The sequence below is a fragment of the Enterococcus sp. 3C7_DIV0644 genome, from assembly GCF_002141235.1.
GTDB lineage: Bacteria > Bacillota > Bacilli > Lactobacillales > Enterococcaceae > Enterococcus_D > Enterococcus_D entomosocium.
This window is the reverse complement of the sequence record NZ_NGLK01000001.1, coordinates 132593-190263: the sequence shown is the minus strand read 5'-3', so window position 1 is coordinate 190263 and position 57671 is coordinate 132593. Positions and strand designations below refer to the sequence as shown.

General features: G+C 42.0%; 52 protein-coding genes (1 of these 52 cut by a window edge). 44 read left to right on the top strand and 8 right to left on the bottom strand.

Annotation, left to right across the window (positions count from 1 at the left end; all coding sequences use genetic code 11):
- Window positions 1–305, bottom strand: the 5' end (the start) of a protein-coding gene (locus tag A5877_RS00950; protein WP_005235726.1) for a DeoR/GlpR family DNA-binding transcription regulator. Its footprint begins 451 nt before the window's first position; the window shows 305 of its 756 coding nt (coding positions 1–305); it begins with the start codon at window positions 303–305; its stop codon lies beyond the left edge, outside the window.
- Window positions 306–510: 205 nt separating this feature from the next.
- Here A5877_RS00950 and A5877_RS00945 point away from each other — a divergent pair, with 205 nt between their 5' ends.
- From A5877_RS00945 to coaE, 27 genes are all read left to right on the top strand, one after another.
- A complete protein-coding gene (locus A5877_RS00945; RefSeq protein ID WP_008380118.1) occupies window positions 511–1977 on the top strand; it encodes an alpha-amylase in 1467 nt (488 codons plus the stop codon).
- Between the two features lie 214 nt (window positions 1978–2191).
- Window positions 2192–4435, top strand: coding sequence for a DNA helicase PcrA (gene pcrA, locus A5877_RS00940; protein ID WP_086316175.1), 2244 nt, complete (start codon window positions 2192–2194; stop codon window positions 4433–4435).
- Window positions 4436–4448: 13 nt separating this feature from the next.
- Window positions 4449–6479, top strand: coding sequence for an NAD-dependent DNA ligase LigA (gene ligA, locus A5877_RS00935; RefSeq protein ID WP_086316174.1), 2031 nt, complete (start codon window positions 4449–4451; stop codon window positions 6477–6479).
- A gap of 236 nt (window positions 6480–6715) precedes the next feature.
- Window positions 6716–7021, top strand: a complete 306-nt coding sequence (gatC, locus tag A5877_RS00930) for an Asp-tRNA(Asn)/Glu-tRNA(Gln) amidotransferase subunit GatC (RefSeq protein ID WP_005225977.1) — start codon at window positions 6716–6718, stop codon at window positions 7019–7021.
- Window positions 7021–8493, top strand: a complete 1473-nt coding sequence (gatA, locus tag A5877_RS00925; protein ID WP_005235733.1) for an Asp-tRNA(Asn)/Glu-tRNA(Gln) amidotransferase subunit GatA — start codon at window positions 7021–7023, stop codon at window positions 8491–8493. Before gatC ends, gatA begins: the two co-directional genes overlap by 1 nt.
- Window positions 8490–9920, top strand: coding sequence for an Asp-tRNA(Asn)/Glu-tRNA(Gln) amidotransferase subunit GatB (gene gatB / locus A5877_RS00920; RefSeq protein ID WP_005225979.1), 1431 nt, complete (start codon window positions 8490–8492; stop codon window positions 9918–9920). The genes gatA and gatB overlap by 4 nt, the downstream gene beginning before the upstream one ends.
- 10 nt (window positions 9921–9930) lie before the next feature.
- Window positions 9931–10965, top strand: coding sequence for a diacylglycerol kinase (locus tag A5877_RS00915; protein ID WP_005235735.1), 1035 nt, complete (start codon window positions 9931–9933; stop codon window positions 10963–10965).
- Between the two features lie 371 nt (window positions 10966–11336).
- Complete coding sequence (locus A5877_RS00910; RefSeq protein ID WP_008380108.1) at window positions 11337–11636, top strand: YlaN family protein; 300 nt, start codon at window positions 11337–11339, stop codon at window positions 11634–11636.
- Between the two features lie 2 nt (window positions 11637–11638).
- Entirely contained in the window at window positions 11639–12802 is a 1164-nt protein-coding gene (locus A5877_RS00905) for an FtsW/RodA/SpoVE family cell cycle protein (protein ID WP_005235746.1), read from the top strand.
- 22 nt (window positions 12803–12824) lie between these two features.
- Window positions 12825–16253, top strand: a complete 3429-nt coding sequence (locus A5877_RS00900) for a pyruvate carboxylase (protein ID WP_086316173.1) — start codon at window positions 12825–12827, stop codon at window positions 16251–16253.
- A gap of 15 nt (window positions 16254–16268) precedes the next feature.
- Complete coding sequence (locus A5877_RS00895; protein ID WP_086316172.1) at window positions 16269–17399, top strand: CAP-associated domain-containing protein; 1131 nt, start codon at window positions 16269–16271, stop codon at window positions 17397–17399.
- Complete coding sequence (locus tag A5877_RS00890; RefSeq protein WP_086316171.1) at window positions 17386–17814, top strand: YlbF family regulator; 429 nt, start codon at window positions 17386–17388, stop codon at window positions 17812–17814. Before A5877_RS00895 ends, A5877_RS00890 begins: the two co-directional genes overlap by 14 nt.
- Complete coding sequence (locus tag A5877_RS00885; protein ID WP_086316170.1) at window positions 17801–18145, top strand: YlbG family protein; 345 nt, start codon at window positions 17801–17803, stop codon at window positions 18143–18145. The genes A5877_RS00890 and A5877_RS00885 overlap by 14 nt, the downstream gene beginning before the upstream one ends.
- A gap of 100 nt (window positions 18146–18245) precedes the next feature.
- Window positions 18246–18800 carry a 16S rRNA (guanine(966)-N(2))-methyltransferase RsmD gene (gene rsmD, locus A5877_RS00880; RefSeq protein WP_086316169.1) on the top strand — a complete coding sequence of 185 codons (555 nt, stop codon included), beginning with the start codon at window positions 18246–18248 and terminating at the stop codon, window positions 18798–18800.
- Window position 18801: 1 nt separating this feature from the next.
- Window positions 18802–19296 carry a pantetheine-phosphate adenylyltransferase gene (gene coaD / locus A5877_RS00875; RefSeq protein ID WP_086316168.1) on the top strand — a complete coding sequence of 165 codons (495 nt, stop codon included), beginning with the start codon at window positions 18802–18804 and terminating at the stop codon, window positions 19294–19296.
- On the top strand, window positions 19286–20338 hold the full coding sequence (locus tag A5877_RS00870) for a SepM family pheromone-processing serine protease (protein WP_005235759.1): 1053 nt from the start codon (window positions 19286–19288) through the stop codon (window positions 20336–20338). The genes coaD and A5877_RS00870 overlap by 11 nt, the downstream gene beginning before the upstream one ends.
- A gap of 92 nt (window positions 20339–20430) precedes the next feature.
- A complete protein-coding gene (locus A5877_RS00865) occupies window positions 20431–20844 on the top strand; it encodes a DUF1149 family protein (RefSeq protein WP_008380094.1) in 414 nt (137 codons plus the stop codon).
- A gap of 22 nt (window positions 20845–20866) precedes the next feature.
- On the top strand, window positions 20867–21238 hold the full coding sequence (locus A5877_RS00860; RefSeq protein WP_005235761.1) for a VOC family protein: 372 nt from the start codon (window positions 20867–20869) through the stop codon (window positions 21236–21238).
- 163 nt (window positions 21239–21401) lie between these two features.
- Window positions 21402–22136 carry a metallophosphoesterase family protein gene (locus A5877_RS00855; RefSeq protein ID WP_086316167.1) on the top strand — a complete coding sequence of 245 codons (735 nt, stop codon included), beginning with the start codon at window positions 21402–21404 and terminating at the stop codon, window positions 22134–22136.
- A 135-nt stretch (window positions 22137–22271) separates the two neighbouring features.
- Window positions 22272–24458 carry a Tex family protein gene (locus tag A5877_RS00845; RefSeq protein ID WP_086316165.1) on the top strand — a complete coding sequence of 729 codons (2187 nt, stop codon included), beginning with the start codon at window positions 22272–22274 and terminating at the stop codon, window positions 24456–24458.
- Entirely contained in the window at window positions 24455–24919 is a 465-nt protein-coding gene (locus tag A5877_RS00840) for a SprT family protein (RefSeq protein ID WP_086316164.1), read from the top strand. Before A5877_RS00845 ends, A5877_RS00840 begins: the two co-directional genes overlap by 4 nt.
- Window positions 24920–25033: 114 nt before the next feature.
- The gene (gene murC / locus A5877_RS00835; RefSeq protein WP_005235767.1) at window positions 25034–26368 is read left to right on the top strand and encodes a UDP-N-acetylmuramate--L-alanine ligase; all 1335 of its coding nucleotides are present in this window, start codon (window positions 25034–25036) and stop codon (window positions 26366–26368) included.
- Between the two features lie 141 nt (window positions 26369–26509).
- Entirely contained in the window at window positions 26510–26983 is a 474-nt protein-coding gene (locus tag A5877_RS00830; RefSeq protein ID WP_005235769.1) for a MaoC/PaaZ C-terminal domain-containing protein, read from the top strand.
- Window positions 26976–27668, top strand: coding sequence for a Bax inhibitor-1/YccA family protein (locus tag A5877_RS00825; RefSeq protein ID WP_005235771.1), 693 nt, complete (start codon window positions 26976–26978; stop codon window positions 27666–27668). The genes A5877_RS00830 and A5877_RS00825 overlap by 8 nt, the downstream gene beginning before the upstream one ends.
- A 125-nt stretch (window positions 27669–27793) precedes the next feature.
- The gene (gene polA / locus A5877_RS00820) at window positions 27794–30439 is read left to right on the top strand and encodes a DNA polymerase I (RefSeq protein ID WP_086316163.1); all 2646 of its coding nucleotides are present in this window, start codon (window positions 27794–27796) and stop codon (window positions 30437–30439) included.
- 15 nt (window positions 30440–30454) lie between these two features.
- Window positions 30455–31297: a DNA-formamidopyrimidine glycosylase gene (gene mutM, locus A5877_RS00815; RefSeq protein ID WP_016620072.1), complete on the top strand. Its 843-nt coding sequence runs from the start codon at window positions 30455–30457 to the stop codon at window positions 31295–31297.
- Window positions 31294–31887 carry a dephospho-CoA kinase gene (gene coaE / locus A5877_RS00810; RefSeq protein ID WP_086299408.1) on the top strand — a complete coding sequence of 198 codons (594 nt, stop codon included), beginning with the start codon at window positions 31294–31296 and terminating at the stop codon, window positions 31885–31887. Before mutM ends, coaE begins: the two co-directional genes overlap by 4 nt.
- A 174-nt stretch (window positions 31888–32061) precedes the next feature.
- Here coaE and A5877_RS00805 read toward each other — a convergent pair whose 3' ends face one another.
- Window positions 32062–32841: an ABC transporter ATP-binding protein gene (locus A5877_RS00805; protein ID WP_086316162.1), complete on the bottom strand. Its 780-nt coding sequence runs from the start codon at window positions 32839–32841 to the stop codon at window positions 32062–32064.
- A gap of 176 nt (window positions 32842–33017) precedes the next feature.
- Here A5877_RS00805 and A5877_RS00800 point away from each other — a divergent pair, with 176 nt between their 5' ends.
- The 12 genes from A5877_RS00800 (at window position 33018) to A5877_RS00745 (ending at window position 43238) form a co-directional block, all read left to right on the top strand.
- Window positions 33018–33347, top strand: a complete 330-nt coding sequence (locus A5877_RS00800; RefSeq protein WP_086316161.1) for a CsbD family protein — start codon at window positions 33018–33020, stop codon at window positions 33345–33347.
- Window positions 33348–33593: 246 nt separating this feature from the next.
- Entirely contained in the window at window positions 33594–34235 is a 642-nt protein-coding gene (locus A5877_RS00795) for a FusB/FusC family EF-G-binding protein (protein ID WP_086316160.1), read from the top strand.
- Between the two features lie 203 nt (window positions 34236–34438).
- Window positions 34439–34909 (top strand): transcriptional regulator NrdR, encoded by a 471-nt coding sequence (nrdR, locus tag A5877_RS00790; RefSeq protein ID WP_005226004.1) that lies wholly within the window; start codon window positions 34439–34441, stop codon window positions 34907–34909.
- 13 nt (window positions 34910–34922) lie between these two features.
- Window positions 34923–36299, top strand: coding sequence for a replication initiation and membrane attachment family protein (locus A5877_RS00785; protein ID WP_086316159.1), 1377 nt, complete (start codon window positions 34923–34925; stop codon window positions 36297–36299).
- The gene (gene dnaI, locus A5877_RS00780) at window positions 36299–37231 is read left to right on the top strand and encodes a primosomal protein DnaI (RefSeq protein WP_016611842.1); all 933 of its coding nucleotides are present in this window, start codon (window positions 36299–36301) and stop codon (window positions 37229–37231) included. Before A5877_RS00785 ends, dnaI begins: the two co-directional genes overlap by 1 nt.
- A 23-nt stretch (window positions 37232–37254) precedes the next feature.
- The gene (locus A5877_RS00775) at window positions 37255–37713 is read left to right on the top strand and encodes a hypothetical protein (RefSeq protein ID WP_016611841.1); all 459 of its coding nucleotides are present in this window, start codon (window positions 37255–37257) and stop codon (window positions 37711–37713) included.
- Between the two features lie 95 nt (window positions 37714–37808).
- The gene (locus A5877_RS00770; RefSeq protein WP_086316158.1) at window positions 37809–38504 is read left to right on the top strand and encodes a tRNA (adenine(22)-N(1))-methyltransferase TrmK; all 696 of its coding nucleotides are present in this window, start codon (window positions 37809–37811) and stop codon (window positions 38502–38504) included.
- Window positions 38501–39619, top strand: a complete 1119-nt coding sequence (locus A5877_RS00765) for a Nif3-like dinuclear metal center hexameric protein (protein ID WP_301280254.1) — start codon at window positions 38501–38503, stop codon at window positions 39617–39619. Before A5877_RS00770 ends, A5877_RS00765 begins: the two co-directional genes overlap by 4 nt.
- An 11-nt stretch (window positions 39620–39630) precedes the next feature.
- Window positions 39631–40863: a peptidase T gene (gene pepT / locus A5877_RS00760; protein WP_086316157.1), complete on the top strand. Its 1233-nt coding sequence runs from the start codon at window positions 39631–39633 to the stop codon at window positions 40861–40863.
- A gap of 101 nt (window positions 40864–40964) precedes the next feature.
- Entirely contained in the window at window positions 40965–41873 is a 909-nt protein-coding gene (locus A5877_RS00755; RefSeq protein ID WP_008380060.1) for a diacylglycerol kinase family protein, read from the top strand.
- A 33-nt stretch (window positions 41874–41906) separates the two neighbouring features.
- Window positions 41907–42179: a DUF1294 domain-containing protein gene (locus A5877_RS00750; RefSeq protein ID WP_005235800.1), complete on the top strand. Its 273-nt coding sequence runs from the start codon at window positions 41907–41909 to the stop codon at window positions 42177–42179.
- Window positions 42180–42206: 27 nt separating this feature from the next.
- Window positions 42207–43238: a lysylphosphatidylglycerol synthase transmembrane domain-containing protein gene (locus A5877_RS00745; RefSeq protein WP_061054207.1), complete on the top strand. Its 1032-nt coding sequence runs from the start codon at window positions 42207–42209 to the stop codon at window positions 43236–43238.
- Window positions 43239–43278: 40 nt separating this feature from the next.
- Here A5877_RS00745 and A5877_RS00740 read toward each other — a convergent pair whose 3' ends face one another.
- On the bottom strand, window positions 43279–44805 hold the full coding sequence (locus A5877_RS00740; RefSeq protein WP_061054206.1) for an ABC-F family ATP-binding cassette domain-containing protein: 1527 nt from the start codon (window positions 44803–44805) through the stop codon (window positions 43279–43281).
- A gap of 307 nt (window positions 44806–45112) precedes the next feature.
- Between A5877_RS00740 and clpB the strand changes: the two genes are divergently transcribed.
- The 4 genes from clpB to lepB all read left to right on the top strand — a co-directional run bounded on the left by clpB (window position 45113) and on the right by lepB (window position 51112).
- Window positions 45113–47716, top strand: coding sequence for an ATP-dependent chaperone ClpB (gene clpB / locus A5877_RS00735; RefSeq protein WP_042890726.1), 2604 nt, complete (start codon window positions 45113–45115; stop codon window positions 47714–47716).
- A gap of 167 nt (window positions 47717–47883) precedes the next feature.
- On the top strand, window positions 47884–49425 hold the full coding sequence (locus A5877_RS00730; RefSeq protein ID WP_061054205.1) for an ABC transporter permease/substrate-binding protein: 1542 nt from the start codon (window positions 47884–47886) through the stop codon (window positions 49423–49425).
- The gene (locus A5877_RS00725) at window positions 49422–50375 is read left to right on the top strand and encodes an ABC transporter ATP-binding protein (RefSeq protein WP_005235811.1); all 954 of its coding nucleotides are present in this window, start codon (window positions 49422–49424) and stop codon (window positions 50373–50375) included. Before A5877_RS00730 ends, A5877_RS00725 begins: the two co-directional genes overlap by 4 nt.
- A gap of 167 nt (window positions 50376–50542) precedes the next feature.
- Window positions 50543–51112 carry a signal peptidase I gene (gene lepB, locus A5877_RS00720; RefSeq protein WP_086316156.1) on the top strand — a complete coding sequence of 190 codons (570 nt, stop codon included), beginning with the start codon at window positions 50543–50545 and terminating at the stop codon, window positions 51110–51112.
- Window positions 51113–51171: 59 nt separating this feature from the next.
- On the opposite strand, the gene A5877_RS00715 is transcribed toward lepB, so the two are convergent.
- From A5877_RS00715 to eis, 4 genes are all read right to left on the bottom strand, one after another.
- Complete coding sequence (locus A5877_RS00715; protein WP_005226019.1) at window positions 51172–51357, bottom strand: hypothetical protein; 186 nt, start codon at window positions 51355–51357, stop codon at window positions 51172–51174.
- 276 nt (window positions 51358–51633) lie between these two features.
- Window positions 51634–52299 carry a hypothetical protein gene (locus tag A5877_RS00710; protein WP_008380055.1) on the bottom strand — a complete coding sequence of 222 codons (666 nt, stop codon included), beginning with the start codon at window positions 52297–52299 and terminating at the stop codon, window positions 51634–51636.
- Window positions 52300–52785 carry a nucleoside 2-deoxyribosyltransferase gene (locus A5877_RS00705; RefSeq protein WP_005235819.1) on the bottom strand — a complete coding sequence of 162 codons (486 nt, stop codon included), beginning with the start codon at window positions 52783–52785 and terminating at the stop codon, window positions 52300–52302.
- A gap of 51 nt (window positions 52786–52836) precedes the next feature.
- Complete coding sequence (eis, locus tag A5877_RS00700; RefSeq protein ID WP_005235821.1) at window positions 52837–54051, bottom strand: enhanced intracellular survival protein Eis; 1215 nt, start codon at window positions 54049–54051, stop codon at window positions 52837–52839.
- 145 nt (window positions 54052–54196) lie between these two features.
- Between eis and lepA the strand changes: the two genes are divergently transcribed.
- Window positions 54197–56032, top strand: a complete 1836-nt coding sequence (gene lepA, locus A5877_RS00695; protein ID WP_005235823.1) for a translation elongation factor 4 — start codon at window positions 54197–54199, stop codon at window positions 56030–56032.
- 1108 nt (window positions 56033–57140) lie between these two features.
- On the opposite strand, the gene A5877_RS00690 is transcribed toward lepA, so the two are convergent.
- Window positions 57141–57608: an Rrf2 family transcriptional regulator gene (locus A5877_RS00690; protein ID WP_008380035.1), complete on the bottom strand. Its 468-nt coding sequence runs from the start codon at window positions 57606–57608 to the stop codon at window positions 57141–57143.
- Window positions 57609–57671 lie beyond the last annotated feature (63 nt).

Genomic DNA, 57671 nt, shown 5'->3' with positions numbered 1-57671 from the left:
GTTCCTGCGTCTAGATAAATGACTTCACCATTTTTGATCGTTTGTGCGGCTGCGCGAGCAATTTTTTGTTTTTCTGTTTGAAATTTCGCTTTTTTTTCAGACATGTTGGGTTCAAAACCTAATTGCTGGCTTTTTTTGGCCCCGCCGTGAATTCTAACTAGAAACCCTTTATCTTCCAGTTCTTGGAGATCTCTGCGGATCGTTGATTCTGAAGCATCCAGCAGTTGGATCAGTTCACTGACTTTGACGATCTCCTCTTGCTCTAATCGTGCCAAAATCGCTTGATGCCGCTCCTCTGTAAGCATTTACATCACCTCTTCACCTGCCATAGTAACATATGATTCATTCAAAATCAATCATAAACAGTAAAAAACATTCAAAATGAAAGCGTGAATAATAGAAATCGGTCACAAACGGTCATGCTAACCTTCATTTTCCTGAGATTGCTGTCCTTATATTTGACAATTTTTACTATTATTTGGCTTAATTGAATTAAGGGGGGATAAATAAATGAATAACAAAGTCATTTTACAAGGGTTCGAATGGGACCTGCCGGCAGATAGCCAACACTGGAACAAATTGAAAGAAATGAGTAAAGAAATCAAAGAGTATGGATTTACCGCAATTTGGCTGCCGCCTGCCTATAAAGGGACAGCTGGGTCCGAAGACGTTGGATATGGTGTCTATGATTATTATGATCTAGGCGAATTCGATCAAAAGGGGTCGGTGCCAACAAAATATGGGACAAAGGATGAATACTTAGAAGCCATCAAAGCACTGCAAGAACAAGGAATAGAGGTTTATGCCGACATCGTTTTCAATCACTTGATTGGTGCCGATGAAAAAGAAGTCGTTCCAGCGGTTAAATACAATACCGAAAACCGTAATGAACCGATCAGTGATGAGGAAGAAATCGAAGCCTGGACCAAGTTCACATTCCCAGGACGTCAAGGGACGTACAATGATTACGTTTGGACGTGGCATAATTTTTCTGGTGTTGATTATGATGACCGTAACAAAGACCACGGGATTTTTAACTTCGCTGATAAGGGCTGGGAAAGCCAAGTGGATGATGAGATGGGCAATTATGACTACTTAATGGGTTGTGATCTGGACATGGAAAATCCTGAAACGGTGGAACAGCTCAATAAATGGGGGCAATGGTACCAAGAGCTGACTGGTGTTGATGGCTATCGCTTAGATGCGGTGAAACACATTGAGTTCAACTATTACGCAGATTGGATCTTGAATCGTCGGGAAGAAAAAGGCAAACCACTATTTGTTGTCGGAGAATATTGGTCAGGGGATCTGCCAAAATTAGAAGAGTATTTAGATTCTTCAGGAAATCTGATTTATTTATTCGATGTGCCTTTGCACTATAATTTATATGAAGCATCTCACTCAAATGGCGAATATGATATGAGTCAAATTTTTGCCGGTACACTGACTGCCGCGCGCGAAGATTATGCCGTGACTTTTGTGGACAATCATGATACACAGGTTGGTCAAAGTTTACAATCTTGGATAGACGGTTGGTTTAAAGTCCATGCTTATTCATTGATCCTTTTACGAAAAGCGGGTGTACCGGTTGTTTTCTGGGGTGACTTATTCGGAATCCCAGCGCAAGAAATCGCTCCTGTTGGTGATGCTTTGATCCATATGTTAAAACTTCGAGAGAAGCTTGCATTTGGGAATCAAGTGGACTATTTTGATGATTCTAATTGTATTGGTTGGGTATTAACGGGGGATTATGAACACGAACTTTCTGGATTGGCGGTCGTGATGACCAATGCTCAAGGTGCGGAAAAAGAAATGACCATCAGCGCGATCCATGGTGGAGAGACATTCGTAGATATATTGAGAAATAATGAAGCGAAAGTTGTCTTAGATGATACCGGAAAAGGACTTTTCCCGGTAAATGATGGCCAAGTGTCAATCTATGTGAATGAAAAGCTAGTAGAGAAATACTTTAGCTGATCTCTTGCAATAGACATAATAAAAAGGCTGTAAGTTTACAGCCTTTTTATTATGTAAACAAACAATAGACTGACTTTTTTCTTTCAAAACTGATGGCATCGTGAGTACTAAAATCAAAGCGCTTTTAATTAAAAGTTTTCAAAGCGTTCGGTTTTCCCCTTTCCCGGATAATGCTATAATTGAGAAGATTGAGAAAGAAAGGATGTTTAAAATCATGTCATCCAAAAGTGAATTACTTGAACGCATGAACCCACGGCAAAAAGAAGCCGTTATGCATACGGAAGGACCGTTGCTGCTGATGGCAGGTGCAGGAAGCGGGAAGACCCGTGTCCTAACCCACCGAATCGCCTATTTAATAGAAGAAAAAAATGTAAATCCATGGAATATTTTAGCCATCACATTTACGAATAAAGCGGCACGTGAAATGAAAGAACGGGTCAGTCAACTATTAGGATCGGGTGGTGAAGACGTTTGGGTTTCAACCTTCCACTCGATGTGTGTCAGAATTTTGCGCAGGGATGTTGATCGAATCGGGTATTCGAAGAATTTTACTATCATTGATTCTTCTGAGCAAAATACGCTGATGAAACGAGTATTAAAAGAATTGAATATCGATCCCAAAAAATATGATCCTCGTTCTATTTTGGGAACGATCTCTCATGCAAAGAATGAGCTGTTGACACCTGAAGCTTACCAAGCCATGGAAGGTAGTCTCTTTGAGCAAATCGTAGGTCGTTGTTATGAAAAATATCAAAAAGAGCTGCGTAATAATCAATGCATGGACTTCGATGATTTAATCATGAATACGATCCGCCTCTTCCAAGACAATGAAGATGCGCTGCAATTTTACCAACGGAAATTCCACTATATCCATGTCGATGAATACCAAGATACCAACCACGCCCAATACACGCTGGTCAATTTAATGGCCGCTCGTTTTCGAAATCTTTGTGTTGTTGGGGATGCGGACCAAAGTATTTACGGTTGGCGTGGTGCCAACATGCAAAATATTTTAGACTTTGAAAAAGACTATCCGGATGCCGCGACGATTTTGTTAGAGCAAAACTATCGTTCAACGCAAACGATTTTAAATGCGGCAAACCAAGTAATCAAAAATAACCGCAACCGCCCAGACAAAAATCTGTGGACAGAAAATCGTGATGGGGAAAAAATCACTTATTATCGCGGGGATAGTGAACGAGATGAGGCGCGATTTATCGTCAGTGAAATGCAGAAACAAATTGCAGAAAAGAACCGTAAATTCGGTGATTTTGCGATTTTGTATCGGACCAACGCCCAGTCACGGATCATTGAAGAAATGCTTTTAAAAGCCAACGTTCCTTATACGATGGTCGGCGGCAGAAAGTTCTATGACCGCAAAGAAATCCGTGATATTTTGGCTTATTTATCGGCGATCGCCAATCCTCGTGATTCCATCAGCTTGGAACGAATCATCAATGTACCAAAACGTGGGATCGGTGCGACATCCGTCGAAAAACTACGAGATTTTGCGAATCTTCATGAGTGGTCATTGCTAGAAGCAGCCATGAACGTCGAGTTGGCGAATATTTCTGGAAAGGCCGGCAAAGAATTAGGAAGCTTTGGGATGATGATGGATGGCTTCGCCCAAATGGTTCCTTACCTCTCAGTAACTGAACTGACGAAAGAAATATTAGAAAAGACGGGTTATCGTCAAGAGTTAGTCAACCAGAATAATTTAGAAGCACAAGCTAGACTTGAAAACCTGGAAGAATTTTTATCGGTTACCCAAGAATTCGATAAACGATTTGAGGCGCAAAACGAAGACGATGCAGATGCACCAGATGAGAAGTTGAGTGTTTTCTTAAATGACTTAGCTTTATTGTCAGACGTCGATAGTTATGAAGAAGAAAGTAGTCAAGTGACGTTGATGACCTTGCATGCTGCAAAAGGACTGGAGTTTCCAGTGGTATTCTTGATTGGTTTGGAAGAAAATATCTTCCCGCTTTCTCGGGCTTTAATGGAAGAAAGCGAACTCGAAGAAGAACGGCGCCTTGCTTATGTGGGAATCACTCGTGCTGAGGAAGAGCTCTTTATGACCAACGCTTTTTCCAGAACATTATACGGTCGTACCCAATACAATCGTCCGTCACGGTTTATCGAGGAGATTGAACAAGATCTGCTGCAATCATTAGGCGAGCGTTCACAACCGAAAGCTGCTGCACCGTTTCAACCAAAAGTCTTTAAACCGAGCTATACACAGCCGCGTCAAACGACCGTCGCTTCTAAGCAACAGACCTCTGCAGCTGGTAATACATGGCAAGTAGGCGAGAAAGTTCAACATAAAAAATGGGGAATCGGTACGGTCGTTCGGACGACTGGCAGCGCGCAAGACATCGAATTAGATGTGGCGTTCCCACAACAAGGCGTCAAACGATTGTTGGCGGCCTTTGCGCCGATTGAAAAAGTTGAAAAATAAGGAGGATATTAGGATGGATGTCCCTTCAAAAGAAATCCAATCACGAGCAGAAGAGCTGCGTACGCAATTAAATCAGTACGCGTACGAATACTATGTAAAAGATCAACCTTCTGTTGAAGATTATCTCTATGATCAGCTGTATGCAGAACTGGTTGAAATTGAAACCAATTATCCGCAGCTAATAACCGAAGACTCGCCCACCCAACGAGTAGGCGGCATCATTTTACCTGGCTTTGAAAAAGTCACCCATGATATCCCACTTTATAGCCTGAACGATGTCTTTGACAAAGAAGGAATCGTGGCTTTTGATGCTCGTGTTCAAAAAGCATTGGGGAAAGCGGTAGATTATGTCTGCGAGTTAAAGATCGATGGATTGTCAATTTCCTTGAAATATGAAGAAGGGCGCTTTGTTCGGGGAGCGACTCGAGGAGATGGTACGGTAGGTGAAAACATTACAGAAAACCTAAAGACTGTCAAATCGATCCCACTGAAATTAAAAGAACCGATCTCGTTGGAAGTTCGTGGCGAATGCTATATGCCAAAGGCTTCGTTTTTGAAATTGAATCAACAGCGAGAAGAAGAAGGGGTGGAGGTTTTTGCCAATCCGAGAAACGCAGCTGCTGGAAGCTTACGTCAATTAGACACTCGGATCGCAGCCCAAAGAAACTTGAGCACCTTTTTATACACACTAGCTGACTTTGGTCCAATTGAAGCTAATGATCAATTTTCAGCATTGAATGAACTGGATCAATTAGGCTTTCGTACAAATCACGAACGCAGAGTGTGTCACACCATCGATGAAGTGTGGGCATATATCGAAGAGTTTCATGACAAGCGCAGTGAGCTCCCGTATGAGATTGACGGCGTAGTCATCAAAGTCAATAATTTTAAAGATCAAGATGCGTTAGGCTTTACCGTAAAAGCACCCCGATGGGCGGCGGCATATAAGTTTCCACCGGAAGAAGCGGAAACAGTGATCGAAACGATCGAATGGACCGTGGGACGGACGGGTGTTGTGACACCGACCGCTGTTATGACTCCTGTTCGTGTTGCTGGAACGACGGTCAGCCGTGCTAGTCTCCATAATGTAGATTTCATTAAAATGAAAGACATTCGCATTGGCGATTCGGTCATCATCTATAAGGCGGGGGACATTATTCCAGAGGTTGCGAAAGTCTTGGAAGAAAAACGCACGGAAACAAGTGAACCCTTTGAAGCGCCTACACATTGTCCCGAATGTGGGAGTGAGCTGATCCATTTAGATGAAGAAGTTGCCTTGCGTTGTATCAATCCGAAGTGTCCAGCGCAGATTAAAGAGGGCTTAAGCCACTTTGTTTCCCGAAATGCTATGAATATTGATGGTTTAGGGCCACGTGTTTTAGAGCAAATGTTCGATAAATCCTTAGTCAAAGATGTGGCCGACTTGTACTTTTTAACAGAAGAACAATTGCTGACCCTCGATAAAATCAAAGAGAAATCAGCTAATAACCTTTTGTGTGCCATCCATCAAAGCAAAGAAAATTCAGTTGAGCGCTTGATTTTCGGGCTAGGCATCCGTCATGTTGGTGCCAAAGCGGCTCGGATTTTAGCGGAACATTTTGGTGACCTTCGGACCCTTAGCAAAGCCAAAGAAGAAGAGATCATTTCGTTGGAAACCATTGGTGCTACAATTGCAGAAAGTGTCGTTACGTATTTTGACAATCAAGAAGTTCACGACCTTTTAGATGAACTTGAAAAAGCGGGTGTTAACTTTGCTTATCTAGGGCTGAGAACGGATCAATTGGAAGAAGTGGAGTCGCCATTTAAAGAGAAAACAGTCGTTTTGACAGGGAAATTGAGTCATTTCACCCGCGAAGAAGCCAAAGAAAGAATCGAAAACCTTGGTGGAAAAGTCACCGGAAGTGTGTCGAAAAAGACTGATATCGTTGTTGCCGGGGAAGAGGCTGGCAGTAAACTGACCAAAGCCCAGTCCCTAGGCGTTACCGTTTGGGATGAAGCTCAAATGGTGGCTGCGATCGAAGGCAGTCATTCGGCAGAACAATAACTGTTAAGTATTGTCACAGACGAGAAGCAGTTGTTTCTTCTTGTCTAATTGAAATCATTTCTTCCCTGCAATACGAGGAAAGAAATGATTTCTGCTTTTATTTGCAATTATATTTGATTTATTTGCAATTATATTTGATAATTTTCAAATTCTATTTCATGATTTGTTAAAAAAATGATACAATACATTGGAAAAACGTAAACGTAGATTACGGATACGAGAAAGAGGAGGATTTTATGGCGATCAGCGAAGAACAAGTCAAACACGTTGCCAAACTAGCAAAACTTTCATTCTCAGACGATGAATTACATGAGTTTACCTCTCAGCTAGGAAAAATTATTGATATGGTTGAAACACTTGAAGAAGTGGACACCACAGGAGTACCATTCACATCGAATGTCGCAGAAACGATCAATGTGATGCGTGAAGATGTAACGACCGGTGGCTGGGACCGTGATGAATTAATGAAAAATGTTCCAGAATCTGAAGAAGGCTTTATTAAAGTGCCTGCAATCATTGACAATGGGGAGGCGGGTGCCTAATGACTGAACTATATAATAAAAGCTTAGAAGAATTGCATAGCTTATTAGTATCAAAAGAAATCACTGCGACAGATCTAACGAGCGAAACCTTTGCTCGCATTAAAGAAACAGAGCCAAAAGTTGATGCGTTTCTTGCATTGAACGAAGAAAAAGCCCATGCGTTAGCGCAAGCTATCGATCAAAAAGGTATCACTGAAAGCAATGTGTTGGCAGGGATTCCCATTGGGATCAAAGATAACATTGTTACCAAAGATCTACGCACAACAGCTGCTTCTAAAATTTTAGGCAACTTTGACCCAATCTACGATGCAACCGTCATGGACAAAGTTTACCAAGCAGACATGATTCCAGTAGGTAAGTTAAACATGGATGAATTTGCGATGGGGGCGAGTACGGAAACGTCGTTCTTTAAGAAAACAAAAAACGCTTGGGACGAGACAAAAGTACCTGGTGGTTCATCAGGTGGCTCGGCGGCTGCCGTTGCAGCGGGACAAATCCCCTTATCATTAGGTAGCGATACGGGTGGTTCGATTCGCCAACCAGCAGCTTTCAATGGAATCGTCGGGTTGAAGCCAACATACGGACGGGTTTCTCGTTTTGGTTTGATCGCGTTTGCATCTTCGTTAGATCAAATTGGTCCAATGACCCGTGGTGTGAAAGACAATGCCATCGCATTAAATGCCATCAGTGGGTTTGATGCAAAAGATAGTACGTCAGCCGGGGCAGCTGTTCCTGATTTTACAGCAGGTCTGACTGGTGATATCAAAGGCATGAAAGTTGCTTTGCCAAAAGAATACTTAGGCGAAGGAATTCAAGCGGGCGTCCGAGAAGCGATCTTAAAAGCTGCAGACACTTTCCGTGCGTTAGGAGCGACCGTGGAAGAAGTCAGCTTGCCACATTCAAAGTATGGGGTAGCTGTTTACTATATCATCGCTTCTTCAGAAGCAAGTTCTAATTTGCAACGTTTTGACGGCATCCGTTACGGTTTCCGTTCAGAAAATGTCAGCAATTTAGAAGATGTCTATGTTAATTCGCGCAGTGAAGGATTCGGGGAAGAAGTAAAACGTCGGATCATGTTAGGTACGTTTTCACTAAGTGCTGGCTACTACGATGCCTACTTCAAAAAAGCCGGTCAAGTACGAACGTTGATCAAACAAGATTTCGATAAGGTCTTCAGCCAATACGACTTGATCATTGGCCCAGCTTCCCCAACGGTAGCATTTGGTATTGGAGAAAATATCAATGATCCGATCACTATGTACTTGAATGATATTTTAACCATTCCTGTGAACTTAGCAGGACTGCCAGGGATGTCGATTCCAGCAGGTTTTTCTGAAGGACTGCCTGTCGGCTTGCAGATCATTGGGAAACATTTTGATGAAGCAACCATGTATAAAGCGGCTTATGCCTTTGAACAAGCAACTGATTTCCACACGAAAAAACCAGTGATTTTAGGAGGGGATAAGGCATGAACTTCGAAACAGTCATTGGGCTTGAAGTCCACGTAGAATTAAAAACAGAATCAAAGATTTTTTCTCCAGCACCTGCTCACTTTGGCGCTGAACCAAATAGCAACACGAATGTGATCGACTGGGGCTATCCAGGTGTTTTACCAGTAATGAACAAAGCGGCTATCGAATTTGGGATGAAAGCTGCGCTTGCGTTGAATTGTGAAATCTCAAAAGAAACACATTTCGACCGCAAAAACTATTTCTATCCTGATAATCCAAAAGCCTATCAAATTTCACAATTCGATCAACCGATAGGTCATGATGGGTGGATTGAAATCGAAGTGGAAGGTAAAAAGAAAAAAATCCGCATTGAGCGAGTTCATTTGGAAGAAGATGCCGGGAAAAACATGCACGGCAAAGGCGGTTATTCTTATGTTGATCTAAATCGTCAAGGAACCCCTTTGATCGAGATCGTTTCCGAAGCAGATATGCGTTCACCAGAAGAAGCATATGCGTATCTAGAAGCATTGCGCTCAATCATCTTGTTTACAGAAGTATCTGATGTGAAGATGGAAGAAGGTTCCATGCGTTGCGACGCCAATATTTCGTTGCGACCTTACGGCCAAGAACAATTCGGAACAAAAACAGAATTGAAAAACTTAAACTCTATGTCCTTCGTGAAAAAAGGTTTAGCATTTGAAGAAAAACGCCAAGCCAAAGTATTGCTTTCTGGAGGCGAGATCCAACAAGAAACTCGTCGTTTTGATGAAGCAACCAGCAAAACTTTATTGATGCGTGTCAAAGAAGGTTCTTCTGATTATCGTTACTTCCCAGAACCAGATATCCCACGATTTGTGATCGATGATGAATGGATCGAACGGGTACGTCAAAGCTTGCCAGAAATGCCGCAAAAACGTCGTGCCCGTTACATCTCTGAATTGGGCTTACCAGAATACGATGCAATGGTCTTGACTTTATCAAAAGAAATGTCCGATTTCTTTGAAAAAACCATTGATGCCGGTGCTGATCCCAAACAAGCTTCTAACTGGTTGATGGGGGAAGTTTCAGCGTATCTGAACAGTGAAAAATTGGAACTGCCAGAAACAAAATTAACCCCAGACAATTTAGCGGGAATGATTCGTTTGATCGCCGATGGCACCATCAGTTCGAAGATTGCGAAAAAAGTCTTCAAAGAATTGATCACAAACGGCGGCGACGCTGAAGAAGTCGTAAAAGCCAAAGGATTGATCCAATTATCAGATCCTGCGCAATTACTACCAATGATCAATGAAGTATTAGATAACAACCAACAATCCGTCGATGACTTCAAAAACGGAAAAGACCGCGCAGTTGGTTTCTTAGTTGGTCAAATCATGAAAGCAACCAAAGGACAAGCGAATCCAGGCGTTGTGAACAAGCTGTTGCAAGAAGAACTAGCAAAGCGATAAGAGGCAAGCGATGAAAAGAGCAAGAGTAATCTATAACCCGACATCTGGGAAAGAATTGATTCGAAAAAATTTAGCAGATATTTTAGATGTTTTGGAAAGAGGCGGTTATGAGGCGAGTGCGTTTGCCACGACCGCTGCACCATTTTCCGCCCGTGATGAAGCAAGAAGAGCTGGCGAAGCTGGTTTTGATTTGGTGGTAGCTGCCGGTGGTGATGGCACGATCAATGAAGTCGTCAATGGGATCGCTCCTTTAGAAAAGCGACCAAAAATGGCGATCATTCCTGGAGGAACCACCAATGACTACGCACGTGCACTAAAGATTCCTCGGACCGATATCAAAGCAGCTGCGGAAGTGATTTTGAAGCAGCAAACGGTGAAGATGGATGTTGGAAAAACACCTAACACGTATTTTATCAACATCGCTGCTGGCGGACACTTAACAGAACTGACCTATGATGTTCCTTCTGAGTTGAAAAGTGTTTTTGGCTACTTAGCTTATCTAGCAAAAGGAGCGGAATTACTCCCTCGTGTCAAACCGATCAAAATGCATCTAAAGTATGAAGACGGAGAATACATTGGCGGAGCGTCGATGTTCTTTTTAGGGCTGACGAATTCAGTGGGAGGCTTTGAACAGATTGCGCCTGATGCAAAGCTTGACGATGGGAAATTTTCGTTGATCATTGTCAAAACGGCCAATATTTTTGAGATTGTCCACTTAGTTGCTTTAATGATGAATGGTGGCAAGCACATCAACGATCGTCGTCTGATTTATACGAAAACATCTTTTCTTGAAGTAGACGCGCCAGAGCAGGTCAATCGATTAATGATCAACCTTGATGGTGAATACGGCGGAGATGCTCCTATGCGCTTTGAAAATCTACACAATCATATTGAGTTTTTTGCGAATGTCGATCAAATTCCTGATGATGCGGTCGTTGGTGAGCAGAACTATCAAGAGATGAGCGAAGGTTTTATTAAAGAAGTCGAACGTCTTTCCGATGAGGACATCAATGGAGATGGCAAGATCGGCGACGAAACAAGGTAAACGATTTTTCTTTTCATGCAAAGTGAAAGAACAGGGACTTTTGGACCTGTTCTTTTTTTAAAAAATAAATTGTGGAAAAAGTAACAGGAATATTTTTAAGAAAAGTTGATAGAACAGCTTTTCTTAAATTTTAGTAAAGGACGTTTTTTGCGTTATGTTCCACATCGGACGTTTGTTTCACGGATATTAGCGTGATTCATGAAGATAAAACGAATGAAAAATTGGAAAAACGAACGATCTTCGCTAAAAAACGAACTTTTTGAAAATATACTCGTTAAAGTTCGTTATTTACGTATTTCTATGCAATCTAATGATGCAAAAGCCAGAGAGAATATGCTATAATGGTGAAACGAAGAAATGGGGGGACCGGAATGGAGCACATCGATTCTACAAAAGCGCTAGATCTGCTTAGAGATGACGCAGAACGAATCAAAAAGCTGATCCGAAACCAAGAAAATAGTTTATGTATCGCACAATGCAAAGCATTTGAAGAAGTGGTTGATACCCAAATGTATGGTCTATCACGGCAAGTGGCATTTGCGATCCGCTTGGGGATCGTCGATAATCAAACAGGACAACAATTGATGGCGGATCTCGAAAAAGATCTGAACCAATTGTACAGCGAGGTCTATGAAGACCAGCGGACACCTGAAATCGGCAAGGAGGCATAAACTTGCCAGAAAAAGTAAAGAAAAGACATTTATTAGATTATAGTATTTTACTGCCTTATATAGTGATGTGTGTTACGGGTTTGATGATGGTCTACAGCTCCACATCCTATGTTGCGATGACCGCCACACAACCGACCACAGCTGCTTCTTACGTCATCAATCAAGCAATATTCTGGTTGTTGAGTCTAGTAGCAATCACTGTCATGTATAAAATGAAAACGGATGTTTTTCGGAACAAAAAATTTGTCCAGATCGCCATGATCGTCATTTTGTTTTTATTGATCGCTGCCTTCTTTTTCCCAAGAAGAAACGGGGCACATGGTTGGTTAACGATTGCGGGCTTTTCCATTCAACCAGCTGAGTACTTGAAATTTATTGTCATCTGGTTTTTATCTGTGACTCTTTCCTATCGTCAAAAAGGTATCCAACAAGAGTTTTGGAAAACGGTTTGGCGTCCAATCGGAATCGTCTTCGTCTACACCGGGATCATGGCCTTTTATCCCGACTTCGGGAATGCTGTGATCGTCATGCTACTGGCTTTTGTCGTTTTATTATCTAGTGGTCTGAATTACCTGTATACCCTGATATTAGGTGTGGCAGGAATCGTAGGCAGTACATTGATCGTCTTCTTGGTAAATTTAACTGGTGGAAAGCTTTTACCTGATTATGTCTATAGTCGCTTCTCATCATTTTTAAACCCATTTGCGGATGAATACAATACAGGTCATCAAATGGTTAATGGGTATTACGCAATGTTCAACGGTGGGCTTTTCGGACGCGGACTTGGAAATAGTATCCAAAAACGTGGCTTCTTAAACGAAGCGCACACCGATTATATATTTTCGATCGTTATGGAAGAATTAGGCTTGATCCCATCGATCATTATCTTAGGTGTTTTGTTCTATATGGTGGGACGGATCTTTCTTGTCGGTATCCGTTCAAGAGATCCCTTTAATTCCATGATGTGTATCGGCATAGGGACATTATTTATGTCTCAGATTTTCATCAACTTAGGGGGGATCACTGGTTTGATCCCATTGACGGGAATCACTTTTCCGTTTTTAAGTCAGGGTGGGTCAAGTTTGCTGATGCTGTCGATTTGTATTGGTTTTGTATTAAATATCAGTGCCGAAGAAAAGAGGAAACAATATTATTTGAATTATTGATCAATTGAATGGAGTGGATTAGATGAAGAAAATTCTTGTTGCCAATCGTGGAGAAATCGCGATCCGTGTCTTCCGCGCATGTGCGGAGTTAGGAATCAAAACAGTCGGTATTTATGCTGCAGAGGATGAATACTCTGTCCATCGCTTTAAAGCAGACGAAGCGTATTTAGTGGGGAAAGGCAAACGACCGATCGATGCGTATTTAGACATTGAAGATATTATTCGCACAGCGAAAAAAGCCGGGGCCGAAGGGATTCATCCAGGGTACGGCTTTTTATCAGAAAACCTGAGCTTTGCTCAGCGCTGTGAAGAAGAAGGTTTGATTTTCATCGGACCATCCACTCACCACTTAGATATTTTTGGCGACAAGATCAAAGCAAAAGCAGCAGCGATCGAGGCGGGGATTCAATCCATTCCCGGATCTGACGGTCCAGTGGCATCGATTGACGACGTTTTAGCATTCGCTGACGAACATGACTATCCAATCATGATCAAAGCAGCTCTTGGCGGCGGTGGTCGAGGCATGCGTGTCGCTCATGATGAAAAAGAAGCACGTGATGGCTACGAACGTGCCAAAAGTGAAGCGAAAGCGGCATTTGGTAGTGACGAAGTTTACGTTGAAAAATATATTAGTAATCCAAAACATATTGAAGTCCAAATTCTAGGGGATACGCACGGAAATGTCGTCCATCTATTTGAACGTGACTGCTCTGTTCAGCGCCGTCACCAAAAAGTAGTCGAAGTGGCACCTTGTGTGTCAATGACGACTGAACAACGGGAAAAAATTTGTCAAGCTGCCGTTCAATTGATGAAGCATGTTGGCTATATCAATGCCGGAACAGTGGAATTTTTAGTTGAAGGCGATAAATTTTACTTCATCGAAGTAAACCCTCGGGTCCAAGTGGAACATACAATCACTGAAATGATCACCAATTTAGATATCGTGACGACACAAATACTAATTGCACAAGGCAAGGATCTGCATAAAGAAATTGGGATTCCTGAACAAAAAGATATTCGCTTCGAAGGGGTTGCGATTCAATGTCGCGTGACAACGGAAGATCCAGCGAATAATTTTATGCCAGATACTGGTAAGATTGATACCTACCGTTCTCCAGGTGGATTTGGGGTTCGTTTGGATGTCGGAAATGCTTACGCAGGTGCGGTGGTAACCCCGTATTTTGACTCACTGCTTGTAAAAGTCTGTACACATGCGGCAACCTTTGATCAAGCGATTCAGAAAATGATGCGCTGTTTGAAAGAATTTCGTGTACGTGGGGTAAAAACAAACATTCTCTTCATGCGAAATGTCGTTTCTCATCCAGCCTTTCGTTCGGGTGAAGCCAAAACCACCTTTATCGACAATACGCCGGAACTATTCAATTTCCCTCGGATTCGTGATCGTGGAAACAAAACCATGAAGTATATCGGGGAAATTACCATCAATGGATTTCCGGGGATCGAAAAACAAAAGAAACCATTTTATAATGAGCCACGGATGCCACAACACATCCAAGCAACGCCTGATTTTGTCAGCGCCAAAAATATTTTAGATACGAAAGGTGCCGAGGGTGTCGTTGAATGGATCGGTCAACAAAACAATGTCTTACTGACGGATACAACCTTCCGAGATGCCCATCAAAGTTTGTTGGCAACTCGTGTAAGAACCCATGACTTTAAGAAAATTGCCGCGATGACGGAAGCTGGCCTGCCACAATTGTTCTCAAGTGAAATGTGGGGTGGAGCAACGTTCGACGTTGCCTACCGTTTCTTAACAGAAGATCCATGGGAAAGATTGCGGATGTTCCGGAAAAAAATGCCGAATACCTTGTTGCAAATGTTGTTTAGAGGCTCCAATGCTGTGGGATATTCCAATTATCCAGACAATGTATTGGAAGAATTCATCAAAGAATCTGCAGCGCAAGGAATTGATGTGTTCCGAATCTTTGATAGTTTAAACTGGGTTCCACAAATGGAGAAAAGTATTCAAGCCGTTCGCGATACAGGAAAAATTGCAGAAGCAACGATTTGTTATACCGGGGATATCAATGATCCGACCCGTCAAAAATATTCAGTACAATACTACAAAGATATGGCGAAAGAATTGCAAAACCTTGGTGCCCATATCATTGCTATCAAGGATATGGCTGGATTATTAAAACCGCAAGCGGCTTATCGTTTGATCAGTGAGCTAAAGGATACGATCGATGTGCCGATTCATCTGCATACCCATGATACGAGTGGAAATGGGATCATTACTTACTCAGCAGCTACTAAAGCCGGTGTTGACATCGTGGATGTCGCTATGTCAGCGGTCAGTGGCGCAACGAGTCAACCAAGTATGAGTAGTTTGTATTATGCACTATTGAACGGCGAACGCTGCCCAGAAATCAATGTAGACAATATCCAACAGTTGAACCACTACTGGGAAGATGTCCGCATGTACTACCATTCCTTTGAAAATGGCTTGAACGCACCTCAAACGGAAGTGTACAAGCATGAAATGCCGGGGGGACAATATACCAATCTCCAGCAGCAAGCCAAAGCCGTTGGTTTAGGCGAAAAATGGGATGAAATCAAAGAAATGTATCATGAAGTCAATATGATGTTTGGAGACATCGTGAAAGTGACGCCTTCTTCGAAAGTCGTTGGGGACATGGCACTCTTTATGGTTCAAAATGGCTTGTCTGAGAAAGATGTTTTTGAAAAAGGCGATACATTAAGCTTCCCTGAGTCAGTAATCACATTCTTCCAAGGTGAGTTAGGTCAGCCAGTTGGTGGCTTCCCGAAAGAATTACAGCGCATTATCTTGAAAGGACGCCCAGCCTTTACCGAACGTCCTGGAACATTCGCGAAGCCAGTTGATTTTGCTGATGTGAAGCAAGAACTAGCGGAGAAAATCGGCTATGAACCAAAACATGAAGAAGTCTTGAGCTACTTGATGTATCCGCAAGTCTTCCTTGATTATCGAAAAGCTTATGAACAGTTTGCAGATGTGAAAGTTCTTGATACTCCAACTTTCTTTAACGGCATGCGCTTAGGTGAAACGATCAATGTTGAATTAGAAAAAGGCAAAATCTTGATCATTCGTCTAGATGAGATCGGTGAGCCAGATATTGAAGGCAACCGAACACTCTTCTTTAACTTGAACGGACAACGCCGAGAAATCGTCGTTAAGGACAACTCAATCATCAGCTCTGTTCAAACGAAACGTAAAGCAGAGCCAACGAACAAAGAACAGATCGGTGCTTCGATGAGTGGCTCAGTTTTAGAAGTATTAGTCAAAAAAGGCGACCGGGTGGCACGTGGACAAACCTTGATGGTCACGGAAGCGATGAAAATGGAAACTTCGGTTGAAGCCCGCTTCTCAGGCGTAGTTGAACATGTGTATGTAACCGATGGGGAACCAATTCAGTCAGGAGATCTTTTGATTGAAGTCAAAGAGAAGTAAGGAGTCGATCCACAGATGAAGCGAAGAGGATTATTGTTTTGCGGCTTATTTGTCCTAGCCCTAATAATCGTGTATTTGCAGCCAGTTTTCATGCAAAACGCTTCAGATTCAAGAGTGACGATCGAAAACCCAATCAAAGCACCAACAAACATGAATTACGAACCAATCGCAGCTCAAGGATTAGCTGAATTGATCGGGGAACCTGTTTCGGATTTCGAAGAAGTCTATGGTCTTCCAGTTCAAACATATCGATCAGGTTACGAGTTTGAAATTCGGGTCTACAATCAATTAGACGACCAACAGTATGTTGAGATCAATACCGATGGTGAAAGTGTGCAAGCAATCAAAGTAATCGGCGCCGGGGGCTCTTCCCTGGCACCTTTTACGATGGGCATGACCTTGACTGACTTGACGGAGTTGACCATGATCTATCCTAACTTTACCTTGACACAAAATGATCGTGCGATCAGTTTCGAATTGATGGAAGAAGATATGAACTACCGTCCATTAGTGGCTTTTGACAACGGGACATTTGCTGTTTTGTTCTTTGATCAGGAGACTGCCCAACTGCAAGCCGTCACTTACTTGGATCAGACCACATTACTTAAACTGGCACCTTATCCCTTGACGGAAGGGCAGCGACCGCTGTTTCAAGTTTCGCAAACAATTGACCAAGCCCAAGCCAACCTTGAAAAAGAGACCCTGGCGTTTGTTATCATCGATAAAATTCGCCAGCAAATCGGCTTAGACAGCTTCTCACAGGATACTCAAACACATCAAGAGGCAGCTGGTCTTTTATCTGATTTGATCAATAATCTATCAGATCATTTGACTTCTCAACGAATCCATTCTTATCAGCGAGCACTTTCTTCGGAAAAGACAAGTAATTTTGTCTTATCGAATGACGAATGGCGAGAGTTGTTAGCGGAAAAGGAATTGGAAGCATCTGCTTCGATCTTTGAAGCGCCTGTTTATGATCCAACTTTTACGATTTTATCTTGGTTCAGTAATCCAAGATTTACTGAGCGCCTGACCCATGAACAATCAGAAAAGATAGGAATTGCTTTTTCTGAAGCAAATATGGTAGTCTTAGTGCAAGAAGATGTGGAAGGGACCGAGGATAGTACGTCAGATGATTTACGATGAAGCCTTTTTTGAGATTGAAGATCAAATCGAAGCACTTGTGAAGGCAATCAAAGCAAGTGAAACGTGTAAAACCTATCAAAAAGCGAAACAGGTCATGCATCAAGACCCTGATGTTCAGACATTGATGCAATCGTTTTTAGAAAAAAAACTAGATTTTGAAAGAATTGAAGCTTACGGTGAGTATGCGCCTGATTTCAAAGAAAAAAAACGGGCGTTGCGCACAGCCAAGCGGCAGTTGGATCTTAATGAACAAGTAAGTGAGTATCGCTGGAGTGAAACACAACTGCAGCGTTTGCTGGATGAACTGACTGTGGCGATCTCTACTTGTTTTTCTCCCTCTGTCAAAGTGGACGCTGGGAGTCCCTTTTTTCAATCAAAATCAAGTTGTGGAGGAAATTGTCATGCACGAGGATAAAGAGCCTTTTACGATGCAAAAGCGTCGAGGATTGATCGTATGGGTTTACAGCCTACGTCAACTAAAGAATTTGCGCCGTTTTGGTTTTGTTCATTATGTGTCACGCAAGATGAAATACGTGGTCATTTATTTGAACGAAGAAGAATACGAAAGCAAAAAAACAAAAATCGAGCAGTTTCACTTTGTTCGACAAGTTGAAGCTTCCTATCGACCAGATGTCGAAATGGATTTTGCTGAAAAAATTGGTACGTCAGCAGCCTATCCAGTGAAAGACGAAGGGTTTGATATCGAAGAAAAAAATACGATGATTCGATTGGCAGAAAACGTGTAATAAAAAAGTGGGGGTGCCTTGAGTCACCGCCATTTTTTTATTGCTATTTATAGAAACAGTGCTATATTTGTATTTACGAAGATCTTGGAGGGAAAAACGTATGCGTGTAGTAGCCGGAGAATATGGTGGCCGCAGATTAAAAAGTCTCGCTGGAGACAACACTCGCCCCACGACAGACAAAGTAAAAGGGGCGATTTTTAACATGTTAGGGCAATATTTAGATGGAGGAGTTGTACTGGATTTATTCAGCGGAAGCGGGGGCTTGGCTATCGAAGCGGTCTCTCGTGGTGCCAATCATGCGGTTTGTGTCGACCGTAGTTTTCCAGCAACCAAAGTGATCCGCGAAAATATTGCTATAACCAAAGAACCCGAAAAGTTCACGGTGTTAAAAATGGATGCGAATCAAGCTTTACGGCAGTTTGCAGCTGAGGGACAAAGTTTTGACTATTTGTTTTTAGACCCGCCATACGCAAAGCAAGAGATTCTGCATCAGTTAGAAGCTATGCTGAAGGATGAATTGATTCGCCCGTCTGCATACGTAGTTTGCGAAACAGACAAGTCCATCGACTTACCAGAACAAATCGGCTCGTTGCATTTGGTCCGTGCCCAAACCTATGGCATATCGGCAGTGACGATCTATAGAAATGAGGGATAACGTGAAAAAGATTGCTTTATTTCCAGGGAGTTTTGACCCATTGACATCCGGTCATGTTGATCTGATCGAGCGAGGAGCCACGCTTTTCGATGAATTGATCGTCGGCGTTTTTACAAACACCAATAAAAAAAGTTTTTTTACTAGTGAAGAAAAAGTTCATTTGATCGAAGAAGCCCTCGCCCATATTCCTAACGTCAAAATTCTGGCACAAGAAACAGAGCTAACAGTCACGATTGCGAAAAAATTAGGTGCCCAGTTTCTGCTTAGAGGCATTCGCAGTGTGAAAGACTATGAATATGAGCGGGACATTATGGAAATGAACCATCACCTAGAACCCTCATTAGAGACCGTTTTTCTTTTAGCAGACGCAAAGCACAGTTTCATCAGTTCCAGTTTGTTGAAAGAAATCTTGACCTTTGACGGCGATGTTGCCGAATATTTACCTCAAAATATCTACGATGCTATAGTAAAGAAGCGTGATACCAATGAATCTTAAATCAACGATCAAATATGTTCTCTTGTTTGTTTTAGCGCTGATCATCGCCGCTTGTGCCTTTTTGCCGATTCCCTATTATATCGAGCAACCAGGAGCAACGATCGATTTAAAAGAGCTGATTACCGTCAATCAAAAAGAAGACACATCAGCCGGATCCTTTTCTTTGACCAGTGTTGGGATTCGACAAGCTACCGTGTTCACAGCGATTGGAACGAAATTCAATGAATTCCAAGACTTGATCAGTGAGGAAGAACTTTTAGGCGGTGCGACAGATGAGGAGTACAACCGCATTCAACGCTACTATATGGAATCCTCGCAAAATAGTGCGATTGAGCAAGCATTAAAGCTGGCAGACTTACCTTATGAAATGACCTATAAAGGGGTCTATGTCATGGGGATCGATCCAAATTCCAGCTTTGCTGGGAAAATATCCGTTGGAGATACCGTCACCGCAGTCAATGGTAAAGAATTTAAAAGCAGTCAAGATTTTATCGACTACGTCCAAAGTCAAACCATTGGTGATGAAATCACCGTGACTTACTTGCAAGATGGCGAAGAAAAAGAAGCAACGGGCAAACTAATTGAACTGGAGAGCAATCAAAAAGCCGGTATCGGCATCTCCCTCGTCGATCATACAGAGATCACTTCTGATGAAGAGATCGTGATCGATTCTGGCAATATCGGAGGACCTTCCGCTGGTTTGATGTTCACCCTTGAAATCTATGAACAGTTGACCGGAGATAACCTACGTAAAGGTCACAACATAGCTGGGACAGGAACGATCTCAGCTGACGGAACCGTTGGTCGAATCGGTGGGATCGATAAAAAAGTAGCGAGTGCCAGTGAAAGTGGTGCAGAAATCTTCTTTGCCCCAGATGATGAAATCACTGACGAAGAGCGTGAAATAGATCCTTCCATCAAAACAAATTATGAAGAGGCAGTGGCAGCAGCGAAGAAGTTAGACACGGATATGAAAATCGTTCCGATCGCCAATGTCCAAGATGCCTTGGATTATCTAGCAACACTAAAAGAAGCAAATTAAAACGGCGCTCGCCGTTTTTTTTATTGTCTAAAGAATACAGTAGGCTCAAAGAAAAGGTTATGCTATACTTTTAGATAAGGAGTGTGAATCTAGTGGAATTAAAAAGACAACAACCGATCGTTGAAGCATATCATTTCGATATGAAACCGAAAGACAAAGAAATGGAAACTAAATTGAATGTAGGCTTTGCGCCGTTAAAAGTCAAAGATGAAGAATATATGGAAAAAAACAGTATTATTGGCGCCCGGCTAGAATTTCAATTAGTGTTCCCTGATTATGTTTTGTCAGGACGTGTCGGACAGGTCAATCATATTTTGAATCGTAAAGTCAATTCTGGAGAAGATCTAACAAAAGCTGAAACTGATCGTTTGGTTGAGCCATTATTTGATATCGTCAAACGCCTGACGTATGAGGTGACAGAAATCGTGACCGACAAACCAGGACTCCAACTGAACTTCAATACCAACTCGAACCCCACACAAGAATCGACCGAAGAAGAAAAATAAGTTGAAATAGGAGGGATTTCCATTGTTTTCCAACCAAATGCAAGTGATGCTCTACGTTGATGATGTGACGAAAGCTGTCGAATTTTGGCAAGAATTAGGCTTTGTGATCATTGAACAGCAAACGATCGATGGAACATCCGTCGTCGAAATCGCTCCTTCAAAAGAGGCAGAGGTTCATTTTGTCTTATATGACCGTGAGTTCATCGAAACGCACTCACCTGAAGTCGCATTGAATTCTCCATCGATCATGTTTTTTGCTGAGGATATTACAGCTCTCTATAAAAAACTTTTAGAGATGGAAGCAGAAGTGGGTGAATTGATTCAGATGGAAGAACAACTGGTTTTCAATTTTGCCGATCCAGATGGCAATTATTTTGCTGTATCAGGAAAATAGGTTTTGCCGATCGTAACCAATCATTCGTCTTTATGAACCCGACTCTATGCTGTCGAACCGTTCAAGGCGAATGATTGTTTTTTGTTTTAATGCAAGACATTTTGTAACTAAAGAACTAGAATTGATAATAAAAGAATCAATTGCCTTTAAGGAGGGAATGACAATGCAAAAATATCTTTATGCAATCAGTGACATTCATGGAATGGCCGATCTTTTTAAAAGTCTTCTTAAGGAATATGATCCGAAAATCCATCAGTTGCTTTTGATTGGTGATTTAAATGACCGAGGGCCAATGTCCAAAGAGTGTTTATTGCTTGGAAAGAAATTAGTCGAAGAACATCAAGCGATTTATTTACGTGGCAATCACGAAGAGTATTTTCTGCAATTTCTAAATGCCCCTGAGGATTGGTTCGCCGCCTACGTACGCAATGGTGGCAAAGAAACGATTGAAAGTCTTTTGCATACAGGCGCCACTGAGGAGTATTCGCCGACGGAAATCGCCTTAATGATCCGAAGTAGGTATGGAGACTTATTAGAGTTTTTAATGGAGCGACCACTTTATTACGAGTGGGGAAAGTACCTCTTTGTCCATGCGGGCGTGGATTTAAGTAAAAAAGATTGGCGGAAGACCACCGACCACGATTTTATCTGGATTCGCGAACCTTTTCATAAAGGGAAAAACCGTACAGGAAAAACGATCGTTTTTGGCCATACCATCACGCCCATGCTGCATGGAGATATGCAGACAACAGATCTTTGGCAACAAGACGACAAAATCGGCATCGATGGCGGGGCAGTATTTGGTGGATCGGTGCATGGCGTGATTTTTGATGACAAAGGGGTCCTTCAAGATATCGAATATCAAAATTTAGCAGGACCTTGGCAACCAGACTTTTAAAAGTCTTTTCTAAAAAGAGAAAAGCAGCCATTACAAGAGCCCCGAAGCAATGTTCCATTCGTGCCTTCTTGTTTCCTCAATGGCTGTCTTTTTTATGTTAAAATAGCAAAAGCAACAAAGGAAAGGTGAGAACGAATGGCAGAAATGAATCAAGAGGTACTTGATTTAGTGAAACAAGAACTAACCTCTTTTACCCAAAAACAAATCAGTACGGTGTTACAATTATTGCAAGAAGGAAATACCGTTCCGTTTATTGCCCGCTACCGTAAAGAAATGACGAATGGACTTGACGAAGTTCAGATTCGAGAAATCGAAGAGCGGTATCAGTACTTAGAAAACCTAGAGAAACGCAAGCAAGAAGTTTTACGCTTGATAGAAGAACAAGAAAAGCTAACGCCTGAACTATCACAGGCGATTTTAGCTGCGACAAAAATGCAGGCCGTCGAAGACCTGTATCGTCCTTATAAACAAAAACGACGCACCAAAGCAACGATAGCCAAAGAAAATGGCTTGGAACCATTTGCTCAGTGGCTGTTAAGCGTCTCAAAAATAGGTGACGTTCAAGAAAAAGCGACCGAATTTATGAGTGATGCTGTTCCTACTGTAGAAGATGTCTTGGCTGGCGCCCATGAGATCATTGCAGAAGTCGTTGGTGATACTGCAGAATTTCGAAGTTGGATTCGGAGCTATTATTCTAACAAAGGACTGTATAAGAGCACGGTCAAAAATGCTGAAAAAGATGAAAAAGGCGTTTATGAAATGTATTACGATTTCCAACATCCTATCAATAAGATGGTTTCCCACCGGGTTTTAGCCACCAATCGTGGAGAAAAAGAAGACATTTTGAAGGTAACGCTTGTGGCAGATGAAGAAAAAATCATGGAGTACCTACGTCGGAAATTGATCACAAATAGTGATTCACCCGCAGCCAGTTTTGTCCAAACTGCTGCTGCTGACGCCTTGAAACGTTTTATCTTACCAGCGATCGAACGAGAGATCCGCAATGAGTTGACAGAAAAAGCCGACGAACAAGCAATTGCGATTTTTGGAGAAAATCTTCGCAATCTGCTGCTGCAGCCTCCGTTGAAGGGGAAAGTCGTTTTAGGGTTTGATCCAGCGTATCGAACGGGCTGTAAATTGGCCGTCGTTGATGAGACAGGAAAAGTATTAGCAATCGAAGTGATCTATCCCCATAAACCGGCGCCGATGAATAAACGAGAAGCGGCTGGACCAGCGTTTCGTCGCTTATTGCAAACCTATAAAGTTGAAATGGTCGCAATCGGTAATGGGACGGCGAGTCGAGAGTCAGAGCAATTCGTCGCTGAACAATTAAAATTGATCGATCAAGAGGTATATTATGTGATCGTGAATGAGGCAGGCGCTTCTGTTTATTCGGCCAGTCCGATCGCCCGGCATGAATTCCCTGATCTGCAAGTGGAAGAACGAAGTGCCATCAGTATTGGTCGCCGTCTCCAAGATCCCTTGGCAGAATTAGTTAAAATCGATCCACAATCGGTGGGCGTCGGGCAATACCAACATGACGTTTCGCAAAAGCGCTTAGCCGAACAATTGGATTTTGTCGTGGAAACGGTCGTCAACCAAGTAGGCGTTGATGTCAATACCGCAAGTGCGGCACTTTTACAGCACGTGGCGGGCTTAAATAAAACGACTGCCCAAAATATCGTGACCTATCGAGAAGAAAACGGGGTATTTACGCAGCGCAATCAACTGAAAAAAGTCCCTCGCTTAGGGCCAAAGGCCTATGAACAGGCGATCGGTTTTATGCGGATTCCTGGCGGAAAAGTCATTTTGGACAATACCGGGATTCATCCAGAAAGTTATGACACTGCCAAAGAAATTTTGGCGCTCGCGGATATTTCTCTAGCGGAGCTTGGGAAAGAACAATCGGAAGAAAATAAAGTGAAGTTGGCGCAAATGCGTCCAGCAGAACTTTCTGCTAAATTGTCTGTCGGGAAAGAAACCATCACAGATATCTTAAAAGCGTTAATGCAGCCAGGACGTGATATGCGGGATGAAATGCCAGCCCCATTATTGCGCAAAGATGTGTTGAGTATGGAGGATCTAAAACCGGGAATGGAATTGAAAGGAACTGTTCGAAATGTGATCGACTTTGGTGCTTTCGTCGATATCGGTGTCAAACAAGATGGACTGGTTCATTTGTCGAAGCTGAGCCGTTCGTTTGTAAAACATCCGAAAGACGTTGTTTCCGTTGGTGACGTCGTAACCGTTTGGATCGAGCAAGTAGATGTCAAAAAAGGCCGTATCAGCTTAACAATGGTCGATCCAGGAAATGCTAAATGACCCAACAAGAATTGCAGCGTTTGGTGGAAGAGCTTTCGCTGTCTGTTTTCAATAAACCATTTACGCATCGAGCGGTATTTAATTCTCGCTTAAAAACAACCGGTGGCCGTTACCATCTAAGTGATCACCACTTGGATTTCAATCCAGTGATGCTTACTGAACACGGGATGGAGGTTTTTATCGGCATTATCAAGCATGAATTATGTCACTATCATTTGCATTTAGCAGGTCTTGGTCATCGTCACCAAGATCCTGCTTTTAAAGCATTGCTGGCAAAAACGGGAGGCCTGCGGTATGCACCTCCTGCCAAAAGGACAGCTAAACATCGCTATCGATGTCAAAATTGTGGCTGCGAGATTCGGCGGCAGCGGCGTGTGGATATCAAAAAATTTGTTTGTGGAAAATGTCGCGGACGTTTGCTAGAAATAGGAAATGATGAGAAAAGTCAAGTCGAAAAATAAAACTCGTTGCTATTTTTTTCATTTTGTATGATAATGTAGGTCGTGTGACAACCTGATATTTGTCAATACACGCGTTTTTTTACGACGCGGATTTGAGAAAAGAGGATTATAATAATGGAAAATCAAAACAAAATACATCATTTTGTTGGAATCAAAGGTTCCGGTATGAGTTCATTGGCTTTGATTCTGCACGAAAAAGGCTACCAAGTACAAGGCTCTGATGTGGAAGAATATTTCTTCACTCAACGTGATCTAGAAAAAGCAGCAATCAAATTGCTGCCTTTCGATAAAGCAAACATTCAACCAGAAATGGTCATTATCCAAGGGAATGCTTTCCCTGACACCCACGAAGAAATCATACGGGCCAAAGAACTTGGTTTAGAAGTCACTCGTTATCATGACTTTATTGGCCAATTCATTCAGCCCTATACGAGTATTGCTGTGACTGGTTCTCACGGAAAAACCAGTACGACAGGATTGCTTTCTCATGTTTTAAGCGGCATCCGGCCAACAAGTTTCTTGATTGGCGATGGTACCGGTCATGGAGAGCCCGATGCGGAATTCTTCTCGTTTGAAGCTTGTGAATACCGCCGTCATTTCTTAGCTTATTCACCGGACTATGCAATTATGACCAACATCGATTTTGATCATCCGGACTATTTCCACTCGATTGACGATGTCTTCTCAGCCTTTCAATCGATGGCAAGTCAAGTAAAAAAAGGCATTTTTGCTTTTGGTGATGACGAGTACCTGCGTAAACTTGAAGCAGATGTCCCGATCTACTATTACGGCGTCAACGATAACGACGATGTTCAAGCAAAAAACATTGAACGCACCACCCAAGGTTCAGAGTTCGACGTCTTTATCCATGGTGAAAACATTGGCCATTTTGTCTTGCCAGCGTTTGGTCAACACAACATCAACAACGCACTCAGTGTGATCGCTGTGGCTTACAAAGAAGGATTGGACATGAAAGAAGTTGCCGCTGAGATGCTCTCATTCCCTGGAGTGAAACGTCGCTTCAGCGAAAAAATCGTAGCGGATATGACGATCGTAGACGATTACGCCCATCATCCTGCAGAAATCAAAGCAACGATTGATGGCGCTCGTCAAAAATATCCGGATAAAGAGATTATTGCTGTCTTCCAACCTCATACCTTTACCCGTACGATCGCTTTAATGGATGAATTTGCGGAAGCGTTAGATCTTGCAGACCATGTGTATCTATGTGATATTTTTGGATCTGCTCGTGAATCCCGAGGGGATGTTAAAATTGAAGATCTGGGCAATAAAATTCAAAGAGGCGGAACTGTGATCAAAGAAGAGAACGTTTCTCCGCTACTAGATCATCAAAATGCTGTCGTGATTTTTATGGGAGCAGGCGATGTGCAAAAATTTGAAACAGCCTATGAAAAACTCCTAAGCAATACAACTCGTAACGTATTGTAATCAAAGACTCTTGTGGCGTGTTTGCTGCAAGAGTTTTTTACATCTGAAGTTTTTGCAAAAGCAGCACCGCGAACTTGCACTTTTGTCGGCATCTGATAGAATATACTCAGATGAAACTATTCTTTTTGGAGGAATTAAATTTTGAATATAGGAAAACCGCGAAAAATAGGGAAAAGTATTGAAGATATCGAGGAAGGCGATTCGTTATCCTTAACAGAATCGATCGAAGACAATCAACTGTTGTTATATTTAGGACTTACTAATGATGCAAACCCTTTGTATATTCAACATGACTACACGCAAAATACTGAGTATCAGCGTCCCATCGTACCATCCATCATGTTGATGGGGATCATCACCAGTGCCGTATCGAAACATTTGCCTGGTCCTGGCTCTCATGTAGTCAATTTTTCGGTGAACTTTATTGAACCTGTATATCATTATGAAACATTGACCTTTGAATTCGAAGTGATCAAAGTGGATAAAATGAAAGACGTGGTAACTATTTCGGTTGAAGCGATCAACACAGAAGATCATCGTATTTTAGATGCTGTGGTCATGGTCCAGCCGCCAAAAGCAGTAGCAGTAAATGAGGAGGAACAACAAGATGAATAATTTAAACAATGAAACCGTCCAAGCCCAAGGCTTAAATCGCTTTTATTCAAAAGTGTATTTATTCTTCGGGGTTGGGCTTGCGATCAGTGCGATTTCAGCCTATATTTTTGGGGAAGTCTTCAAAGCGCAAACCCTGCAATTTATCGACAATTTTCCGCTAGGATTTACCGGTCTTTGGATCTTACAGATCATTCTAGTTATTGTATTAGGGGTGAAGGCGCAGAAAAATCCGTCCTTGACCGTTGCTGGCTTTTTAGTCTATTCGCTCTTGAATGGATTGACCTTGTCTGTGACATTGATGATCTATGACTTTGGATCGATCGTGGGAGCATTTGTTTCAGCAGCCGTCACTTTTGGTGTCATGTCAGCATTTGGGATCATGACCAAACGTGATCTAAGTGTGGTTGGTCGTATCGGCTATGGTCTGTTGATCGGGATCATCATCTCAACGCTCTTGAATGTATTTATTTTACGCAGTCAACCGGTTGACTTTTTCTTATCGATCGTGACCGTCTTTGTCTTTATGGGAATCACCGCTTATGACAATCAGCAAATCCGCAATGTATACTTCGCAACGAATGGTGGCGCAAATACAGGAGTGGCCGTTTTCATGGCATTACAACTGTATTTAGACTTCATCAACTTATTCCTAGCGTTATTGCGAATCTTTGGCAAAAACAACTAAAAAAAGTGCGAGGAAACTCGCCTTTTTTTTTGTATAAAATGAGAGAGAAAACAAAGCAATTCATCGCTTTTGTGCCCGTTCTTTGATAGAATAAAGAGGAACTTTTTGAGAAAAGGAGTAATCAAATGCCAAAAAATAAATTACTACTCGTTGATGGGAATAGTGTGGCTTTTCGCGCGTTTTTTGCGTTGCATAATTCATTAGAACGGTTTAAAAATGCCAACGGGCTGCACACAAATGCCATCTATGCGTTTCATACTATGTTTGAAAATGTGATGGCAAAAGAACAGCCAACACATGTTTTAGTGGCTTTTGATGCTGGAAAAACCACCTTCAGGACAGCGATGTATGAAGATTATAAAGGTGGGCGTTCAAAAACCCCTGGGGAATTTAAAGAACAAATGCCTTACATTCGCGAATTGATCAACGCGTTAGGTGTTCAATACTACGAATTAGATAACTATGAAGCCGATGATATCATTGGCACATTGGCAAATAAAGTCGATAAAGAGCTATTTGATGTCGTCGTTTTATCTGGCGATCGCGATTTGACCCAGCTGGCAACGGAGCACGTGAAAGTTGACATTACGGTCAAAGGCGTTAGCGAAATTGAAAGTTATACGCCCGCTCATGTGGCTGAAAAATATGACGGCCTAACACCCTTACAAATCATCGACATGAAAGGACTAGCTGGCGATGCTTCCGATAATATTCCCGGCGTCACCAAAATTGGTGAGAAGACAGCCATTAAGCTTTTAAAGAAATATGGCTCCGTTGAGGGAATCTATGAACACATCGATGAAATGAAAAAAAGCAAGATGAAAGAAAACTTGATCAATGACCGTGAGATCGCCTTTCTTTCAAAACAATTAGCAACCATCGATGTGGATGCGCCCATTGAGGTCGATGTCGACAAACTGAAATATGAAGGCAAAGATTTAGAGAAATTGGTGCCATTCTACCAAGAAATGAACTTTAATAGCTTCTTAGATAAGCTGCAAATTACAGCTGAACCAGTTGAGATGGAAGACATTTTGTTTTCGGTCGTTGAAGAAGTAACGGAAGATATGTTCCAGGGAGACACAGCATTGTATGTCGAGATGATGGGGGATAACTATCATTTGGAAGACATTGTCGGTGTTGCTTGGGGCAATCAAGAAAAAATTTATGTCAGCAATCGTGAAGAATTGTTTGAAAGTCCAGCCTTTACCGATTGGTTAAAAGACGAGAAACGTAAAAAATTCGTCTATGATGCCAAACGCACGTACGTGGCGTTAAACCGGTACACGACAGCACCAAAAGGAATCGCTTTTGATGTTTTATTGGCAGCTTATCTTTTAGACACGAATGATACGAATAATGACATCGCAGGTGTTGCCGCTCACTATGGCTATGATGCGATCCAATCGGATGAAGCGATTTATGGAAAAGGAGCGAAAAAAGGGCTGCCGGCGGATGAGGAAGACTTCTTTGCTCATTTAGCCCGTAAAGTAGCGGCGATTACAAACCTAACCCCAAAACTTACGGAAGAATTGGCAGCGAAGAATCAAACAGCGCTCTTTGAAGAAATGGAATTGCCTTTATCAATGATTTTAGCTGAGATGGAGATTACCGGTATCAAAGTTGATGCGTCTCGCTTGCATCAGATGAAGGGCGAATTTGCACAACGGTTGCATGAAATTGAAGAAAAAATCTACGCCGAAGCTGGAGAAACCTTCAACTTAAACTCGCCGAAACAATTAGGTGTGATTTTATTTGAAAAAATGGGCTTACCAGTTATCAAAAAAACCAAAACTGGCTATTCGACCGCAGTCGATGTGTTAGAACAACTAAAAGAGCAAGCACCAATCGTTGAAGACATTTTGACTTATCGTCAAATCGCTAAGATCCAATCAACCTATGTAGAAGGCTTATTAAAAGTGATCCAAGGAGATGGCAAAGTCCATACGCGATATGTACAAACCTTGACCCAAACTGGTCGTTTAAGTTCTATCGATCCAAACTTACAAAACATTCCGATTCGTTTAGAAGAAGGTCGAAAGATCCGCGAAGCCTTTGTGCCACGAGAAACTGATTGGGTAATCTATTCCTCTGACTACTCTCAAATCGAACTACGGGTGTTGGCACATATTTCAGATGATACCCATTTGAAAGAAGCCTTTATCGAAGGTCAGGATATCCACTCAAGTACAGCGATGCGAGTCTTTGGTATCGAAAAAGCAGAAGATGTGACACCAAATATGCGTCGTCAAGCCAAAGCGGTCAACTTCGGTATCGTTTATGGGATTTCTGATTATGGATTATCACAGAATCTAGGAATCACCAGAAAAGCCGCCCAACAATACATCGATACGTATTTTGAAAAATATCCTGGTGTGAAAACGTATATGGAGGATGTGGTTCGTGAGGCGAAGGACAAAGGGTACGTTGAAACCTTGTATCATCGCCGTCGTTACCTACCTGATATCAATTCTCGCAATTTCAATATTCGAACTTTTGCCGAAAGAACCGCCATCAATACACCGATTCAAGGCAGTGCGGCGGATATCTTAAAAATTGCCATGATCGATTTGGCGAAACGTTTGAAAGAAGAAAAATTAGCAGCAACGATGCTGCTGCAAGTACACGATGAACTAGTCTTTGAAGTACCTGAATCTGAATTGCCTCGTCTTGACGCTTTAGTGAAAGAAGTGATGGAGCAAGCCGTTGCATTGCATGTCCCTTTACTGACAGACAGCAATTGGGGCAAAACATGGTACGATGCAAAATAAATGAGGTGAACAGAGGTGCCGGAATTACCAGAAGTTGAAACGGTCCGCAAAGGACTTGAAAAACTTGTTTTAAATAAAACGATCGAATCGGTCGAGATCCTTTGGCCGCGAATCATCGAAAGTCCTGAAGTGCCGATCTTTTCGGCACTGTTGAAAGGGCAACGTTTTGAAAAATTTGAACGACGTGGAAAATTTTTGATTTTTAAATTGACAGATTATGATCTGATCTCTCATCTACGAATGGAAGGCAAGTACGAGTATTTTGAGTCAGACCCGATTGTCGATAAACATACACATGTCATTTTCCATTTTACAGATGGCAGTCAGTTAAATTACCATGATGTAAGAAAATTTGGTCGTATGACCTTAGTGGATAAAGACCAAAGCGCAGCCTATAAAGGGATCATGCAATTAGGTCCTGAACCTAAGCCTGAATTGTTTTTATTAGAAGCATTTGAACAAGGATTGAAGCGTTCGAAAAAAGCCATCAAACCGTTATTGCTTGACCAAAAGCTCGTTACTGGTTTAGGCAATATTTATGTAGATGAGGCGCTGTGGCAAGCAAAAATCCATCCAGAGCAACCAGCGGATTCATTAATGCCAACTGAAGTAGATGTGCTGCATGAAGCAATCATCGATGTCTTAGAGCGAGCTGTTGAAGCAGGCGGAACTACCATTCGGACCTATCTCAATGCACTAGGAGAAGCCGGGAAATTCCAAATGTCATTAAATGTCTATGGCCAGACAGGCAATCCTTGTGGCCGATGTGGCACACCAATCGTCAAGATCAAAGTTGCCCAACGGGGGACGCATTTTTGTCCTCAGTGTCAAAAACTGCATGTGAGGTCCAACAAATGAGTTTTGTTTTAGGCGTCACTGGGGGAATCGCCACTGGAAAAAGTACTGCAGTCGCGCATTTTCGATCACTGGGTTTACCGATTATTGATGCCGATATCATCGCAAGAGAAGTCGTTGAACCGAATACGGAGGGCTTGCAGGCGGTGACGCAAGCCTTTGGTCCGCAGATTTTGACCGATGATGGGCACCTAGATCGACAAACCCTCGGTGCTTTGATTTTTAACGATCCAGAAAAACGCCGCATGCTGAATCAGACGTTATCTCCTTTTATTCGACAAGAGATTTTGTCTCAGATCGAAGAAAAAAAACAGGAAGTGCCCTTGTTGATCGTTGACATTCCTTTGCTTTATGAAGCCGACTACGACCAATACATGGATCAAACCGCAGTCGTTTATGTGCCAGAAGCGATTCAAAAAGAGCGGTTGATGGCACGTAATCAATTGAATGAGCAAGACGCGCAACAACGAATCGACAGTCAGCTTTCAATTGAGAAAAAGAAACAACGGGCCGATATTGTCTTTGATAATCAAGGAACGATCGCCCAACTCAATCAGCAGATCGATGATTGGCTCGCATCTATAAATAAATAGGTAAAGCAGCAGGTTCCCTTTCACTAAAGGGAACCTGCTATTTTATCTTTCAATAGCAAACCTAGCCCTATCATTTCCAAAAACAACTGGCGCTGAAACATGTCGGAAACTGTTTGGTTTGGAAAGTAAGACGATCGTTTATGAATGGTTAAATATCAAAGTACCAGCCCTGATTTATTTTGGGGTCACGATCACGCGATTGCTGGAAAAGGGGTGAAGAACGATCGGCTGATCATAAAAAGAGGTGAGAACCTCCTCAGTAAAAATCGTCTCTCGTTGACCAGCGGCGTGGACTTTGCCGTTTTTTAACATCAGCAAATGAGTGAAAATCGGTAGTAGCTCTTCTGTATGATGGGTAACGTAAAGAAGAGTCGGCGTATTCGGCAGTTGTGAAAAAGCCTCCAGACGGGTTAGCAGTTCTTCTCGCGCAAATAGATCAAGGCCCGTACAAGGTTCGTCCAAAATCAGGATCTCTGGTTGTGCCATCATGGCCCGTGCGATCATGACAAATTGTTTTTCTCCTTGAGAAAGGACGTGATAGGAACGATGGATCAGATGAGTCAGCCTCAAGTCAGCCAAAAGTGCTTTTGCTTGGTCCAGTTGGTTTTCATCATAAGATTCATAAAGACCAATACTGGAATAAAGCCCGGATAGAACGATCTCTTCAGCCTGGTCTCGTCCATAAAACTTATTTTGTAAAGCGGAACTAACCCAACCGATGCGCCGTTGAAGATCCGGGACAGACGTTTTGCCGTATCGTTCACCTAGGACTGTTCGGTGACCAGAAGAAGGCCATAAAGTTCCTGTAATCAGCTGCAAAAGTAAACTTTTCCCCGCGCCATTCAGGCCTAAAACCGCCCAATGCTCATTTTTTTCCACTTGCCAATTGATGGTTTCTAATAAAAATTTTTGGTTGCGAATGATTGAAACCTGTTGAAAATCAAGGACTGTCATCGATAATCGAACCTAATCAGGTTCTTCACCTCCATTTATAAGAATATTCAGAAAATAATACCTACTATTATAACACATCAGTCCAAATTTCGCTGGTTGGTTGGTATCGCATTCATATCTTTTGTCAGAATTCAGAATGCTTGTTATGATGAAACTATACAGGAGGGATGATAACTATGGGTACTTTTAAAGACGAAAAAGATGTGATCGTTGGCAAGGCTAAAGAAAAAATCGGTGAGTGGACCAATAATGAAGAACTTGCCCATTCTGGGAAAGAACAAGCACACGAAGGTCAGATCAAGAAAGAGCACGATCAAAAAAGAGTCAATGAATTAGAAGATCAAAATGACGAGCGCGATGCCCGCAATGATCGAAATACCCCAGAAAATGTCAGCAGTGAAGAATTGTTGCGAGCTGAAAATCCTGATGCCAATAAAATTTCTTCTGCCGATCGTCGAGATGCAGACCAGCTGAAGCATTATACTGGAATTGAAGATAAATTATAACTGAACACGGATGCCTTCGTCTTCTAGACGAGGCATTTTTTTGTTAACCAGAGTGGATGAAGAGTCAAGAGACTACTGCTCAGTTGACAATTGCTCAACATCTCATTATAATCCATTAAGATCGCATAGAGAGAAGCAAAGAAATTGGGAGGTGGTCATCAAATGCTTATTTATGCATTGTGTACGACTGTCAAGAAAGTAGAACAGCCGCAATAGGAAACGGAAAATTAGAAAGAAGGCTTTTTTATGATCGAACCTTACCAATTTCATTCAATTAAACATCAAGTATACCAATTAGTTCGAACCTATCAATCGGTAAATGATCCTCGAACGATCAAAACGGTTGAAACGATGACCAAAGACGCCATAGAACATTTTTTTCCTGAAGAAGAAACAGCACCACGTGAAATTTTAGCTGCTTTCTTTCAACAGGGGATGACGATCAGTCGCAGCAATGAGCTGTTAACAGAACTCAAAGAGTACGTCCGACCCTTTCAGGTGCCGACAACAAAACAAATTGAAAAAATGTTTCGGAAAGTAAAAAAACTGAAAATACCTGATTTTGCTTCCGTTGATTTAAAAGAGACCACTTATCTTGCTTGGGATGATATCGGTAGTCAAAGCAAGTTTATGATCATAGCCACTGAGCAGGGATTTACAGGACTTCACGGTCATGTGTCAACCGAGGTCAAAAAAGGGATCTGTCCCTTGTGCCAGCATGAAGGAAATGTGTCGATGTTTCTTTCTTTGACCAAGAGCAACGGCGATGGAACATATACGAAACGCGGGAATTATATTTGCCGTGATAGCCAAAGGTGCAATCAGCAGTTGGAACAGCCAGCAAATTTGCATGATTTTGTTTCTTTGCTGCAAATGAAAGATAAATAACGAAATGAAACGGCAGAAATCTTTCTGCCGTTTTTTCTCATTGAAAAAAACAACAGTTATAGCATTATTTAAATTTTGTATTAAATGAACAGAATAAACCACTTTGGCTATTGTACCAATGGATTTCATGTTATAATTAATCATAGAAACCGATGACTTTACGTGAAAACGTAAGCGCATAAGAGAGAAAATGAGGTGGAACTATGCAATGTCCAAAATGTCATCATAACAATTCGAGGGTAGTTGATAGTCGACAAGCCGATGATGGACGTGTGATTCGCCGTCGTCGTGAGTGCGAAAATTGCGGCTATCGCTTTACAACATTTGAACGTATTGAAGAGGCACCCTTGCTTGTGATCAAGAAAAATGGTGCCCGTGAAGAATTCAACCGAGAAAAAATTTTACGGGGCTTGATTCGTTCTGCTGAAAAACGACCAGTGACAATGGATCAGATGGAAACAATCGTCGATCATGTGGAAAGTCGTGTCCGTGCTCTTGGTGAAAATGAAATATCTACGACACAAATTGGTGAGTATGTGATGGAAGATCTAGTTGATTTAGACGAGATCGCTTATATCCGTTTTGCCAGTGTATACCGCCAGTTTAAAGACATGTCAGTTTTCTTAAAAGAACTACAAGACATCGTCGAAAAAGCGAAAGAACCACAAGAATAGAGGGGGACAACAAGTGGGCAATAGTTTACCGAATCAATCGTACAAAGTGTTCAAAAGCCGTCCACTTACAACGGAAGGGAAAGACGCCCTCATTTATTTGTATCAACCAATTATTGAAAGTGATGCTTTAGCGTTGTATTTGACACTAGCAAGCGATGTCCAAGCCCAAAGCATTTCTGGCGAGGAGTCGATGACGACCGTGCATCTAGATATCTTGAATGCCATGAATGTCGGAATGTCTCGCTTCATAAAAGCCAAGCAAAACCTAGAAGGTATCGGCTTGCTGAAATCATATGAAAAAGCAGATTTGCAAAACGGATCCTCCTATCTGTATTGGCTGCAAGAACCGGTTCATCCGGCAGCGTTTTTTCAAGATGAATTGTATACCTATCTTTTGTTGGAAAGAGTCGGGGAGCGTAAATTTAATCAGCTGGTCAAGCTGTATCAACCAAAGAAATGTTCTTTAACCGATTATCAGGAAGTGACCCAATCCTTCTCAGTTGCCTATGGGTTAAATACTGCTCGTTTCGCCTCTCATGAAGAAACGTTACAGGCAGTCAGTAATTCTTTTCAAGAATCCAATACAAACTTGGTGCTTGACGAAAAGCAATTGGATTGGGACTTTCTTTTATATGAAGCGCAACGTCGGTATATCCGTGCCGCTAATTTCACGCCGAGTTTTCGACAAAAGTTAGTTCTATATCATTCCTTATATGGCTATGATGTGTTGGAATTGTTGGATTTGATGGCGGACAATGTTTCTTTGACAACAGGAGAGGTCGATCAGAAGAAGCTGGAACAAGCGATCATGAAAAAATCGCGGCAGACCTTCACGAAAACATCGAAAAGAGAAGATCCTCAAGCAGAAAGCCAGTTGCGGCGCTTCAATACATTGAAGCAGAATGGTTTTTCAGAAAATGATGTATTATTGATTCAAGAAAGTGAAAATAATGCGCCGATCGCCTTTCTAAAAGCGATCAAAGCGGAGAAAAACAGTTTTATGACCGATTCAGAACAATGGTTGATCAAAAGCCTTGTCGAACGATCACCATTGCCGAATAGTGTGATCAATGTTCTGGTTCATTACGTTTTAGTAGTCCAAAACAATGCCGCTTTATCCGGAAATTATGTAAATAATATTGCCGCCCAGTGGTCAGAATTAAAAATCGGTACGGCAGAAGATGCGATCAAGCATGTTCGGAGCCTTGTTCGAAGTGCCAAGGAAAAACGCAGCCGACCACAAACAAGCGGCAAAAAAATCATTCGCGAAGAAAAGCTGCCTTCTTGGGCTGAAAAACCAGTGGAAGAGACAGCATTAACGCCAGAGCGACAAGCAGAATTAGATAAAAAACTGCAAAACTACTTGCATAAGAAAGCTGGTGACAAGTAATGGAAGATGTTGGAAAAAACTTAGGGAAATTATTGGATAAACGCAATTACCGTGATCAGTTTTCATCAATGATGGCAGAAGTTTTGCAAGATCCTGATGTCAAAGCGTTTATTGCCGAAAATGAAGAAGCATTGACCGAAGCGGATATTCAAAAAAGCTATGCGAAACTGTATGAGTTCGTTCAAGAAAAGCGGAAATTCCGCATCAATGATCCATCCATGATCGCACCGGGCTATGAACCACGCTTAGCGTTAAATTTTCATTTTATTGATGTCACCTATGTGCCAACCAAAGAGTTACTGGCTTACCAGAAACAAGAAGAGATCCGCAGTCGTATCAAAGCGATGGATATGCCTAAAGATATTCAAGAAGCGAGCTTTGCAGATTATCAGCAAACGCCTGGACGCATGGAGGCTATCGCAGCCGCCGTTGATTTTATTAGTGAGTTGACAGCGAATCCGCAAGAATTTCATAAAGGCCTTTACTTTGTAGGAAGTTTTGGGATTGGCAAGACTTACCTGCTTGGAGCAATCGCCAGAGATTTAGCAGAGGCGGGGTATACAACGACACTTGTCCACTTTCCAACATTTGCGGTAGAGATGAAACAAGCAATCGGCAAAGATCAAGTGGGGGACAAGCTGAATGCAGTGAAAAAAGCCCCAATTTTGATGATGGATGATATCGGTGCTGATGCGATGAGCAGCTGGATTCGCGACGAAGTCTTCGGTGTCATATTGCAATACCGCATGCAAGAACAACTGCCGACCTTCTTTACTTCGAATTTTACTATGCATGAGTTGGAACAGCATCTTTCGGTGACGCAACGAGGTGAATCCGAACCATTAAAAGCCAAGCGCATTATGGAACGTATCCGTTATTTGACACAAGAAATTCAAATGACTGGTAAAAACCGACGAAATGATGGCCAATAACTGACTATTACTGGAGGAAGAAGATGATGACAAAACAGGTAATAATAGGATTATCCTTTGCAGCAATGCTGCTTTTAACAGCTTGCGGCAATCAGGGAAACAGCGCTGCAAATGGGGAGACTGGAACTTCTGAAACCAGCGAGCAGACCAGTTCCGTATCAAATAGTGCATCAGAAACGGAAACAACCGCAATTTTTACTGGTGTTATCCAAGAAGATGCGATAGCAGGATCGGATGATACCTTTTCACTCTTTTTGAAAGAGGTGGCGGCAGTGGAAGATGACGATCAAGTCGTCCAAAGTTTTCAAAATGATGGGGTCATCCTACATGTCCCAGTCGAGGCTTATTCAGGAGATCTGGAGGAATTGACGGAAGGTGCTACCGTCCAGGTGACGTTGCAAGGCATACCGATCATGACGATGTCGATCCCGCCGCAAATTCCGGGCAACTCGATCCAAAAGGTTGAATTAGTAGAAGATTAATGCAATGTGCGCCTTGGCAATGGCACCACAGTCAAGACGCACATTTTTTTCTATTTTTGGAAAGCGTGATATACTACGAGAGAAGGAGTGACAATATGAACGAACATGCATTATCGAATCGTTTGGCTTGTGTGGGCGCACAAATTCCCGACCAAGCACGTTTCGCCGACATCGGTTCCGACCATGCTTACTTGCCTGTTGCATTGATGCTGCAGAACAAAATCTCTTATGCTGTAGCCGGAGAAGTTGTTCAAGGACCTTATGATTCTGCTAGCAAACAAGTGCGTAAGAACGGGTTAGCTGATAAAATCGTGGTTCGTTTGGCAGACGGACTGGACGCGATTCAACCTGAAGACAACATCGACACCGTTGTCATTGCTGGAATGGGTGGCACTCTGATACGTTCGATTTTAGAAGAAGGTAGCCGGAAAAATCGCTTAGCCGGAGTCAAACGCTTGGTTTTACAACCGAATGTTGGGGAACGGACTTTGCGAGAATGGCTCGTTAGCAACAACTTTATAATCATTCATGAAGTACTTTTAGAAGAAAACGACAAAAACTATGAAATTATCGTTGCCGAAACTGGAAAAACGACGTATACGTCCCAGCAATTATTTTTTGGTCCTTTTTTATTAAAAGAAAAAAATCCAGTTTTCCTTAAAAAATGGCAACATGAATTAAAGCAACGACAACGCGTCATCAAAGAGTTAGAGAAAGCCAAAGAACCACCTGCTGAAAAAATCAATGAATTAAAGGATCAGATCGAATGGATCAAGGAGGTGTTGGCATGATTTCTGGTCAAGAATTTATCAAACGCTTTGAAGCATACTGCCCTTTATGGTTGGCAGAAGAAGGCGATCCTGTTGGTCTACATGTTGGCACATTAAACAAACCGCTCGAGCGAGTCATGATGACTCTTGATGTACGTCCAGAAGTGGTTGCAGAAGCCATCGAGAAAAAGATCGACTTGATCATCGCCAAACACCCACCGATCTTTCGGCCTTTGAACCGCTTACTGACAGATGATCCACAACAAAAGATGCTAATGGATCTCGTCAAGCATGATATTGCCGTTTACGCCGCCCACACCAATATGGATATTATTGAAGATGGTTTGAACGATTGGTTTTGTGAACTATTAGAAGTTGAACCCGACACGTATTTGAAGCAAACCCATCAAGTAAAAATGAAGAAGCTAGCTGTTTTTACCCCTGTTGAATCGGCACCAGCGTTACGAAAGGCATTAGGTAAAGCAGGTGCTGGTCAGCAAGGTAATTACCAAAATACCAGCTATTCCTTGATTGGTACCGGTCGCTTTACGCCACAGCAAGCGGCACATCCTGCCATTGGTGAGATCGGAAAAGAAGAACAGGTGCAAGAAGCGAAGATCGAAGTCATTTTTCCAGAAACGATCGAGAATAAAGTGCTTTCGGCAATGATCGCTGCTCATCCTTACGAAGAGCCAGCTTATGATCTGTATGCCTTAGACAATTTGCCGAAAACCTATGGAATCGGACGGGTTGGCAACCTCGCTGAGCCTCTTTCCCTTGATCAGTTTGTCGAACGTGTCAAAGAGCGCTTTGGTTTGACTGCTTTACGCCTCGTCAGCTTTCCTGGTGCACCTGAAAAAATTCAGCGAATCGCCATTTGCGGCGGCAGTGGCCAATCGTTTTATTCGGATGCCTTACGCCATCAAGCGGATGTGTACATCACTGGCGATATCAGTTACCATTTCGCCCATGACATGCAAGCCAATGGGTTGATTGGGATCGATCCAGGGCACAACATCGAAAAGGAATGTATTCCTCGGTTTATTGAGAAATTCAACCAGTGGAAAGCAGAAGAGAACTGGGCTGTGACCTTTGTTCCTTCCACCACTTCAACAAATCCATTTGACTATAGATAGGAGAATCTTTTATGTACGAAAATTTATTGCCTCGCTTTTTGAATTATGTAAAAATAGAAACTCGCTCTGATGCGACAAGCACGACAACACCTTCTACCCAAACACAGGTCGCGTTTGCCAAAGAACTGCAAAAAGAACTTGAAGAATTAGGATTAAGCGATGTTCATTACAATGAATCAAATGGTTTTGTGATCGCAACATTACCAAGTAACGTGGATCATGACGTACGCTCCATCGGTTTTATCGCCCATATGGATACCGCCGATTTTAATGCAGAGAATGTTGATCCGCAGATCATCGAAAATTACGATGGCGAATCAACCATTAAATTAGATAAAGAAGGAAAATACACATTAAACACAAAAGATTTTCCGAATTTAAAAAATTATGCTGGGGAAACCTTGATCACTACTGATGGTACTACTTTATTAGGTTCTGATGATAAGTCAGGTATTGCAGAAATCATGACAGCCATGGAAATTTTACTTAAAAACCCAACGATCAAACATGGGGAAATCAAAGTCGCATTTGGCCCTGATGAAGAAATTGGGGTTGGTGCAGATAAATTCGATGTTGAAGATTTCAATGTTGATTTTGCGTATACAATGGATGGCGGTCCAGTAGGAGAATTGCAATACGAGACCTTTAATGCGGCGCAAGCTGAAATTACGATCCAAGGAAAAAATGTCCACCCAGGAACTGCTAAAGACACCATGATCAACGCTTTGCAACTAGCAGTCGATTTTCAAAATGCGCTACCGGCTGATGAAGTTCCTGAGAAAACCGAAGGGACAGAAGGATTCTTCCATTTGATGAGTCTCAGCGGCTCAGTAGAAGAAGCGAAAATGGCATACATTATTCGAGACCATGACCGGCCCCGTTTTGAAGAAAGAAAAGCACAATTACTAGCGGTTCAAGAAAGCTTGAATGCCCGCTTTGATGAACCGAGAGTACACGTTCATCTATATGATCAATACTACAACATGAAAGAAATCATCGAAAAAGATATGAGTATCATTGATCTAGCAAAAGATGCGATGGAAGCAGTGGGAATCACTCCGATCACAGAACCTGTTCGTGGTGGAACCGATGGCTCGAAAATCTCCTATTTAGGGATTCCAACACCGAATATCTTTGCTGGTGGAGAAAATATGCACGGACGTTATGAGTTCGTCTCACTACAATCAATGATGAAAGCGACCGATGTGATTGTGAAAATCGCCGAACTGAATGCTCAAGCATAAACGTTGATTTTTGATTTGTTGGAATAAATGAAAAACTCTTGGGCTGGGAACTCTTCACGCAGGTCTTGCGTAAGACCCGGCCTTTTTAGGATGTGAATAGGATGAAAATTCTCGTTTTATACAATGATACAGCGGGGAAAAGTGAAGCAAAAGAAACAGCAGAAAAATTCCAAGCCTATGTGAAAGAACAAGGCGAAGAGCATCAAGCGTTCTTGCAGGCCTCAAATCCAGACGTGGATCCCAAAGACGTTCGAGAGGCTGCCGAAAAACACGCAGTCGATACGATTGTGATCATTGGTGGAGATGGGACGATCCATCATGGATTGCAAACCTTTAAAGAAAAGTTAGATGAGTTGAAGGTCGGCATCATTCCTGGTGGAACCGTAAATAATTTTGCCAGAATGTTGGGGATACCGGTGAAGCCCGAAGAGGCCTTCGAGACGATCTTAACGGGGGTTGAGCGATCGATCGACTACGGGACGGTCAATGATCAAGTCATGATCTCGACCATGACCATTGGTCTTCTGGCAGATACCGCCGCAGCCACTTCCCAAGAAGAAAAACAGCAATATGGGCCGTTAGCGTTTATGAAACGGTTCATTCATCTGTTAATCAAAAAGAAACAATACAAATTAGAAGTCATTGCTGACGAACGGAAATGGCAGGGGAAAACTCAATTACTGACGATCGTCATGTCGAATTCAGCAGGTGGGTTTAAGAACTTCGATGAAGAAGCAAAGCCTGATGACGGATTGTTTCATATCATTCTTTTGCCAAAACTGAATATTTTACGATTTATTTTGTATTTACCAAGAATTATTCGTGGTAGAATTGCCAAAGTGCCAAGTGTTGAATATTTCACTGCCGCAAAGGTCTCAATAAAGGCCAAAGAAAAAACGGTTCATACTCGAACCGATGGCGACCCAACGGATGATCTACCGATTGAGATGAAAGTTATCAAACATGGTTTGACGATGCTGGTACCTGAAGAAGCACAAGAATCAAAATAATGATCCCTACGATCAATCATATGGAGGAAATGGATGAATGCACTGATTTACAATCCATTGTGGTTTTATTTAATTGCAGTCAATCTTTATCTTTTCTGTCTGATGGGGTATGATAAATATCAGGCAGTGAAACAAGGTTGGCGGGTTCCCGAAGCAAATCTCCTTTTTATGGGGGCGATTGGCGGAGGATTAGGCGGTTTAATTGCGCAACGCGTATTTCGCCACAAAACAAGAAAGAAGAAGTTTCACCTCTTTTTTGCTTTTGGCACCGTTTTTGCTATCCTGCTGATGGTCTTTTTTGCATAAATTCGGTATAACAAGCAAGGAGTTAATATGAAAATTAAAGTGAAGTTCGCCCTTAATTTACTTTTACTAGTAGGGATTCTGGGTGTGATGTATTTTTTTGTCCGTAACTCGATGATGGATATTTTGGCGGGGCTAAGAGAGACCAGCTTTCTCGTCGTCTTACTGGTTATGGGGCTTGGCACATTGTACCTAGTGATTGAAGGACGAACAGTCAAAGAGATTGCCGTGACTTTCCAACCGGAATTCACAACCAAGGCGGGGTTTCTGACCGTCTGTTACAGTGGTTTTTATCGGATTGTGACGTTTGGGGCAGGCACCTTAATCTCAGAGGTGAATTTTTACCGTAAAAATGGCTTGCAGTTGTCACAGGGCGTTGGGGTCACCACCTTACACATGGTGATGTATAAGTTCGCCATATTGACTTATGCAATCGCTGGGTTGATCATTCAATTTTCGCTATTCTATGACAATGCACCCAATATGATTTGGGTAATTTTAGCGGGGATCGTACTCGTTTTTTTGATCATTGCCGCTTTGTTAGCACTTTCGGTCAGCATCAACATCCAAGTCTTTTTCGTGATCGTCAGCAATAAGCTGTTCAAAAGTGCGACATTAAGAGGATTGGTTGACAAATGCAACACCCAAATTTATTCTTTACGAGAAACAGTCAATGCGATTATTACCGACCGCACCGCTTTCTTGCGCATCTATTTGTGGAATCTTTTGAAGATGCTGCCTTGGTATGTGATTCCTTATGTGATTCTTGTTGTGCAGCATCCAGAGATCGATTTCTTGTTGACGTTATCCTTCATCAGTTTTGCCGTCGTCTTGTCCGGGGTGATTCCAACACCGGCAGGGATCGGATCATTTGAATTTATTTATATGCTGCTTTTTGGTCCATTAGTTGGCACGGTCGATGCTGCGTCTTCCATGCTACTGTACCGTTTAGCAACATTCATTTGGCCCTTCATAATTGGTTTTGCTTATGTAATGAAAGAAAAACGCAAAGATATTAGCCAAGAGTTGACTGAATTAAGAAAAGAAAAAGTGGAAAGTTAAAAACACGCTTATCTTCGAATAGAGGATAAGCGTGTTTTTTTTAGTCTTTCAAATCAATGATTCGATCAACAAAGGATTCATAAAACTCGCCTTCATGGGAAACAATCAAAACTGTTCCAGGAAAGGCCGCCAGGGTTTCTTCCAAATTGTTTTTCGTATCTTGATCGATATGGTTGGTCGGTTCATCAAGAATCAAGAAGTTACTTTTGATCAACATCATTTCGGCTAGTTTGACTTTTGTCTGTTCACCACCACTTAATAGCTTCAATTCTTCCTGGGCTAATTGGCTAGGTAAACCTGCCCGAGAAAGTTGCCGTCGCAATTCTTTGTTGGTGGCCTTCGGAAAAAGATCCTCAAGGTATTGAAGAGGGGTCTGCAATGGATATTCCCAGTCAAGGTCTTGAGAAAAGTAATTGAATTTTGTATGCTGTGGGTAAGAAACGGCCCCTTCAATTGCTGGGATCACACCAAGAATCGTTTTGATCAATGTTGATTTACCGATCCCATTAAATCCCCGTATAGCAATTTTTTCGCCATAGCGGATCGTTAGGTTGATCGGGGAGAGTAAGGGCTTTTGGTCGTATCCAATGACTAGATTGGTGGTTTCCAAGGCCAAGGTGGTAACGATTGGTGCCAAATCAAATCCTAAATGGGGTTTAGGGACATCTTGCGGTGGGGTCAAACGATCAATTTTTGCCAACTGCTTTTCACGACTCTTTGCCATCGTTGAACGAGAACCAGCTTTGTATTTACGAATATAGCTTTCGGTTTTCTTGATATGCTCTTGTTGTGCTTCGTATTGCTTCATATAGCTTTCATTTTGCAGCGTTTTTAGTTTTAATGCTTTGTCTAAATTCCCCGTATACTTAGAAAGCTTGCCAAATTCGATATCAATGATATGGGTCGTGATTTCGTTAAGGAATTGACGATCATGAGAAACGACTAAATAGGTACCAGTAAAGTCCTGTAAAAACTCAACTAGCCATTTGATGTGCTCATCATCTAAGTGGTTGGTCGGTTCATCTAAAATCAGCATGTCGGGTTTTTCTAGCAGCATTTTTGCCAAGATCAGTTTTGAGCGTTGACCACCACTTAAAGAAGCGAGGGGGGTATCCATTCCGAGAACCGAAATACCTAACCCTTCTGCTAGATCATCGATCAATGTATCCATTTGGTAGAAATTTCCTTGATCCAATTGATTTTGCAATTCGCCCGCTTTTTCTAAAAGCTTATCGTCGAGGCTTTCGCCATAAGAAGTATAAAGATCGGCAATCTGTTGCTCTTTTTCGAAGTCTTCTGCAAAGGCAGAGCGCAAAAAATCACGGATCGATTGCGTTTCATCAACATTGACGTATTGATCCAAATAGCCCATTTTCAAATTTTTCGGAAATTGGACGAAGCCATCATCGGGGAGAATTTCTCCTGTAATGATTTTGATTAAAGTACTTTTGCCAGCGCCGTTCCGTCCAATCAAACCGACTTTTTCACCACGGTTGATTTGAACGGAAACGTCTTCGTAAAGCAATTTGTCGCCAAATTGTTGGCTAATATTCGTTAATGTTAACATCATTTCCTCCATATAAAAAAGCTGTAAACAGTAGACGTTACAGCTAAGTAGATAATCTTACTGAATAAAAATCGCCAAAAAGCGATCAAAACGATCAGGAAAATCGATTGTTCCTGACCAATCAGGACCTAGCATACCATTGCTGCTTCCCATCTGTCAATTTTCATGAAAGAATACTGAAAAAAATCTTGATGTTCGAGGGAAAACTTTTGACCATTACTGACCAACGTTGTATAATAGAAGAGTAGAAAAAAGGATACTGCTTGCAGCGTACTTTTTTCTGACTACCATTTTGGGAGGGAAAAGTATGAACCCAGAAAAAATGACGACTACATTACAAAGTGCTATCGCTGAAGCCCAGCAGATTGCCATGACCCGTCACCATCAAGAAATTGATATTCCGCATTTATGGAAGATTTTATTGCAAGCCAATCAATTCGGCCGCAATTTTTACACGGACACAGGTCTCGATGTCGATGCTTTTGAAAAGGAAGTCGACCGACTATTAGATGAACTGCCTTCGGTTGAAGGAGGAAATGTTCGTTATGGTCAATCCATGAGTCAAAATCTGTTTCATCTTTTGTCTGAGGCAGATCAATTAAAAAATGAATTTCAAGACGAGTATCTTTCCACAGAAATCGTCCTTTATGCGTTGATGAAATTGAAAAATCATCCATTGACGGTGTATTTAAAGAAACAAGGAATCAGCGCGAAAGAAATCAAGCAAACGATCGAAACATTAAGAGGAGGGGATCGTGTGACCTCACAAAATCAAGAAGAACAATACAAAGCTTTAGAAAAATACGGCGTTGACCTGGTGCAACAAGTCCGCAGCGGAAAAATGGACCCAATTATCGGACGAGACGAAGAAATTCGCGATGTGATTCGCATCCTTTCTCGGAAGACAAAAAACAATCCCGTTTTGATTGGTGAACCAGGAGTTGGTAAAACAGCCATCGTTGAAGGATTGGCACAAAGGATCGTGCGAAAAGACGTCCCAGAAAACCTAAAAGACAAAACGATCTTTTCTCTGGATATGGGTGCCTTGATCGCAGGTGCTAAATTCAGAGGTGAATTTGAAGAGCGTTTGAAAGCTGTCTTACAAGAAGTGAAAAAAGCCGATGGACGCATCATTCTCTTTATTGATGAGATCCACAATATTGTAGGTGCTGGTAAGACGGAAGGCAGCATGGATGCTGGAAACTTACTGAAACCAATGCTGGCACGGGGAGAATTGCATACGATTGGCGCAACCACCCTTGATGAATACCGTCAATACATGGAAAAGGATAAAGCTTTGGAACGTCGTTTCCAAAAAGTGCTGGTACAGGAACCAACCGTTCAAGATACGATCTCAATTTTACGTGGGCTGAAAGAACGGTTCGAGATCCATCATGGCGTCAACATCCATGACAACGCGCTTGTTGCAGCGGCTACCTTATCTGACCGTTATATCACGGACCGCTTTTTACCAGACAAAGCCATCGATTTGATCGATGAAGCAAGTGCCACGATTCGGGTGGAAATGAATTCGATGCCTACTGAGCTCGACCAAGTTACCCGTCGTTTGATGCAACTTGAGATCGAAGAAGCCGCATTGAAAAAGGAATCCGATGATGCATCGAAAAAACGCTTAGGCATTTTACAAGAAGAATTGGCGGAATTGCGTGAAGAAGTCAATACCATGAAAATGCAGTGGGAAACGGAAAAAGAAGAAGTCAATGCAGTTTCCAACAAACGGGCAGAGATCGATAAAGCCAAGCATGAGTTGGAAGATGCTGAAAATAACTATGATTTGGAACGGGCAGCTGTTCTTCGTCATGGGACGATTCCACAACTGGAAAAAGAACTAGCTGAACTGGAAGAAAAAAATCAAGATGAAGGCATTCGGATGGTCCAAGAATCAGTGACCGAAAATGAGATTGCCCTAGTCGTTGGACGTTTGACAGGGATTCCTGTTGCGAAATTAGTGGAAGGCGAACGGGAAAAACTGTTGAAATTAAATGAGACCTTGCATCAACGAGTGATCGGACAAGACGAAGCCGTCGATGCCGTCAGTGATGCCGTCATTCGTTCACGAGCTGGCCTGCAAGATCCAAATCGACCATTAGGTTCCTTCTTGTTCTTAGGTCCGACCGGCGTCGGTAAGACCGAATTAGCGAAAGCGTTGGCGGTCAATCTCTTTGATTCAGAAGAGCATATGGTTCGGATCGATATGAGCGAATACATGGAAAAACATTCGGTGTCTCGCTTAGTCGGTGCCCCTCCAGGCTATGTAGGGTTTGAAGAAGGTGGCCAATTGACTGAAGCTGTTCGACGCAATCCATACACGATCGTCTTATTGGATGAGATCGAAAAAGCCCATCCTGATGTTTTCAATATCTTATTACAAGTGCTTGATGATGGCCGTTTGACAGATTCAAAAGGGCGAGTCGTTGATTTCAAAAATACAGTCTTGATCATGACTAGCAATATCGGCTCTCAAGTCTTGCTAGATGGCGTGACCGCAGAAGGGACGATCCCAGAAAACGTTGCTGAAAATGTCCGTAATCTCTTGAGAGGGCATTTTAAACCAGAATTCTTAAATCGGATCGACGACACGATTTTGTTCACACCGCTTAGTCTAAACGATGTGACAGGCATCGTCGACAAGATCATCGCACAGCTGTCACAACGACTGGAAGTCCAAGATATACTGTTGACGATCACTGAAGAAGCCAAACGCTGGATCGCTGAAAATGCTTATGAGCCAGCATATGGTGCGCGACCTCTCCGTCGGTTTATCACGAGAGAAGTCGAAACCCCATTGGCAAAAGAAATCGTTGCTGGCAGAGTCTTACCAAAGACCCAAGTCACGATTGAATTATTGAACGAACAGCTGGTTTTTGAAAATACGCCAATTACCGAGTAATAAAAAGATAAAAAATGGATAAATGCAAAACGATGGTTGCCGTTTCATTGGCAGCCGTCGTTTTTTTGCCGCTCAACATAAGACAAAAAAGTTCCCCTTGCTTGTTGTTTGGAGGAAATTCGCACTTCGATTATACTGTTCTTATGGAGTAGGAGAGGAATGAAAAGATGAATACTTTTTTTGAAACGTTGAATGAGCGAAAAGGGGAATTGCTGACAGCTGTCTTTGAGCATTTGTCATTGTCGATCATTGCGCTGCTGGTGGCGATCGTTATTGCTGTCCCGTTAGCCATTTGGCTGGTTAATCATAAACGGGCAGCGGAAGTCGGCCTACAAATAACGAGTGTGCTACAAACGATTCCATCACTGGCACTGTTAGGTTTATTGATTCCATTTGTGGGGATCGGAACGCCGCCTGCGTTGATCGCACTAGTTATTTATGCGTTATTGCCGATCTTTCAAAATACCTATATTGGCCTTTCGGAGATCGATCCATCAATCGAAGAAGCTGCGGCGGCATTTGGTATGTCTCGGATGCGCCGATTGATCAAAGTCGAATTGCCGATTGCCTTGCCTGTCATTATTTCGGGGATTCGCACGGCGTTGGTCTTGATCATCGGAACAGCGACTTTAGCCGCTCTGATTGGCGCTGGTGGGCTAGGTTCCTTTATTTTGTTGGGGATCGATCGGAATGCCCCTGAATTAACGTTGATCGGCGCGATCGGGTCTGCTTTACTGGCTATTATTTTCAGTACGTTGATCCGTTATCTACAACACCTGAAACCGCGCTATACCTTGATTACGCTGGCAGCGATCATCTTGCTGATTGGCGGCGTTTCTTTTTCACAGAGCGGATTTTTCGCGCCGAAAACCATTACCATAGCTGGGAAGTTAGGGTCTGAACCTGATATCTTGATCAACATGTACAAAGAATTGATTGAGCAAGAAGATCCTGATGCACAGGTTGAATTGGAACCTAACTTTGGGAAAACTTCTTTCTTATTCAGTGCTTTAGACAATGACCAAGTCGACATTTATCCAGAATTTACTGGAACTGTGTTGGAGAGTTTAGTGGATGTACCGGAAAAAACCGCTAGTCAAAAACTTGACTCTGACGAAACCTATACCGAAGCAGTCAATCTGTTAAAGGATCAGTTTGAGATGACCTTGCTTCAGCCGATGGCGTATCAAAATACCTATGCGTTGGCTGTGAAAAAAGAATTTGCTGAGGAAAATGGACTAACCACGATCTCTGATTTGAAGAAAATCGAAAATCAAATCAAAGCCGGCTTTACCCTCGAATTCATTGATCGGACGGACGGTTATGCGGGCATCCAAGAACTCTATGGGCTAGATTTTCCAAGTGTCCAAAGTATGGAACCAGCATTGCGTTATCAAGCCATCAATAATGGCGACATCAATCTACTGGATGCCTATTCCACGGACAGTGAATTGCGTCAATATGGCTTAGTTATTCTAGAAGACGATCAAGAACTATTTCCACCTTATCAAGGAGCGCCTTTGATGAAAGAAGCCTTTGCCAAGGAACATCCAGAAGTCGTCCGTGCATTGGAAAAGCTGGCAGGTAAAATCACCGAAGAACAAATGAGTGAAATGAATTATCAGGTCAATGTCGAAGGAAAAAATCCAGCAGAAGTCGCGCGTACCTTCCTGATAGATGAAGGATTAATTAAGGAGGGACAAGAATGACACCAATTATTGAATTTAAAAACGTCAGTAAAAAGTTTGATCAAAAAATAGTGATCGATCAATTAGATCTGAGCATCAATAAAGGGGAAATCTTTGTTTTGGTCGGTCCTTCTGGGAGTGGGAAAACGACGACTTTGAAGATGATCAACGCGTTGTCAGAACCAACGGATGGCGATATTTACTTCAAAGAAAAACGAATCAAAGAATACAATATCCAAAAAATGCGTTGGCAAATGGGGTATGTTCTCCAACAAATCGCCCTGTTTCCGACAATGGATGTGAAGCAAAATATTGAAGTAATCCCAGAGATGTTAGGGTGGTCGAAAAAAGATCGCTCAGAAGCCGTGGATCGTTTGCTGACACAGGTCAAACTTGACCCAGAGCAATACCGCCATCGAATGCCTAAAGAGTTGTCAGGAGGAGAACAGCAGCGGATCGGGATTTTAAGAGCGTTAGCTGCTAACCCAGAAATTATTCTGATGGACGAGCCCTTTAGTGCTCTTGATCCAATTTCTCGAAATTCCTTACAGGAGTTAGTCCTCGATTTGCACCAAGAGCTTGGGACGACGATTATTTTTGTCACGCATAACATGAAAGAAGCGGTAAAACTAGGTACGCGCATTGCTGTCATGAATCAAGGGAAGATCGTCCAATGTGATACACCGGAAGTGATTGTCTCGCAACCAAAAACTGCTTTTGTGAAAAGTTTTTTTGAAGAGACCGGTGAAGACGAAGCAAAACTGGTCACTGCAGGGGATTTGATGCGGATGAACTTTTTCAGCGATGAAGTCAACCCAGTGGCTCCTCAAATCGCTGCATCTACTACTTTAAATGAGTTGTATACCTTATTTGCAACTCATGACACGGTAGTGATTGAAGAAGAGCAGAAACTCGTAGGGAGTCTAAGTCGAAAAGATGTGTTTGCTTTCTTGAGTCGTGATCGAACGTAAAAGGTTCTTTATGGCCACTAGAAATGTCATATTTTTTTAAAAATCGATGATTTCTCTTGCTCAATGTAAAAATTCCACGTAAGATTGAGGAAGATATCTTTTGTCAGAATGCCAGAAACGAGCTTTGATAATGACAAAAGATGCAGTAAAGGAGCGAAAGAGCAGCTATGGTAAAAATCCTAAAAGAGAATTGGTTACTGCTTTTCTTTATCGTCGCCGTGGTTCTCATCCGTTTGTTTGTCCTGACGCCAGTTCAAGTCAGTGGCCATTCTATGGATCCAACTTTGGCCGATAAGCAGCGTTTGATTGCATCAAAAATTTCTTCATATGACCGCCAAGACATCGTGATATGTGTTGAACCAGATGATTCAAGCAAAATTGCTGTCAAGCGGCTGATTGGTTTACCCGGTGATACGATTGAGATGAAAGATGATGTCCTAACAATCAATGGAGAAGTATACGAAGAACCCTATTTAGATGAGTTTAAAGAGAAATTTGCGGACGATCAATTACAAGACGAATATTCTTATCGCGAAATGTTTCAGCAGATCGCCGCTGGTGCAGAACACTTTACCGACGATTTTACGGTAACTGTTCCTGAAGGCAGCTATTTTGTGATGGGAGACAATCGTTTGATCTCTCGGGACAGTCGTAGTTTCGGGGTCGTAACAGAAGATCAAATGGAGGGGAAAGTGCTGCTGCGTTTTTGGCCTTTGAATCAAATCAAACTTTTCTAACCACAAAAAAACATTCTTGCCAATGCAGCGAAAACGCCGCAACTGGCAAGAATGTTTTTTTAGATGACCCAAGCGACAAATGCAACCATTGAAAAGAACATTGTCCAAACCGCAATAATAGCTGATGCGATAAAAATAATTTTGATTGATAAAGGTTGGACAAATTTTCGGGCATCTTTAGAGAACGCATAGGTGATCGATGAAAAAATCAAGCAGCATAAAATAAAAAACACTGTTAGAACCATAAGCCTCTCCTTTACTGACGCAATGTCAAATGAATAATGTAATTATAACAGACCATGGTTTTTTGGGGAAATAAAAATGATTAAACGAGGGAATTTTCTTGTAGTTGTAACCGTTTTACAGGGAAGTGTAAGGAAGGTCGAACCTTGTTAGACAGCGAATCCATAAAAATAAGATGTGTTATTTAAGTATTTTTATAAATTTTTCTTTATCAATAAAAGAACAAAAGAAAAAAGCTTGTTGAAAAACGATGGTTTCAACAAGCTTTTAAAGGTTGGTTATGATAATTTTTTAATCCGATAACTTTCAAAGTAATCAGGTTTGCCTCGTCCTTGAACATACGCGATCACGCCCATCAAAGCAGCGCCAATCGTGTTGGTTAGTAAATCGCCCATCGTATCCATCAATGCTTCACGACCAATAAACGGGGTGCCATCTAAGGTTGCATAACGTTGGAGATTCATTCCACCAACAGAGTCGCAGATGAATTCCCAAAACTCCCAGAAAACACCACACAAGCCAGCAAAAGCAAAGCCCATCAGTAAAAATAACCAAGGCGAAACTTTTGAAACGGGCACTTCTTTTAGTAAGAGACAGATCAATCCATAGCCTACAGCCGTCAAGACCATTGGGCTTACCGCATGCAGAATTTTATCCCAGAAAGCAATGGTTTCGATCAAATGTAAGATCGTCCCCATGAATACGGAGATCAGCAAGAAAAACCAATAAAAGTAGACGGTGGCATTTGGTAGCTGGATTTTTAAGAACTTTTTACTCATTTCTGGGACAAAGATCAATAAAATCCCAAGTAAGGCTTGACCCAAGAAAATCAGTCCTTGTGTTTGCGGATAGACGCCACGGAAAAATTCCCACAAAGAAAAACAAAACACGAGAATACCGAAAATAGTGAATACCTTTTGCAGTCGCTGATAATTTTGCCCCATTTAGTTGTCCTCCGAAAGATAGTCTGCTAAGCCAGCTACAAGTGCTGCTTCAGAGGAATAAATCTCACCGTTTAGCTTGATCAAACCCACCGTATAAAGATTGACATAGTGGAACTGATTTTCCGCAACGGTTTGTAATGCTGCCAGCTTTTGCTGATTATCGGCACCTTGTTGGCGACTATCCGTATAAAGCCCTAAAACAGGAATGCCTTTTGCATAGGCGACGCCAATCTCAGAGGCAACCCCAGCATCGATGGTCAAACCATCCAGCAAAGCGATCATCAAATCGCTTTCCAGTACTTTTTCGGTATCTGCCAACGCAATCATTTTGCTATCCGCGTAGGCGGACTTATCATTGATCGCGGCATTTTCTTGAGGTAAATAAATCTCCAGCTGCGGATACTGCTGACGAATCGACGCAACAAGTTCGGCGTTGTAGCGAAGGTCACTAGCAGCAAACAGGGGAGCAGCAAAATATAGTTTCATTCAAAAACACTCCTTAATCATTCATAGTTGTACGTTTTGTTGATTCGTTGTTTAGAAATAATCACTGAAATAGGCTTCCATATCAGGGATGATCGATTCTAGTAATGCCAGTGTTTCTGAATCGGTATTTAGCCGTTCCACACGCTCTAAGTAAGCTGGACGGCGGTAATTCATCAACAGACACGACAATGTCTGAATATCCAATTGGACAGCTTTTCCGATGGCTTCTCTTGAAACCACGATCTCCCCGTGATTGTATTGGACACCGAAGATTCCGTTGTTCCAATCGGCAACTGGGTCAGAAACAACAAAGTGAAAGGGTGTTTGAAAGGCTTCAAATGGGAAGTTTTTCAAAAACTGTTCAACATCGACGATCCGCGCCATGTAATAAGGCTCAATGGTTTCTTTGATTTGGCTATCATCCAGGTAGAAGGACAGGGGTTCATTTGAATAAATGTCTCCTTTGACCCAATAGACCATTGAGAAATGAGCAGAGATAAAATTCCAAAGACCATTGCGGGCTTCTTGATTTAAGTAGAACATTTCCTTTACATGGAAGACTTCTTCGGCTACCCAATAAAAAAGTACACCAGTCGGATGACCACTGGCATTGTAATAGACAGCCGCGGTGCGCTCTTCTTCATTTTCATAGCGCCAATACTCTTCCCAGTGAAAAGAGGTCCGCTGCAAGGCGCCATGGTTTTCCCGGGAGAATTGGTTATAGACAGTAAAGACATCAGGGTCATCCACTTCTTTGCGCTCTACGATCCCAGGGACTTCTTTGGTTTTCGGAAGCTGGGTATCACGAATTTTGAAGGTCAGCTTGTCGGACATAATCTCCCAGCCTTTGCGACGATAGTAGGGCACATTGTATGGATAAAGGTAGGAGATCCATTGCTGATCTTCCCGCATAGTTTCTAAGGCAAGCTTGATCAAGTCTTTCATCAGGCCATGTCCGGCATATTCAGGGTAGGTCCCAACACCGGTCACTCCGCCCATTTTGATCAATTTGCCGTGTATATTGACTTCACAAGGATAAACGGCGATTTGCGAGATCAACTTGTCTTCATTGAACCAGCCAAAGACCTTGGAAAGCTCTAAGATCGGGCGCTTAGATTTAATCATTTCCCGTTTGCTCTCATAGCCGCTTTCTTCAATATCCGATTCAGTGATCTGAAAAACGTAGCTTAACAGTTCATTGAACTGATCAACGTCTTTTTCATCCACCGCTCGAATATGTAGATTTTGATGAAAATTATTGTCCATTCTTTCAACTCCAATTTATTTGCTAGCTCTAGTATAGCAAAACCTGAATGAATATGTCTAAATAACGGTTAAGAAAAATACTTTAACTATTGGCGTTTCGTTGGTATAATAGAAAAGCTGACTAAAAGAAATGAGGAACGTATCCATGAACATAGAAGAAATGAAAAAACGACAGGAGAAGATTCGTAATTTCTCCATTATCGCCCATATCGACCATGGGAAATCAACACTGGCGGACCGTATTTTGGAACAAACCCATACGGTGACGTCTCGGGAAATGCAAAACCAATTATTGGACTCCATGGATCTTGAACGTGAACGAGGAATCACGATCAAATTAAATGCTGTGGAACTTAACTATACCGCCAAAGATGGAGAAACCTACATCTTCCATTTGATCGACACCCCAGGGCACGTCGATTTCACCTATGAAGTTTCCCGCAGTTTGGCCGCTTGTGAAGGCGCCGTACTCGTCGTTGATGCGGCTCAAGGGATCGAAGCACAGACATTGGCAAACGTCTACTTGGCGTTAGACAATGATTTAGAGATCCTACCAGTCATTAATAAAATAGACTTGCCAGCTGCCGATCCTGAGCGGGTACGAACAGAGATCGAAGATGTTATCGGAATCGATGCCAGTGAAGCTGTTTTAGCGAGTGCCAAAGCAGGTATTGGGATCGAAGACATTTTGGAACAAATCGTTGAGTATGTCCCAGCTCCAGCAGGTGATATTGAAGCACCGTTAAAAGCGTTGATCTTTGACTCCGTGTACGATTCCTATCGTGGGGTGGTCTTAAACGTCCGCATTATGGACGGGATGGTCAAACCTGGAGATAAAATCAAAATGATGAGCAATGGCAAGACCTTTGATGTCACGGAAGTCGGCGTCTTTTCACCCAAAGCCATTCAACGAGATGCGTTGATGGTGGGTGATGTTGGTTATATCACTGCTGCCATCAAGACTGTTAAAGATACGCAAGTCGGAGATACGGTGACTTTAGCCAACAATCCAGCAGCCGAAGCATTGGAAGGCTACCGCCAAATGAATCCAATGGTTTATTGCGGATTGTACCCAATCGATACCTCACGCTACAACGACCTTCGAGAAGCATTGGAAAAATTACAACTGAATGATGCAGCATTGCAATTTGAGCCAGAAACCTCTCAAGCGTTAGGATTTGGGTTCCGATGCGGCTTCTTAGGCCTATTACACATGGATGTCGTGCAAGAACGGCTAGAACGTGAATTTAACCTTGAGCTGATTACGACTGCACCATCCGTAATCTATCATGTCAACAAGACAGATGGCTCAATGGTCGTCGTTGATAACCCAGCAGAATTTCCTGAACCAGTCACGATCGACAACGTGCAAGAACCTTACGTCAAAGCACAAATCATGGTCCCTAATGATTACGTCGGTGCTGTAATGGAATTGTCCCAACGCAAACGGGGAGACTTTGTCACGATGGATTACTTGGATGATTATCGAGTAAACGTCGTTTATGAGATCCCATTATCGGAAATCGTCTTTGATTTCTTTGATAAATTGAAATCCAGCACGAAAGGGTATGCATCACTCGATTACGAAATGTCTGGTTACCGCACTAGCAAGCTAGTGAAGATGGACATCTTGCTGAATACTGAAAAAGTCGATGCGTTAAGCTTTATCGTTCACCGTGACTTTGCTTATGAACGCGGCAAAGCCATCGTTGAAAAACTGAAGAAACTGATCCCACGACAACAATTTGAAGTACCGATCCAAGCAGCCATCGGACAAAAAATCGTTGCCCGTTCAGACATTAAAGCCTTGCGTAAAAACGTATTGGCGAAATGTTATGGCGGTGACGTTTCTCGAAAACGCAAACTCCTAGAGAAACAAAAAGAAGGGAAGAAGCGGATGAAACAAATCGGCTCTGTCGAAGTACCGCAAGAAGCCTTCATGGCAGTTCTTAAGATGGATGAGGATGAACCGAAGAAGTAACTCGTTTCAATTTGAAAAGTCTAATAAAGCAATCTTTTCTTGTGTTAGAAAAAAGTGATTTAACCGTTTATAAAATTTAAACAGTTATACGGATTGTCACTGTTGAATAAAAGGACAAGAAAAAAATCTCTTGCTTGAGAATTTTTAGTTGTCAGCGTATGAAAGAGCATCTCATAAGGAGGTGCTTTTTTCATACCATTACATAAAAATGAATGAATCCATAGAGGAAAGCATTTAAAGAAAAGCAGATTATCCAATCGTTCAACTCTGGAATATTTAGCGATGAAGAAAATTCTTTTCAAGCTGCTATTGAAAAAAGAAAATGGGTTGAGTGACCTATCTTAGCAGTGTGATAAAGTTTTGAGTATGATACAAATGTATAAGAGAAGTAGCTCAAAAAAAAGTCTCGGCTATTAACAGAGATAAAGAAATAGCAGCGTATTAATTACTTCTCTCCTGAAACACTATCAAAAAACTAAATTGAGATGCCACTTTTAAATGATCATCAAGAAAGCACGCTAGAAAAAGAGAAGAAGCTTTATTTCTTGACGGCGATCACCAAACCGTTCTACTATCAAATTGATAGCCCTCCGTATGATTCGATAATTAAATGAAGGGTGAGCAATCGACGCCAGCTCACTCAAATATCGTCAATGGAAAATTCAGAGAGTAACTAAATTTTTGGATGCAAAATCCGTATTGAAATGACATCGATCATCAGAGGGAAACAAACATGTTTTACGCGTATTTGAACTTTAAGAATGAAATGTTTCTGTAGTTGATCTAAGTAGCAGGCCGATAGATCAAGCTGTTTTACATCCACGAGTAAAAGAAAAGAGGAACGGAAATGAAGTAGGCAGTTACTGGTGCCACAGTGAATTTAGGCAGTCGAGTAGTGAAAGAATTTAGTCGTTTGGTCGATAAGAAAGAAATATTTGCTCTTGTGCATACACTGTCTCTATGAGCAATAGTCAGAGCTGCAGAAAAAGCAAGTGAATGACAACGCTATTTCTTATGAGTGGTGTCGAAAGATGTGAAGACGTAAATCAATTTCATTTGTAACGAAAAAGCCCACTGAGATGTCAGTATCTCAATGGGTTTTTTGGTTTTATAAAAATGGCTCAAGAAAAGATTTGTTTTCAGGTCGTTTGCTTTCCTCTAAACTTGCAATACTTGTTAATAGAGAGAACAGATTGATTTTCGCCATTTTTTCTTCGACAGTTACTTGCAATTCATTATACGCACCATCCAGTACTTCTTGTATATTTGCACCAACAATGCAGTCTGGATTCGTTTTAGGATCGACTTGAATGAGATTTGTGTTTCCATGAATACTTTTATATATATCAAGTAGACTAATATCTTTGGGGTCCTTTGCTAAATAGGGCTTTGGTTTCCCAGTAGTTGTTCGAATCAGTCCAGATTTTTTTAAGTTTGCCATTATTTTTCTGACATTTGCAGCATTAGTTTCTACACTTTGAGCAATCATCTCACTTGAGAGCATATTAGTATCTTTATAGATGACGATATAACACATAATATGAATTGCATCACTGAGTTGAATAGAATATTTCAAGTGAATTCAGTCCTTTTTAGATTTTCTTCTTGACTTATCTTAACATACTATTTATTATATAGG

Excerpts from the sequence above, each read along its gene's own strand:
- A5877_RS00945 (WP_008380118.1), top strand. The coding sequence starts at position 511 with ATGAATAACAAAGTCATTTTACAAGGGTTCGAATGGGACCTGCCGGCA.
- pcrA (WP_086316175.1), top strand. The coding sequence starts at position 2,192 with ATGTCATCCAAAAGTGAATTACTTGAACGCATGAACCCACGGCAAAAA.
- ligA (WP_086316174.1), top strand. The coding sequence starts at position 4,449 with ATGGATGTCCCTTCAAAAGAAATCCAATCACGAGCAGAAGAGCTGCGT.
- gatC (WP_005225977.1), top strand. The coding sequence starts at position 6,716 with ATGGCGATCAGCGAAGAACAAGTCAAACACGTTGCCAAACTAGCAAAA.
- gatA (WP_005235733.1), top strand. The coding sequence starts at position 7,021 with ATGACTGAACTATATAATAAAAGCTTAGAAGAATTGCATAGCTTATTA.
- gatB (WP_005225979.1), top strand. The coding sequence starts at position 8,490 with ATGAACTTCGAAACAGTCATTGGGCTTGAAGTCCACGTAGAATTAAAA.
- A5877_RS00915 (WP_005235735.1), top strand. The coding sequence starts at position 9,931 with ATGAAAAGAGCAAGAGTAATCTATAACCCGACATCTGGGAAAGAATTG.
- A5877_RS00910 (WP_008380108.1), top strand. The coding sequence starts at position 11,337 with ATGGAGCACATCGATTCTACAAAAGCGCTAGATCTGCTTAGAGATGAC.
- A5877_RS00900 (WP_086316173.1), top strand. The coding sequence starts at position 12,825 with ATGAAGAAAATTCTTGTTGCCAATCGTGGAGAAATCGCGATCCGTGTC.
- A5877_RS00895 (WP_086316172.1), top strand. The coding sequence starts at position 16,269 with ATGAAGCGAAGAGGATTATTGTTTTGCGGCTTATTTGTCCTAGCCCTA.
- A5877_RS00890 (WP_086316171.1), top strand. The coding sequence starts at position 17,386 with ATGATTTACGATGAAGCCTTTTTTGAGATTGAAGATCAAATCGAAGCA.
- A5877_RS00885 (WP_086316170.1), top strand. The coding sequence starts at position 17,801 with ATGCACGAGGATAAAGAGCCTTTTACGATGCAAAAGCGTCGAGGATTG.
- rsmD (WP_086316169.1), top strand. The coding sequence starts at position 18,246 with ATGCGTGTAGTAGCCGGAGAATATGGTGGCCGCAGATTAAAAAGTCTC.
- A5877_RS00870 (WP_005235759.1), top strand. The coding sequence starts at position 19,286 with ATGAATCTTAAATCAACGATCAAATATGTTCTCTTGTTTGTTTTAGCG.
- A5877_RS00855 (WP_086316167.1), top strand. The coding sequence starts at position 21,402 with ATGCAAAAATATCTTTATGCAATCAGTGACATTCATGGAATGGCCGAT.
- A5877_RS00845 (WP_086316165.1), top strand. The coding sequence starts at position 22,272 with ATGGCAGAAATGAATCAAGAGGTACTTGATTTAGTGAAACAAGAACTA.
- A5877_RS00840 (WP_086316164.1), top strand. The coding sequence starts at position 24,455 with ATGACCCAACAAGAATTGCAGCGTTTGGTGGAAGAGCTTTCGCTGTCT.
- murC (WP_005235767.1), top strand. The coding sequence starts at position 25,034 with ATGGAAAATCAAAACAAAATACATCATTTTGTTGGAATCAAAGGTTCC.
- A5877_RS00825 (WP_005235771.1), top strand. The coding sequence starts at position 26,976 with ATGAATAATTTAAACAATGAAACCGTCCAAGCCCAAGGCTTAAATCGC.
- polA (WP_086316163.1), top strand. The coding sequence starts at position 27,794 with ATGCCAAAAAATAAATTACTACTCGTTGATGGGAATAGTGTGGCTTTT.
- coaE (WP_086299408.1), top strand. The coding sequence starts at position 31,294 with ATGAGTTTTGTTTTAGGCGTCACTGGGGGAATCGCCACTGGAAAAAGT.
- A5877_RS00805 (WP_086316162.1), bottom strand. The coding sequence starts at position 32,841 with ATGACAGTCCTTGATTTTCAACAGGTTTCAATCATTCGCAACCAAAAA.
- A5877_RS00800 (WP_086316161.1), top strand. The coding sequence starts at position 33,018 with ATGGGTACTTTTAAAGACGAAAAAGATGTGATCGTTGGCAAGGCTAAA.
- A5877_RS00795 (WP_086316160.1), top strand. The coding sequence starts at position 33,594 with ATGATCGAACCTTACCAATTTCATTCAATTAAACATCAAGTATACCAA.
- nrdR (WP_005226004.1), top strand. The coding sequence starts at position 34,439 with ATGCAATGTCCAAAATGTCATCATAACAATTCGAGGGTAGTTGATAGT.
- dnaI (WP_016611842.1), top strand. The coding sequence starts at position 36,299 with ATGGAAGATGTTGGAAAAAACTTAGGGAAATTATTGGATAAACGCAAT.
- A5877_RS00775 (WP_016611841.1), top strand. The coding sequence starts at position 37,255 with ATGATGACAAAACAGGTAATAATAGGATTATCCTTTGCAGCAATGCTG.
- A5877_RS00770 (WP_086316158.1), top strand. The coding sequence starts at position 37,809 with ATGAACGAACATGCATTATCGAATCGTTTGGCTTGTGTGGGCGCACAA.
- A5877_RS00765 (WP_301280254.1), top strand. The coding sequence starts at position 38,501 with ATGATTTCTGGTCAAGAATTTATCAAACGCTTTGAAGCATACTGCCCT.
- pepT (WP_086316157.1), top strand. The coding sequence starts at position 39,631 with ATGTACGAAAATTTATTGCCTCGCTTTTTGAATTATGTAAAAATAGAA.
- A5877_RS00755 (WP_008380060.1), top strand. The coding sequence starts at position 40,965 with ATGAAAATTCTCGTTTTATACAATGATACAGCGGGGAAAAGTGAAGCA.
- A5877_RS00750 (WP_005235800.1), top strand. The coding sequence starts at position 41,907 with ATGAATGCACTGATTTACAATCCATTGTGGTTTTATTTAATTGCAGTC.
- A5877_RS00745 (WP_061054207.1), top strand. The coding sequence starts at position 42,207 with ATGAAAATTAAAGTGAAGTTCGCCCTTAATTTACTTTTACTAGTAGGG.
- A5877_RS00740 (WP_061054206.1), bottom strand. The coding sequence starts at position 44,805 with ATGTTAACATTAACGAATATTAGCCAACAATTTGGCGACAAATTGCTT.
- clpB (WP_042890726.1), top strand. The coding sequence starts at position 45,113 with ATGAACCCAGAAAAAATGACGACTACATTACAAAGTGCTATCGCTGAA.
- A5877_RS00730 (WP_061054205.1), top strand. The coding sequence starts at position 47,884 with ATGAATACTTTTTTTGAAACGTTGAATGAGCGAAAAGGGGAATTGCTG.
- A5877_RS00725 (WP_005235811.1), top strand. The coding sequence starts at position 49,422 with ATGACACCAATTATTGAATTTAAAAACGTCAGTAAAAAGTTTGATCAA.
- lepB (WP_086316156.1), top strand. The coding sequence starts at position 50,543 with ATGGTAAAAATCCTAAAAGAGAATTGGTTACTGCTTTTCTTTATCGTC.
- A5877_RS00715 (WP_005226019.1), bottom strand. The coding sequence starts at position 51,357 with ATGGTTCTAACAGTGTTTTTTATTTTATGCTGCTTGATTTTTTCATCG.
- A5877_RS00710 (WP_008380055.1), bottom strand. The coding sequence starts at position 52,299 with ATGGGGCAAAATTATCAGCGACTGCAAAAGGTATTCACTATTTTCGGT.
- A5877_RS00705 (WP_005235819.1), bottom strand. The coding sequence starts at position 52,785 with ATGAAACTATATTTTGCTGCTCCCCTGTTTGCTGCTAGTGACCTTCGC.
- eis (WP_005235821.1), bottom strand. The coding sequence starts at position 54,051 with ATGGACAATAATTTTCATCAAAATCTACATATTCGAGCGGTGGATGAA.
- lepA (WP_005235823.1), top strand. The coding sequence starts at position 54,197 with ATGAACATAGAAGAAATGAAAAAACGACAGGAGAAGATTCGTAATTTC.